The 57,671-nt window shown below is 61.3% G+C and carries 50 protein-coding genes (2 of these 50 only partly in view); 19 read left to right on the top strand and 31 right to left on the bottom strand.

Annotated elements, in window-relative coordinates:
- The 3 genes from BM254_RS04120 to BM254_RS04110 all read left to right on the top strand — a co-directional run.
- On the top strand, window positions 1-1,002 hold the final stretch of the coding sequence (locus BM254_RS04120) for an ATP-dependent helicase (protein ID WP_091999017.1). 1,317 nt of this gene lie to the left of the window's left edge; only the last 1,002 of its 2,319 coding nucleotides appear in the window; the start codon falls outside the window, past its left edge; its stop codon occupies window positions 1,000-1,002.
- A gap of 159 nt (window positions 1,003-1,161) precedes the next feature.
- A complete protein-coding gene (locus tag BM254_RS04115; protein ID WP_091999014.1) occupies window positions 1,162-2,358 on the top strand; it encodes an OmpA family protein in 1,197 nt (398 codons plus the stop codon).
- Window positions 2,359-2,456: 98 nt separating this feature from the next.
- Window positions 2,457-2,918, top strand: a complete 462-nt coding sequence (locus tag BM254_RS04110) for a DUF4124 domain-containing protein (RefSeq protein WP_245777350.1) — start codon at window positions 2,457-2,459, stop codon at window positions 2,916-2,918.
- Here the strand turns inward: BM254_RS04110 and BM254_RS04105 are convergent.
- The gene (locus tag BM254_RS04105) at window positions 2,875-4,149 is read right to left on the bottom strand and encodes a methyltransferase (RefSeq protein WP_091999008.1); all 1,275 of its coding nucleotides are present in this window, start codon (window positions 4,147-4,149) and stop codon (window positions 2,875-2,877) included. The two genes, BM254_RS04110 and BM254_RS04105, sit on opposite strands and share 44 nt — an antisense overlap.
- On the opposite strand from BM254_RS04105, the gene BM254_RS04100 reads away from it, so the two are divergent.
- Complete coding sequence (locus BM254_RS04100) at window positions 4,148-4,843, top strand: tRNA/rRNA methyltransferase (RefSeq protein ID WP_091999005.1); 696 nt, start codon at window positions 4,148-4,150, stop codon at window positions 4,841-4,843. The two genes, BM254_RS04105 and BM254_RS04100, sit on opposite strands and share 2 nt — an antisense overlap.
- A gap of 2 nt (window positions 4,844-4,845) precedes the next feature.
- On the opposite strand, the gene BM254_RS04095 is transcribed toward BM254_RS04100, so the two are convergent.
- Together BM254_RS04095 and BM254_RS04090 are read right to left on the bottom strand one after the other, a co-directional pair.
- Complete coding sequence (locus tag BM254_RS04095; protein WP_091999003.1) at window positions 4,846-6,117, bottom strand: D-amino acid dehydrogenase; 1,272 nt, start codon at window positions 6,115-6,117, stop codon at window positions 4,846-4,848.
- Window positions 6,118-6,140: 23 nt separating this feature from the next.
- Window positions 6,141-6,986 carry a polyphosphate kinase 2 family protein gene (locus tag BM254_RS04090; protein ID WP_245777349.1) on the bottom strand — a complete coding sequence of 282 codons (846 nt, stop codon included), beginning with the start codon at window positions 6,984-6,986 and terminating at the stop codon, window positions 6,141-6,143.
- Window positions 6,987-7,094: 108 nt separating this feature from the next.
- Between BM254_RS04090 and BM254_RS04085 the strand changes: the two genes are divergently transcribed.
- Window positions 7,095-7,904, top strand: a complete 810-nt coding sequence (locus BM254_RS04085; protein WP_091998997.1) for a TatD family hydrolase — start codon at window positions 7,095-7,097, stop codon at window positions 7,902-7,904.
- A complete protein-coding gene (locus BM254_RS04080) occupies window positions 7,901-9,514 on the top strand; it encodes a Na/Pi cotransporter family protein (protein ID WP_091998994.1) in 1,614 nt (537 codons plus the stop codon). The genes BM254_RS04085 and BM254_RS04080 overlap by 4 nt, the downstream gene beginning before the upstream one ends.
- On the opposite strand, the gene BM254_RS04075 is transcribed toward BM254_RS04080, so the two are convergent.
- From BM254_RS04075 to BM254_RS04050, 6 genes are all read right to left on the bottom strand, one after another.
- The gene (locus tag BM254_RS04075) at window positions 9,484-11,763 is read right to left on the bottom strand and encodes a diguanylate cyclase domain-containing protein (protein ID WP_245777348.1); all 2,280 of its coding nucleotides are present in this window, start codon (window positions 11,761-11,763) and stop codon (window positions 9,484-9,486) included. The two genes, BM254_RS04080 and BM254_RS04075, sit on opposite strands and share 31 nt — an antisense overlap.
- Window positions 11,760-12,719 carry an ABC transporter substrate-binding protein gene (locus BM254_RS04070; RefSeq protein ID WP_091998991.1) on the bottom strand — a complete coding sequence of 320 codons (960 nt, stop codon included), beginning with the start codon at window positions 12,717-12,719 and terminating at the stop codon, window positions 11,760-11,762. The genes BM254_RS04075 and BM254_RS04070 overlap by 4 nt, the downstream gene beginning before the upstream one ends.
- Before the next feature lie 108 nt (window positions 12,720-12,827).
- Window positions 12,828-13,736, bottom strand: coding sequence for a LysO family transporter (locus BM254_RS04065; RefSeq protein WP_091998985.1), 909 nt, complete (start codon window positions 13,734-13,736; stop codon window positions 12,828-12,830).
- Between the two features lie 68 nt (window positions 13,737-13,804).
- Entirely contained in the window at window positions 13,805-14,122 is a 318-nt protein-coding gene (locus tag BM254_RS04060; protein WP_091998982.1) for a DUF2288 domain-containing protein, read from the bottom strand.
- Window positions 14,123-14,387: 265 nt separating this feature from the next.
- Window positions 14,388-17,150, bottom strand: coding sequence for an aconitate hydratase AcnA (gene acnA, locus BM254_RS04055; protein WP_091998980.1), 2,763 nt, complete (start codon window positions 17,148-17,150; stop codon window positions 14,388-14,390).
- A gap of 173 nt (window positions 17,151-17,323) precedes the next feature.
- Window positions 17,324-19,144, bottom strand: coding sequence for an ABC transporter ATP-binding protein (locus BM254_RS04050; RefSeq protein ID WP_091998977.1), 1,821 nt, complete (start codon window positions 19,142-19,144; stop codon window positions 17,324-17,326).
- Between the two features lie 143 nt (window positions 19,145-19,287).
- Here BM254_RS04050 and BM254_RS04045 point away from each other — a divergent pair, with 143 nt between their 5' ends.
- Complete coding sequence (locus BM254_RS04045) at window positions 19,288-20,742, top strand: hypothetical protein (RefSeq protein WP_091998975.1); 1,455 nt, start codon at window positions 19,288-19,290, stop codon at window positions 20,740-20,742.
- 203 nt (window positions 20,743-20,945) lie between these two features.
- On the opposite strand, the gene BM254_RS04040 is transcribed toward BM254_RS04045, so the two are convergent.
- Window positions 20,946-22,388 carry a rhomboid family intramembrane serine protease gene (locus BM254_RS04040; RefSeq protein WP_091998972.1) on the bottom strand — a complete coding sequence of 481 codons (1,443 nt, stop codon included), beginning with the start codon at window positions 22,386-22,388 and terminating at the stop codon, window positions 20,946-20,948.
- A 317-nt stretch (window positions 22,389-22,705) separates the two neighbouring features.
- On the opposite strand from BM254_RS04040, the gene BM254_RS04035 reads away from it, so the two are divergent.
- Window positions 22,706-23,146 (top strand): OmpA family protein, encoded by a 441-nt coding sequence (locus BM254_RS04035; protein ID WP_091998969.1) that lies wholly within the window; start codon window positions 22,706-22,708, stop codon window positions 23,144-23,146.
- 62 nt (window positions 23,147-23,208) lie between these two features.
- Here the strand turns inward: BM254_RS04035 and BM254_RS04030 are convergent, their stop codons facing one another.
- The 5 genes from BM254_RS04030 to BM254_RS04010 all read right to left on the bottom strand — a co-directional run bounded on the left by BM254_RS04030 (window position 23,209) and on the right by BM254_RS04010 (window position 27,425).
- Window positions 23,209-23,613, bottom strand: coding sequence for an MAPEG family protein (locus tag BM254_RS04030; RefSeq protein WP_091998967.1), 405 nt, complete (start codon window positions 23,611-23,613; stop codon window positions 23,209-23,211).
- A gap of 2 nt (window positions 23,614-23,615) precedes the next feature.
- Entirely contained in the window at window positions 23,616-23,858 is a 243-nt protein-coding gene (locus tag BM254_RS04025) for a GlsB/YeaQ/YmgE family stress response membrane protein (protein ID WP_091998964.1), read from the bottom strand.
- Between the two features lie 73 nt (window positions 23,859-23,931).
- Entirely contained in the window at window positions 23,932-24,657 is a 726-nt protein-coding gene (locus BM254_RS04020; RefSeq protein WP_091998962.1) for a lysophospholipid acyltransferase family protein, read from the bottom strand.
- A 51-nt stretch (window positions 24,658-24,708) separates the two neighbouring features.
- Window positions 24,709-25,311 (bottom strand): class GN sortase, encoded by a 603-nt coding sequence (locus BM254_RS04015; protein ID WP_091998959.1) that lies wholly within the window; start codon window positions 25,309-25,311, stop codon window positions 24,709-24,711.
- Window positions 25,308-27,425 (bottom strand): marine proteobacterial sortase target protein, encoded by a 2,118-nt coding sequence (locus BM254_RS04010; RefSeq protein ID WP_091998956.1) that lies wholly within the window; start codon window positions 27,423-27,425, stop codon window positions 25,308-25,310. The genes BM254_RS04015 and BM254_RS04010 overlap by 4 nt, the downstream gene beginning before the upstream one ends.
- Before the next feature lie 188 nt (window positions 27,426-27,613).
- Between BM254_RS04010 and pdsR the strand changes: the two genes are divergently transcribed.
- From pdsR to BM254_RS03995, 3 genes are read left to right on the top strand one after another with little or no spacing between them, the layout of a single operon-like run.
- Window positions 27,614-28,315 carry a proteobacterial dedicated sortase system response regulator gene (gene pdsR, locus BM254_RS04005; protein ID WP_091998954.1) on the top strand — a complete coding sequence of 234 codons (702 nt, stop codon included), beginning with the start codon at window positions 27,614-27,616 and terminating at the stop codon, window positions 28,313-28,315.
- Window positions 28,316-28,318: 3 nt separating this feature from the next.
- A complete protein-coding gene (locus tag BM254_RS04000) occupies window positions 28,319-30,340 on the top strand; it encodes an ATP-binding protein (RefSeq protein ID WP_091998951.1) in 2,022 nt (673 codons plus the stop codon).
- 14 nt (window positions 30,341-30,354) lie between these two features.
- Entirely contained in the window at window positions 30,355-31,662 is a 1,308-nt protein-coding gene (locus tag BM254_RS03995) for a DUF3422 family protein (protein WP_091998948.1), read from the top strand.
- 5 nt (window positions 31,663-31,667) lie between these two features.
- On the opposite strand, the gene BM254_RS03990 is transcribed toward BM254_RS03995, so the two are convergent.
- On the bottom strand, window positions 31,668-32,447 hold the full coding sequence (locus BM254_RS03990; protein WP_091998946.1) for an ATP-binding protein: 780 nt from the start codon (window positions 32,445-32,447) through the stop codon (window positions 31,668-31,670).
- 84 nt (window positions 32,448-32,531) lie between these two features.
- Between BM254_RS03990 and BM254_RS03985 the strand changes: the two genes are divergently transcribed.
- From BM254_RS03985 to cysK, 3 genes are all read left to right on the top strand, one after another.
- Window positions 32,532-32,975 (top strand): methylglyoxal synthase, encoded by a 444-nt coding sequence (locus BM254_RS03985; protein ID WP_091998943.1) that lies wholly within the window; start codon window positions 32,532-32,534, stop codon window positions 32,973-32,975.
- A 67-nt stretch (window positions 32,976-33,042) separates the two neighbouring features.
- Window positions 33,043-33,480 (top strand): thioredoxin TrxC, encoded by a 438-nt coding sequence (trxC, locus tag BM254_RS03980; RefSeq protein WP_091998939.1) that lies wholly within the window; start codon window positions 33,043-33,045, stop codon window positions 33,478-33,480.
- Window positions 33,481-33,554: 74 nt separating this feature from the next.
- On the top strand, window positions 33,555-34,526 hold the full coding sequence (gene cysK, locus BM254_RS03975; RefSeq protein WP_091998936.1) for a cysteine synthase A: 972 nt from the start codon (window positions 33,555-33,557) through the stop codon (window positions 34,524-34,526).
- A 223-nt stretch (window positions 34,527-34,749) separates the two neighbouring features.
- Here cysK and BM254_RS03970 read toward each other — a convergent pair whose 3' ends face one another.
- From BM254_RS03970 to BM254_RS03910, 13 genes are all read right to left on the bottom strand, one after another.
- Complete coding sequence (locus tag BM254_RS03970; protein WP_091998933.1) at window positions 34,750-35,007, bottom strand: HP1242/YdcH family protein; 258 nt, start codon at window positions 35,005-35,007, stop codon at window positions 34,750-34,752.
- Window positions 35,008-35,090: 83 nt separating this feature from the next.
- Window positions 35,091-35,945 (bottom strand): DNA ligase, encoded by an 855-nt coding sequence (locus BM254_RS03965; protein ID WP_091998930.1) that lies wholly within the window; start codon window positions 35,943-35,945, stop codon window positions 35,091-35,093.
- Window positions 35,942-36,964, bottom strand: coding sequence for a hypothetical protein (locus BM254_RS03960; protein WP_091998927.1), 1,023 nt, complete (start codon window positions 36,962-36,964; stop codon window positions 35,942-35,944). The genes BM254_RS03965 and BM254_RS03960 overlap by 4 nt, the downstream gene beginning before the upstream one ends.
- Window positions 36,945-40,364, bottom strand: coding sequence for a hypothetical protein (locus BM254_RS03955; protein ID WP_091998924.1), 3,420 nt, complete (start codon window positions 40,362-40,364; stop codon window positions 36,945-36,947). Before BM254_RS03955 ends, BM254_RS03960 begins: the two co-directional genes overlap by 20 nt.
- A gap of 55 nt (window positions 40,365-40,419) precedes the next feature.
- Window positions 40,420-40,986 carry a DUF4123 domain-containing protein gene (locus BM254_RS03950; RefSeq protein WP_175497197.1) on the bottom strand — a complete coding sequence of 189 codons (567 nt, stop codon included), beginning with the start codon at window positions 40,984-40,986 and terminating at the stop codon, window positions 40,420-40,422.
- Window positions 40,987-41,008: 22 nt separating this feature from the next.
- Complete coding sequence (locus BM254_RS03945) at window positions 41,009-43,126, bottom strand: type VI secretion system Vgr family protein (protein ID WP_091998919.1); 2,118 nt, start codon at window positions 43,124-43,126, stop codon at window positions 41,009-41,011.
- Window positions 43,127-43,322: 196 nt separating this feature from the next.
- Window positions 43,323-44,987 carry a long-chain fatty acid--CoA ligase gene (locus tag BM254_RS03940; protein WP_091998917.1) on the bottom strand — a complete coding sequence of 555 codons (1,665 nt, stop codon included), beginning with the start codon at window positions 44,985-44,987 and terminating at the stop codon, window positions 43,323-43,325.
- Between the two features lie 24 nt (window positions 44,988-45,011).
- Window positions 45,012-45,791 carry a 5'/3'-nucleotidase SurE gene (gene surE / locus BM254_RS03935; RefSeq protein WP_091998914.1) on the bottom strand — a complete coding sequence of 260 codons (780 nt, stop codon included), beginning with the start codon at window positions 45,789-45,791 and terminating at the stop codon, window positions 45,012-45,014.
- A gap of 19 nt (window positions 45,792-45,810) precedes the next feature.
- The gene (locus tag BM254_RS03930; RefSeq protein ID WP_091998912.1) at window positions 45,811-46,875 is read right to left on the bottom strand and encodes a phosphotransferase; all 1,065 of its coding nucleotides are present in this window, start codon (window positions 46,873-46,875) and stop codon (window positions 45,811-45,813) included.
- Window positions 46,876-47,005: 130 nt separating this feature from the next.
- The gene (locus tag BM254_RS03925) at window positions 47,006-47,773 is read right to left on the bottom strand and encodes an SDR family NAD(P)-dependent oxidoreductase (protein WP_091998909.1); all 768 of its coding nucleotides are present in this window, start codon (window positions 47,771-47,773) and stop codon (window positions 47,006-47,008) included.
- A gap of 164 nt (window positions 47,774-47,937) precedes the next feature.
- Window positions 47,938-49,140 carry an acyl-CoA dehydrogenase family protein gene (locus BM254_RS03920; protein ID WP_091998906.1) on the bottom strand — a complete coding sequence of 401 codons (1,203 nt, stop codon included), beginning with the start codon at window positions 49,138-49,140 and terminating at the stop codon, window positions 47,938-47,940.
- 75 nt (window positions 49,141-49,215) lie between these two features.
- Window positions 49,216-49,656 (bottom strand): PaaI family thioesterase, encoded by a 441-nt coding sequence (locus BM254_RS03915; RefSeq protein WP_091998903.1) that lies wholly within the window; start codon window positions 49,654-49,656, stop codon window positions 49,216-49,218.
- The gene (locus BM254_RS03910) at window positions 49,656-50,450 is read right to left on the bottom strand and encodes an SDR family NAD(P)-dependent oxidoreductase (RefSeq protein ID WP_091998901.1); all 795 of its coding nucleotides are present in this window, start codon (window positions 50,448-50,450) and stop codon (window positions 49,656-49,658) included. The genes BM254_RS03915 and BM254_RS03910 overlap by 1 nt, the downstream gene beginning before the upstream one ends.
- Window positions 50,451-50,593: 143 nt before the next feature.
- Between BM254_RS03910 and BM254_RS03905 the strand changes: the two genes are divergently transcribed.
- Window positions 50,594-52,177: a class I adenylate-forming enzyme family protein gene (locus tag BM254_RS03905; RefSeq protein ID WP_091998898.1), complete on the top strand. Its 1,584-nt coding sequence runs from the start codon at window positions 50,594-50,596 to the stop codon at window positions 52,175-52,177.
- Here the strand turns inward: BM254_RS03905 and BM254_RS03900 are convergent.
- Window positions 52,174-52,914, bottom strand: coding sequence for an enoyl-CoA hydratase/isomerase family protein (locus tag BM254_RS03900; RefSeq protein WP_091998895.1), 741 nt, complete (start codon window positions 52,912-52,914; stop codon window positions 52,174-52,176). The two genes, BM254_RS03905 and BM254_RS03900, sit on opposite strands and share 4 nt — an antisense overlap.
- 166 nt (window positions 52,915-53,080) lie before the next feature.
- Here BM254_RS03900 and dctP point away from each other — a divergent pair, with 166 nt between their 5' ends.
- The 4 genes from dctP to BM254_RS03880 all read left to right on the top strand — a co-directional run bounded on the left by dctP (window position 53,081) and on the right by BM254_RS03880 (window position 56,753).
- On the top strand, window positions 53,081-54,127 hold the full coding sequence (gene dctP, locus BM254_RS03895; RefSeq protein ID WP_091998892.1) for a TRAP transporter substrate-binding protein DctP: 1,047 nt from the start codon (window positions 53,081-53,083) through the stop codon (window positions 54,125-54,127).
- Window positions 54,128-54,212: 85 nt separating this feature from the next.
- The gene (locus BM254_RS03890) at window positions 54,213-54,761 is read left to right on the top strand and encodes a TRAP transporter small permease subunit (RefSeq protein ID WP_091998890.1); all 549 of its coding nucleotides are present in this window, start codon (window positions 54,213-54,215) and stop codon (window positions 54,759-54,761) included.
- Window positions 54,758-56,068, top strand: coding sequence for a TRAP transporter large permease (locus BM254_RS03885; RefSeq protein WP_091998887.1), 1,311 nt, complete (start codon window positions 54,758-54,760; stop codon window positions 56,066-56,068). Before BM254_RS03890 ends, BM254_RS03885 begins: the two co-directional genes overlap by 4 nt.
- A 103-nt stretch (window positions 56,069-56,171) precedes the next feature.
- A complete protein-coding gene (locus BM254_RS03880; protein WP_245777347.1) occupies window positions 56,172-56,753 on the top strand; it encodes a hypothetical protein in 582 nt (193 codons plus the stop codon).
- Window positions 56,754-56,913: 160 nt separating this feature from the next.
- On the opposite strand, the gene BM254_RS03875 is transcribed toward BM254_RS03880, so the two are convergent.
- Window positions 56,914-57,671 carry the 3' portion of a sodium-dependent transporter gene (locus tag BM254_RS03875; RefSeq protein ID WP_091998884.1) on the bottom strand. 640 nt of this gene lie beyond the right edge of the window, so 758 of the gene's 1,398 nt are visible here — the last part of the coding sequence; its start codon lies beyond the right edge, outside the window — the gene reads right to left on this strand; its stop codon occupies window positions 56,914-56,916.

Here is a 57,671-nt window from a genome sequence, read left to right as displayed (position 1 = left end):
GATCGGCTGGAACTCGCCCGGTTATTGCTGCGGTTTCCCCATGTCGGGCTGAAGGAGCCGGAGCTGGAGAATCTGGCTCAGTTCCTGGCCGGTTTCGGCGAGGCCTGGCATGAGCGGATTCTGGCCATGGATTTCGATGCCCTGGCGCCCATGCCTGCCCGCAAGCTACGTAAGCTGGGCGAGGTGCTGGGCCAGCTGTCCGGGTTCAAGGGGCCGGTGGCGGGGCTGATCAGTGTCTATGCCGAGCACACCGACCTGTACGAGGGCATCCGCAGCCTGGCGCTGACCCATGAGAGTGCCGAGGAGCGGATCGATACCGTGCAGGGGTTCCGGCAATACCTGAAGGGCCTGGATGTGGATGCCGAGGGTGCGTTGACGCATTTGAAAACCCTGAAACAGCAGGCCGGCGAGAACAAGGAAGGAGGCGTGCTGCTGTCGACCATTCACCGAACCAAGGGGCTGGAATGGCCGGTGGTGATCATTCCCGGCCTGCAGGAGAAGTACCTGCCCTATTCCCCCCGGTCCCACGACGATGCCCGGGCGTTTTTGGAGAGTGAGCGCCGGCTGTTGTACGTGGCCATGACCCGGACGCGGGAGACCCTGCACCTGATCAGCCGGCCGGTCAGCAAACGGCCTCACCTGGACGGTGACCAGGGGCCCAGCCGGTTTGTGGAGGAGTGCTGTTTCGAACTCTCGGAGGAGCTGGGACAGCATCTGGATTCTGACGGCCGGACCGCTTCACCCATCAAGTTGGAGGCACCGCTTACCCCGGTCAGCCAGCGCTATGCCCAGCGGGAAGGCGTCTCCCTGGAAGGCACCACCCCGGCCACAGATGATCGGCAGGCGCCGGTCTGGCACAGTCAGCGCGTGAGCCATGCCATTTTCGGAGCCGGTAGCATCGTCGGTGAGGATGAAAGCTCATTCGAAGTGCGTTTCGATAACGGCGACACTCTGAACTTCAGCAAGAAAAGCGCCCACCTGTATTTCACCACATTGGCCTGATCCACCGCCTGGCCCGCGCCGTAAGTCCGTACAATTCCGAACGTAACAAAACATTTCAATTTTTTGTCTTTTTTGGCCTACTGGCCTAGTTTTCAGGTAACACCCTAATTTTCTGCACAAAAGCAGTAGCAAGAACGACAACCGAACAGGAGGTTCAGCATGAACATCATGCGTCCGATAGCTTTAGCCGCCCTGACAGCCTGTCTGGCCACCCCCGCCCTGGCCGAGGAACGCCAGGAAACCATCTATCTCAACCCGTTCGCGGGCTTCCAGTATTTCGATGACAAGCGGGACCTGAGCGAGACCGGCACCTTCGGCCTGGGCGTGGAATATCGCTTTACCCCGCACTGGGCGGTGGAAGCGGTCTATTCCCGCGCCGACGCGGACCGCAAGGATGCTCCCGGATCTTCTGATTTCGACGAACTGCGCCTCGACGGGCTCTACTACTTCGCCGGCCAGGATGAAGCCTGGAACCCGTACCTGGCATTCGGTGCCGGCCATGCCGACTTCGGTGATGGCCCCGCCACTGTTCGGACTGCAGGCACCAATCATGACGAATCCCGAGTGAATGTCGGCGCTGGTGTGCGCTATAACGTCAGTGACAGCATTTCCCTGCGCGGTGACCTGCGCGAGTTCCACGGTATCGACGAGAGCACCTTCGATACCATGGTTTCCCTCGGTATCAGTTTTGCGTTCCACCGCACCGTCGGTGAAGCCGCGCCGGCGGACAGCGACAACGACGGCGTCCCCGATACTCGTGACCAGTGCCCCGGCACCCCGGCAGGTGCAGCAGTGGACAGCACCGGCTGTGAGCCGGATGCCGATATGGATGGTGTTGCCGATGCCCGGGATGCCTGCCCCAACACTCCGGAAGGTGCGGACGTGGACGCCCGCGGCTGTGAGCTGGACAGCGACAACGATGGCGTCGTGAACAGCAAGGACCAGTGCCCGAACACCACTGCTGGCGCGGAGGTGGACGCCACCGGTTGCGAGGGTGTCACCGAGACCATCGAAACCTTCGAGATCGAGGTGAAGTTCCCGACCAACAGCTCTGTTATCGGTGACACCTATGACGATGAAATCCGCCGGGTCGCCGACTTCCTGAACGAGAACCCGGAAACCATCGTCGAGATTGCCGGTCACACCGACAGCATGGGTGAAGCCGACTATAACCAGTTCCTGTCACAGCGTCGTGCCGAAGCCGTTGCCGAGCGCCTGACAGGCCCGCTGGGCGTGGATCCGGAGCGCGTGAACGCGATCGGTTACGGTGAGGAGGCACCCATTGCCTCCAACGATACCGCCGAAGGCCGTGCGGAGAACCGTCGGGTCGAGGCCCGTATCCAGGTTCGCCGCTAACACGGGACCGGAACGAAGGAAAGGCGCCTGCGGGCGCCTTTCTTTTTGGTATCAACAAAATCATCAATGGCGATAACAAGATGAATCGCGGACTGGTAATGACAATCCTGTTGATGGCCTTTTCCGGCAGCGCCCTGGCCGAGGTCTATCGCTGCGAAAGCAACGGCTCGGTGACCTTCTCGGATCAGCCCTGCGGTACTGATGCCCGGGCCATCGAGATCCAGGACAACCGGATTGGCGGCAGTTTCAACCAGAACCTGCCCGAACCGGCCAGCAAGGATTCCGGGCGCGAGGACAGAAAAACCAAAGAGCCGGTAGAGGCCTCCACCTGCCGATTCATCAATTCCACGGATTTACGGCGGTACCTGGTGCGGGAACAGGTAGTCCGGGGCATGACCCGGGAGCACGTCCGGCGGGCTTTTGGCAACCCCCCGGAAGTGCACACCAACCCCCGGGAAGTCTGGATCTACCAGACCCGTTACTACGGCGCGCTTTATGAACTGACCTATGTGTACTTCAGGGATGGCTGCGTGGAGCGGGTGGAGTATCGCAAACCCTGACCGCATCCAGCAGCAGGTTTCGCGGAGTCAGGGCGCGGTCACAGAAGGTTCCCAGGCGCACCCGGTACCCCTGTTCTTCCAGAGCCACTGCATAGTCCAGAACCAGCCAGAGTTCCAGGGGCCGACGGAACAGGTGGCGCATCAGTTCATGGCGGCGAACCTGTCTGAACCGCTGCCGGCCTGCATCCAGCCAATGGTCCCAGTCCACCCGATCCGGCAGTTCCAGCTGCTTTTTCCGTGCCGCCCATCGACAGAAAGCTGCAAACCCCTCATTCACCAACCGGGGCGGATGGGAGGGCACCGGAAGGTATTGGTCTGAGCCGCGCAAATGCCTTTGCAGCGCGTCAAAACCCAGTCGCCACTGGCTGACCAGCGCGGTCTGCGCCCGCACTCTGGCAGGGGCGGTCACGGTCTCCTGGACCGCCAGCCGGAGATCATTCCGGGTCAACCTGAGTACGTGCGGGTGTTGCTTCGCCTGCCCGGAGAGGGGGTTATATTCAGAGTGGGCGGTCAGGTGGTAGCAACAGGGCGAAAAACTCAGGCGCGGTGCACCGGCGACGCTACCCCGGCGGATCAGCTGGCGATGCAGGTCACCACAGGCATGCAGGGCCACGCCGTGACTGCCGGCCGGCCAGCGCACGTCATCCGCCATCACGTCCTGGCAATGCACGGTCACGGCATCGGCAAAGTGGCGGGCCAACCGGTTGCCGTCATCCACCAACGCCGGGTCCCATTCAAATCCCTGCACCGGTTCCGGGCATTGCCGTGCCAGGGTCCGGGACAGGTGGCCCTTGCCGCAGCACCAGTCCAGCACCGGTCGGTTCAACGGGATCACCGAGGCGGCGAAGGCTCCGGCCTGGAGCCGCTTACGACCGGGCATGTCGGTGGCAGCCACCTCCGGCAGGGTTGTCTCCACCGGGGTCGCCGGGGAGGGAGAGAGATCCGGCACCGCTACCCGCTGCTCGTAATCGACCAGGCCGGGAAGCCAGCCACTGATCTGTCCTGCAAACTCGCTCAGATGCTGTTCGTAATAGTCGCAGTCCTCATCAGTGAGGGCTTCAAGCCAGGACGACAGTTCCGGGCACGCCTGCGCCCAGGCCGGAGCCGGCTCCATGAATGGTGCCGGCCGCCAGAATCCTGCGTGGCCGGCGAGCCAGTCATTCAAAGCTTGCCAGCGGCTATAAAAAGATGTGGTCGGCTCGTGTAAACTCGCGGCCGGAGGAAACGTCATGCAACTGGCCTTTGTACTTGTCGAACCCAAGGTTCCTGAAAACGTCGGAGCGGCAGCCCGTGCCCTGTGTACCATGGGGTTCGGCGAACTGTGGCTGGTGAATTCAGACCTGCACACCCGCCCGGAAGCCCACTGGCTGGCCCACGGCAGCGATCATGTTCTCGATAACGCGCGCATTTTCCCTGATCTGGCGGCGGTACGAAACTCCGTAGACCTGCTGATGGGCACCTCAGCCAAGCCCCGCCACAACCGCCAGGACTGGCACACCCCGGACCGATTGCGCACGGTGCTGACTGACAAGGGCGCTTCCGTGGCCACCGCCGCCCTGGTTTTCGGACGCGAGGACCGGGGTTTGGCCAACGAGGAAATGGCCCTGTGCGACCTAGTCACCGGCATTCCGATGAAAGTGGCCTACCCGTCCCTGAACCTGGCCCAGTCGGTGATGCTCTATGCCTGGGAGATGTCGGGGCTGTCCGTTAACAGTGAGGCGGAAGGCGACAAGCTTGCACCGGCTGAGGCCGGCCTGGGGGCCCTGCGGGAACGGCTCGAGCAGCTGTTGCCCGACGTTGACACGCCCCCGGAGGGCAAGCTGTCGCAATGGATGTTCGAACGCCTGCCACTGCTGTCGGAGCGGGACATCGGGTTCGCTCACACCCTGTGCGGCAACATCGAACGAACCCTCAGGAAGAAATAACCCTATTCCTGAAAGCGTCCGGGGCGAAACGCATCCAGGTTTACCGGCGAGGTTTCACCGTCGATGACCCGGGCGATGACATCGGCACTGCCGGCGGACAGGGTCCAGCCGAAGGTACCGTGGCCGGTGTTCAGGTACAGGTTCTCCCTCGGGCCCTGGCCGATGATGGCCGGCCCATCGGGGGTCATGGGCCGGAAACCGGTCCAGGTTTCTGCCGCGTCCAGGTCGGCACAACCGGGATAGCGGGATTCCACCGATTTGCGAATGGTGGCAATACGGGCTTCCGGAATGTCCCGGTTGAAGTCCGCCAGCTCCACAAAACCGGTAGCCCGCAGCCGATCGCCCAGCCGGGTGGAGACCACCTTGTAGTTGTCGTCGTGGATGGTGCTGAAAGGCGCATGTTCTTGATTTTTAAGGGGCACGGTAATGCTGTAGCCCTTGATCGGGTAGATGGGCAGATCCAGCCCGATGGGGCGCACGAGCGTGGGTGACCAGCAACCGGCACTGATCACAAAGGCGTCCGCCTTGAGAATCTCCCGCTCGCCATCGGCGTTGCGCAGAGCCACCGCATCCACCCGGTGTTCACCGGCGATCAGGTTATCCACCTCAACGTTGTAGCGGAATTCCACCCCCTTCTCCTCGCAGGCATTCGCCAGGGCCCGGGAAAACAGGTGGCAGTCGCCGGTGCCGTCGGTATCGTAGCTTAGGGCCCCGTACAGCGGGCCGCCGCCGACCATACCCGGCTCCACTTCCCGTACCTGTTCCGGGCTCAACAGCCTCGAGGGGATACCAAGCTCGGTCAGCAGGTTATGCACGTCGCGATACCCCTCCAACGCCTCCGGTGTGCTGGCCAGATGGAGCAGCCCCTTGTGGTCACCATCGAACTCGAGGTCCAGCTCTTGCTCCAGCTTCAGGAAGCGCTCCCGGCTGTGAATACCCAGACGCAGCATGGCCCGCCGGTTAAGACCGAACAGCCCCGGAGACCAGGCGTACCGGAGGGTGGCAAACATGAACTTCACCGCTTCCACCGATGGCGGCATCCGCAGCTTCAAAGGACCGTCCTGTTTGAACAGCCATGGCAATGCCTTGAACACCATCGAGGGGTCCGCCCACGGGTAAACCACCCCGTAGGAGCGCTGGGCAGCGTTGCCCTTGCTGGTCTCGTTACCGGCAACGTCGTGGCGCTCGATAACCGTTACCTGATGCCCCCGACGGTTCAGTTCCCAGGCTGTGGTCACTCCGACCACACCACCACCGACTACTACAATGTGCATGCACGCCTCCGAGTCCGTTAATTTCAGCTGACCCCGTTCCTGGCCAACAGTTGCCGATATTCCCTGAGTACCGCTTCATCTTCCGCCGGATAGTCCGGGGCCAGTTGCCTGAGCTGTTCTGCCAACATCGCAGCCACAATCGCCCGGGCCTGGGGTTTTCTGTCACCGGGAACGACAAACCAGGGTGCTTCCGGAGTATGGGTTGCCGCCATCGCCTGCTCGGCAAAGGCCTCATACTCCGCCCGTCTGGCCCAGCCATCAATATCGGATTTATCGAATTTCCAACGCTTGCGGGGCTTGTCCAGGCGTTTGAGCAGGCGCCGGCGGTGCTCGTCTTCGGACAGGTTTTGCCAGACTTTCAGGATCGTCGTGCCCTCCTGCACCAGGTGGCGCTCGAAATTACGGATGGACTGGTACCTGTTGTTCCAGTTGTAGCTGTCCGGGGCACGCACCGGCCAGACCCGCTCGGCAATGACCGCTTCGTGATGACTCCGGTTGAAGGCGACCATTTCGCCCAGGCCTGGCAGGTAGGGGGTGACCCGCCAGAGAAAATCATGGCGGACTTCCGCCCCTTGCGGCCGGCTGAACGACCAGGCATGGAATCCGGCCGGGTCGGCGTAGGTGGCCAGGGTACGGATCAGGCTGTCCTTGCCGCTGGTATCGGGGCCGTGAACCACCACCAGCAGTGCGCGCTTGCGATTGGCCCAGAGCCGGCGCTGGTATTCGCCGATCTCCTCCAGACTGGCCTCCAGGGCAGGAACCTCCTCGTCATCGTCCAGCAGCGTCGGGTAGTCCCGGAACCGGGGCCGATCGGGATCAAAACACCAGGAGCTGGCGAACGGCGATACATCCATAAAATCCTTTCCCATAGTCATAGTCCGAAACAGGTTAACAATCGCACAAACTGGTAAACTTGCGGGATCAAGTTCCCAGAATAGCAGCCTGACCAAAGGTTGCGATGGAGTTCAGTCAAAGCAATGAGCAAGAAACGTCGCGAGATTCCGGTTTTCGATCACCCGATCATCGAAACCCACTGTCACCTGGATTACCTCAAGGACCGCCCCCTCGCGGAAACCCTGGAGCAGAGCCAGCGGGTGAACATTGAACGCGTGATCACCATCGCGGTGTCACCGGAGAACCTGGCCAAAGTCCGGGAACTGAGCCAGGTTGCCCCCTGGGTCTACGGCACCCAGGGCATCCACCCCCACGAGGCGGAAACCTACACCGATGAGGTGGAACAAGAGATCCGTGCCCATGCCGGTGACGACAAAATCGTGGCGGTGGGTGAGATCGGCCTGGATTATTTCTACGACAACGCCGACCGCCAGGTACAGCGGGACGTATTTCGCCGCCAGCTGCAGATTGCCTGTGACACCGACCGGCCGGTGGTGATCCACAGTCGTGAAGCGGACGAGGACACCATCACCATCCTCCAGGAGTTCGAGGCCACCCTGAAACGCCGCGGGGTCATTCACAGCTTCACCTCGGGCCCGGGCCTGGCCCGCTATGCCCTGGATCAGGGCTGGTGCCTTGGCTTCAACGGCATCACCACCTTCAACAAGGCGGAGAACGTGCGCGATATCGTACGCATGGCGCCCATCGAACAGATCCTGCTGGAAACCGATGCCCCCTTCCTGACGCCGGTACCCTACCGGGGCCGGGAAAATGCGCCCTTCTATCTGCCCTTCGTGGCCGAGAAGATCGCTGAGGTCAAGGACTTGCCGCTGGATCAGGTGCTGGCGCAGACCTACGCCAACAGCCTCAGGACTTTCTTCCCCGAGCGATGACTGCGACCATCTTCCAGATCCTCGGTGGCCTGGCACTGTTTCTGCTGGCCATGGAGATGATGACCGATGGGTTGAAGAATGCCGCCGGGCGCCATCTCCGCCATTTGCTGGGAAGCTGGACGCGGACGCCCGTCCGCGGCCTGGCGGCGGGTTTTCTGATCACCGGTATCGTGCAGTCCTCCGGCGCGGTCACGGTGGCCACCATCGGCTTCGTGAATGCCGGTCTGCTCGGGCTCTCTCAGTCCCTGGGGGTCATTTTCGGCTCTAATATTGGTACCACCATGACCGCCTGGCTGGTGAGCCTGGTGGGCTTCGGTTTCAATATCGAGGCCTTTGCACTGCCTCTGCTGGCCCTCGGCATGGGGCTCAAGCTGGCCACCAACAACACCCGTAGCGAGGCGCTGGGCCAGGCTCTGGCGGGCTTCGCCCTGTTCTTCCTGGGGCTGTCAATTCTGAAGACATCGTTGGAGTCCCTGACCGCGGGAATCGACAGCCAGACCCTGATCGACACGGGTTACGGATTGCCGATGTTCATCCTGATCGGTTTTCTGGCCACGGTACTGACCCAGTCCTCCAGTGCGGCCCTGGCCATTGTCCTGACTGCGGCCGCCGGTGGACTGATCCCGCTGAACAGCGCCGCTGCCGCGGTGATCGGCGCCAACCTGGGGTCCACTTCCACCGCCGCGCTGTCCGCGCTCAAGGCCACTGCCAATGCCCGGCGCCTGGCCATAGGCCACATCCTGTTCAACGCCGCGACCGGTGTCATTGCCCTGCTCATCCTGCCCGTCATGCTCTGGGTCGTGGCCCTGATGGCGCGATGGCTTGAGCTCGACGCCAACGTCGCGGTGTCCCTGGCCCTGTTCCATACCCTGTTCAATGTCCTCGGGGCACTGCTGATGCTGCCGTTCACGCCCCACTTTGCACGCTTTCTCGGACGGCTGTTCCGGAGCAAGGAAGAGGACAACGCGGAACCGCGGCACCTGGACAACACCCTGGTGGCCACGCCGGAACTGGCAGTCGCCGCGGTGGATGAGGAGATGAAGCGCCTGATCGGGTTGATCCGGGGGCTGCTCAGGGTCTGTCTGGACCGGGAAGACCTGAAGCCGGCGCAGATCCAGCCCAAGGCGGACGCCTGCCGGAGCCTGAACTCGGCTATCGTGGATTATGTCTCGAGAGTCAGGGCGGAAAAGATGCATCCCTCCACCGTGGATGCCCTGACCCTGAGCATCCGCACCTGCCGGTACCTGATGGAGGCTACAGATCTGGCGGAGGAACTGCTCAAACTCAAGGTCGCCAAGGACCAGCCAGGCATGTCCCGACTGTCCGACGCACTGGAGCGGTACATCGACACGCTGAGAACCCTGGTCGCCGCAGACGAGCCCCTGCCAGTCACCGTGGATGAGGCTGAAACGATCTACCATCAGCTCAAATCGGAGCTACTGGCCATGATTGTCCGTCGCGACATCGCCACCACCGATGGCGAACAAATTCTGGATACCCTCAGCTCGGTCCGGCGTCTGATGGACCAGTGGCACAAGGCTCTCGCCTGGCAGCCGGTTTCCAGCTTCCTGAACGGGGATCAGGAAGCGGCGCTGTCAAACCCGCAGTAACGGTTGCGCCCCCGCTTCTTGGCCTGATACATGGCCTGGTCCGCCTGACGCAGTAGCTGGTCGCCATCGAGTTCTTCCGCCTGGGGGTAAAGGGTGAAACCAATGCTTGCCGAGACCTGTACCAGGTGGCCGGCCACCGGCACCGGCTCCGAAATGGCGTGCAGCAGCCGCGCGAGCAGATTCTCCAGCACAGCCGGTTCTGTAACGTTGACGATCAGTGCCGCGAATTCGTCGCCCCCGAGGCGGGCCAGAGTGTCCTCCTCCCTCAACTGTGCCCGCATACGGTTGGCGACCTCCACCAACAGTTCGTCACCCGCCTTGTGGCCATAGGCGTCGTTGACGGGCTTGAACTGGTCCAGATCAATGTAGAGCACCGCCAGCAGATCGTCCTGGCGCCGGGCCTGGGCCATGACCTGCTGCATCCTGTCGGTAAACAGAACCCGGTTCGGCAGATGCGTCAGCGGATCATAATGCGCCAAGGTCCGAAGCTCTTTCTCCTGGGCCTTGAGCCGGGTAATGTCCGAGAAAATGCCCATGAAGTGGCTGATGGCACCCTGCGCATCACGGACCTCACTTACCGTCAACGCCATGTTGAAACGCTCACCGTCCTGGCGTTTGCTGGCAAACTCGCCAGACCAGAAACCGTGGGACCGGGCACTGGCCAATACACCGATGCCCTCTTCCAGAGGCAGGGGTGGCAGCCGACCAATGGCGTTGGCGCGCGCTCGACCGGTAATTGCCACGTAGGCATCGTTGACGTCGATGATGGCGCCATGGAGATCGGTAATGAAAATGGCTTCCCTGGCATGGTCAAACACACTAGCCGCCATGCGTTGGCGTTGCTCCGCCTCTTTTCGGCCGGTGATGTCGTACCAGGAACACAGGACATGGGGGTGCGGCTCTTCTGTGTCATGCACTGGCGCCAGGGTCATGTCGACCCAGACTTCCGAACCGTCAGAACGCCTGAAGACCCACTCGACCTGGACAACCTCACCGCGGTCCACCCGCTGCAACAGTCTTTGGATTTTTTGCCGCGAAACGTCGCCATCAGGCTGGGTTTGGGGCGAGAAAGCGGCGATATCCTTGCCCAGTAATGACCGGGGCATGGCATACCTCAGCAACTCCAGGGCGGCGCGATTGCTATCCACGAACTCACCGCCACGGAGCATCAGCATGGGTTGGGGCCAACTGAGGATCAAACGCCGGAGCCGGAGCTGCTCAGCCGCCAGTTCGCGCTTCTTGCGTCGTAACCACAACATGGAACCGGTCAGTAGCAGAACCAGGATCACGGTAGCAACCAGCCAGCCCCAATACTGCCCCACCAGCTCGCCCCAGGTCAGTTGCGGCAGCTCATCGTAGGGTTCGACACGGAGTTCCCGGGCCAGGTATTCAACAGACTGGTAATCCGCGGGCGGGGCAAAGCCGGCGATACCGGCACTCAGCGCCGCCGGATAGTTCTCCTCGATGGCGAACAGGGCCGACGCCACACGGCGTACGATATCGCTGTCCACATGGGGCAAGGCTGCGACCGGCCATTCGGGGTACAGGCGCGTGGACACGGCGTAAGGGAAGCCCACCAGGTTCTGGCGATTGAGAATCCGGATCCGGTCTGCCAGACGGGGATCATCTGCAATCAGTTCCTCCAGGATACCGGTGCGCACAAATCCCACGTCGGCGTCTCCGGTGAGCACGGACCTGACCACCCGATCATGGCTGCGAACGAGCTTTATCCGGTTATTGTTCAGAACATCGACACCGGCGCCTTTCAGTTCAAGGGCCTGGGTCTGGAAACCACCGAGGAAATGAAGCCCGGGCGAGGCAATGGTCCTGCCTCGCACATCCGAAAGACCATTGATGTCGTTTCGCGTCGCCGCCGTGAAAATCACGCCACCAAGACTGGCTGTGGCTACCCCGTCGTGCTTGCGCACCAGGGTCGCCAACTCCCCGGTAAGGCTGCGCTCACTCCGGATCACCAGGAACTGACTCGGGTTGGTCAGGAAAAAATCAAGCTGGTTGGAGGCCAGCGCCGCGCGCATCTGCTCCTGGTCCAGCACCTGCAGTTTCACTGGGATACCGATCCGGCCTGTCAGATAATCCACCAGGGGCTGGTATCGCTCCTTCATGATGAAATCGGGACGATAGGCATAGATGCCGAAACGCACTTCCTGGAAGCCTTGGGCAAGTGTCGTCCCGGATACGGACAGGATCAGAGCCGCGAACGCCAGGTACCCGAGAATCCACCGCTTCACGAGACGCTCCTGGGCAGGAACTGGCTGTCACTGAAGCGCTCCACCTCCAGTGTTCGCGGAACCAGGCCCTCCCGGGCGAGCATCAGGGAAAGACTGCGGGCAACCTGCTCGACACGACCATCTTTGGCCAGGTACCGCCGGTTCGAGGCCAGATCCGGAAACATGACCGAGGCCAGCGCCAACCTCACGTCCGCCGGGGAGATCCCCTGACGGGTTGCAACCCGATAGACCGAATCATGCTGGTTGCGAACCAGGTGGCGAAGGCCGGAAAAATGCGCCGCCAGCAGCGCTCGAACAGCATCTGGTACCCGGGCTGCGAACTTTCGGGTCACCACCAGCACATCGAAAATGGTTTCAGGCAATTGCCTGCTGTCGAACAGGCGCGCACCACCAAGGCCGAGGAGAATCGAGGCGGTCGGCTCATAGCAGGCAATGGCATCCACTTCTCCCTGTTGCCATAGGCCGACGTGCTGGTCGACTGGCACATTGATGACGGTCACTTCGTCCCGTTCGATGCCGGCCTGGTCCAGGATGTTCAGCAACAGGGTGCCGGATACTCCGGCCAGTTCTACCGCGATCCGTTTTCCCCGCAACTGGTCAAGTTTCCTGATTTCCGGTTTTGCCACCAGTACATCCGCCCCGACGGATACATCGGTTACCCCGACCACCAACAATTGCGGACTTTCAAGATGCACTCGTATGGCCTCATCGAGGGTCAGCGCGGCACCATCGAGCTTCCCTGATTTGAGCAGTTCCATGGACTCCAGGGCCGAGGATCCCTTCACCAGCTCCACCGAAGCCGGTAGCCAGCCGAACTCTTCTGCAAGGTAAAGTGATTCGTAGCCAATCCAGGGATGGATTCCGAACCGGATCGGGCTGGACGCGCCACAACCACGGAGCCCCAGGGCGGCAAGGCCGGCTGCCAGAGAAGCTCCCAGAAAATGGCGGCGGTGCATCAGAAACTCCGGACCAAGGCGTTACGTTTTCTTCATATTCTTGTAGGTTATTATCTTACTGCGTGCCATTACAACGGTAAAACCCCGATTGACCGCCGGTAATAGGCCCTAGCCCAGGGAAAGGAACACCCCCATCAGGACAGGCGAGAGGAACGAGAGCAGGAATCCCGATGCAATGGCCACCGGCACACATGCCAGACCACCGCTACTGCGAATCACCGGGAGGGTAAAATCCATTGCCGTTGCACCGCCATAACCGATCGCCATTGCGGGCCTTGAGGCAATCAACAGGGGGATGATCGCTAAGGCGATGATCTCCCGGAGCACGTCGTTGAGGAAAGCAACCCCACCCCAGGCAGGGCCTAGGGCATCGCCGACGACAATGCCCGACAGGGAATACCAGCCAAACCCCGATGCCAGGGCCAGCACGTCATGCCAGGGCAGCCCGAGGACGGGAATCAGCAACACACCCGCCACCAGCGAGCTGACCATCACCGAAAGGGCCATGCCCAACCCCTGCCGGTTCATCAGCAGCTTGTGCAGGGAAAGCCCGGCGTTGCGCAGTTGCAGACCGATCAGGAACAGCAGGAGCATCAGTGCCCAGGTGGCCACCTGGTCGGTCATGGGCAGGGTCGGCAACAGGAAATAGCCGGCAACCAGCCCGGCGATCACCGCCACCAGAGGTTTCAGCCCGGCCAGGAACAGACGCCGGTAACCGGGCCGCCCGTCACTGTCATCCCGCTCCACTTTCATCGGCTGCCAGCGGTGAAACAGCCACAGGCCGGCCATGTTGGCCAGGAACAATACGGCCACCAGGGCGGTGACCTGTACCGCCATGTTGCCCAACTGGGCCGCCAATCCCTCCATCTGGCCGAGCCCCAGGCCCAGTAACGCCAGGATGAAATACACCAGCGTCTCGACGGTGTAATGGATGACCGTCATCAGCCGGCGATTGGCCAGGGGAATGGCAAAACCGAGAAATAGCGGTGCCAGTATCAGCAGGGCTCCGGTGAGCATGGTGTCCTCAGGCTGGAATAACGGGGAAGCATCCTGAAAAGGACGTCGGAATTTCTGAAAGAGTCAGGTCAGTGCAGTACGTGGCCCGACCGGTCCTGAACCAGTACCCATGGCGCCACGACCACGGCCCAGAGCTCGGCATTGCGATCGTACCAGGTCCGGGCTACGTCAGGGGAGACATCTCCCACCTGGCCTTTCTGCATCCACTGCTCGAACTGCGCCTTGTTGTCGGCGGTGAGCTCGGCGGCAACCTCCAGCAAATCCAGTTCCGGTGCCACGCGCACGACCTGGCCCCGGGCATAGTAAGTCTGGAGCTCGTGCCAGTTGATGCGGGAGGTTTCGAGGTTGAGTTTGGCCTTGATGTCGTCTCGGGAGGATTCAGCCATGGGACCTTGTCTTCGTTCAACGGGTTGCTGGAAAAGGCGCAGCTTACCTGAAATCAGTTCGCAAGACACGGGGGTGAACGAGGGGCTGGAGGTGGCCTTCGTGAAGATGGGGTCAGATCGGCTGATCTGACCCCGGGGGAATTCGCTCGGGCTCAGCGGTTAACCAGGGGTCAGATGAAGGCGTTCATCAGACCCCGACTTGGCTCGACTGCGGAGGTAAACCCGGGGTCAGATGAACGCTTTCATCTGACCCCACTTTCACACCTCAGGCGTTCTTCAGCATCTCCCGCACCACATAGTGCAGGATACCCCCATGCTGGAAGTACACCGCCTCGTTCGCGGTATCAATCCGCGACTTGAGTTCGCAGCTCTCGGTGGAGCCGTCCTTGTACTTCACGGTCATCTTCAGGGTCTGGCCCGGCTTGATGTCGCCGGACAGGCCTTCGATGCTGATGGTTTCTTCACCGGTCAGTTTCAGGCTCTTGCGATCCACGCCCTCCGGGAACTGCAGGGGCATCACGCCCATGCCGATCAGGTTGGAGCGGTGGATCCGCTCGTAGCTTTCCGCCACCACGGCCTTGACGCCAAGCAGGCGGGTACCTTTCGCCGCCCAGTCCCGGCTCGAGCCGGTGCCGTATTCCTTGCCGGCAATGACCACCAGCGGCGTGCCGTTTTCCTGGTACTTCATGGCAGCATCGTAGATGGCCATCTGCTCGCCGGTGGGCACGAACTTGGTGCAGCCGCCTTCCACGCCATCGAGCATTTCGTTCCTGATACGCACGTTGGCGAAGGTGCCGCGCATCATCACCTCATGGTTGCCCCGGCGGGAGCCGTAGGAGTTGAAGTCTTTCGGCTCCACACCATGCTCCTGCAGGTATTTTCCGGCAGGGGTATCGGGCTTGAAGGAACCGGCCGGTGAGATGTGGTCGGTGGTCACCGAATCACTCAGCAGGGCCAGGATATTGGCATCCCTGATGTCGTCGATCGGGTCCGGCTGCTCGCCCATACCCTCGAAGAACGGAGGATGCTGAATATAGGTGGACTTGTCAGACCACTCATAGACCTTGCTCTCGGGTACCTTGATGGACTTCCAGATCTCATCACCCTCGAACACCTCGCCATATTCCTTGCGGAACATGTCGGTCTTCACCTGCTCCACCGCCTCGGCGATTTCCTTCTGGCTCGGCCAGAGGTCTTTCAGGTAGACCGGGTTGCCATCCTTGTCGGCACCCAGCGGATCCCTGGTCAGGTCCACCCGGACGTTACCGGCCAGGGCGTAAGCCACCACCAACGGGGGTGAGGCCAGCCAGTTGGTTTTCACCAGCGGATGCACCCGGCCCTCGAAGTTACGGTTACCGGAGAGTACCGACGCGACCGTCAGGTCACCATCGGTAATGGCCTTTTCCACCGCTTCCGGCAGCGGACCGGAGTTGCCGATACAGGTGGTGCAACCGTAGCCCACCAGGTTGAAGCCCAGCTTGTCCAGATCATCCTGCAGACCGGCCACCGCCAGGTAGTCGGTAACCACCTTGGAACCCGGCGCCAGGGAGGTCTTCACCCAGGGCTTGGTGCTCAGGCCCTTCTCCACGGCCTTTTTCGCGATCAGGCCAGCGGCCATCATCACGCTGGGGTTGGAGGTGTTGGTACAGGAGGTAATCGCGGCAATGACCACCGCACCCGGATCCAGCCGGCACTTCTCGCCGTTCATGTGCAGCGGCTGACTGGCCGGATGCTCGAAGTAGGCATCCTGTGCGCCAACGGCAGTGCCGCCACCCTCGGATTCCAGATTGGCTTTCCGGTTTTCCGCAGGGCCTTCGGCGGTCTCCATCAACAGCTCGAATGAGGCCTTCATATTCTTCAGGGCCACCCGGTCCTGGGGACGCTTGGGGCCCGCCAGGCTAGCCTCGACATCCCCCATGTCCAGCTCGAGGGCATCAGTGTAGACCGGCTCATGGCCCGGCCCCCGCCACAGACCCTGGGCCTTGGCGTAGGCTTCCACCAGCTCCAGCTGGGCCTCATCGCGACCGGTCAGGCGCATATAGGTGAGAGTCTGCTCGTCCACCGGAAAGAAACCACAGGTGGCACCGTACTCCGGAGCCATGTTGGCGATGGTGGCCCGATCCGCAACCGGCATGTCTTTCAGACCGTCGCCGTAGAATTCGACGAACTTGCCCACCACGCCCTTCTTGCGCAGCATTTCAGTGACCGTCAGCACCAGGTCGGTGGCGGTGATACCTTCCCGCAGCTTGCCGGTGATCTTGAAGCCGATCACCTCGGGAATCAGCATGGACACCGGCTGACCAAGCATGGCCGCCTCGGCTTCGATACCGCCAACACCCCAGCCCAGGATACCCAGGCCGTTGATCATGGTGGTGTGGGAATCCGTACCCACGAGGGTGTCCGGATAGGCAATGGTCTTGCCGTCCACATCCTTCTGCCAGACTGTCTTGCCCAGGTACTCCAGGTTGACCTGGTGACAGATCCCGGTGCCCGGCGGCACCACCCGGAAATTGTCGAAGGCCTGCTGGCCCCAGCGCAGGAACTCGTACCGTTCCTTGTTGCGCTCCATCTCGATGGCAACGTTATCCTTGAAGGCAGCGGGGGTGCCATATTCGTCCACCATCACCGAGTGGTCGATCACCAGGTCAACCGGCGACAGGGGATTGATCAATGCCGGATCCTTGCCAGCCTTTTTGACCGCTTCGCGCATGGCCGCCAGATCCACCACACCGGGCACCCCGGTGAAGTCCTGCATCAGGACCCGGGCCGGGCGGTACTGGATCTCGGTGTCGGATGTCCGGGCCTTGAGCCACTGCATCATGGCGTCGATGTGCGACCGGTCGACCGTGAGGCCATCCTCGTTACGCAGCAGGTTCTCCATCAGGACCTTGAGGGAGAACGGCAGGCGGTTGAGATCGCCCAGGGTTTTGGCCGCCTCGGGCAGGCTGTAGTAGTGGAAGGTCTTGCCGCCCGCATCCAGGGCGGAAAGGGTATTCAGGCTGTCTTTTCCAAGACTTTCGTTCGACATGTGGTGCCTCCCTTCAAAAGGTTCAGCGATGTGAAGTTACCTTTAACTATTGCAGCTAATGACAGGACTTCAACCAATGGCCGGTGAATGTTCGGGATCATTTCCGTGAATATCAGACCAAGGTCGACACCGAAAGTTGCAGGCACAGAACCGGCTGACCGGCGGCCCGGATCTCAGGTCTGTCGCTGACCATAGAGCTGGGCGTAGATGCCCTCCCGTGCAATCAGTTCCTCGTGCCGCCCCTCCTCGATGATCCGGCCATCCTCAAACACGCAGGCGCGGTCCGCCTGCTTCACGGCACTGAGCCGGTGCGCGATGATCAGGGTAGTCCGCTGTTTGAGGAAGCCTTCCAGGTCCCGGTGAAGCTGGTACTCGGTCTCGGCATCCAGTGCCGAGGTGGCCTCATCGAGAATCACCAGGGACGGATCCGACAGCACCATACGGGCAATGGCCAGGCGTTGGCGCTGCCCGCCAGACAGTCGAACGCCCTGGCGACCGATCACGGTATCCAACCGGTCGGGCATGGCCGCCACCATGGTATCGAGCTGGGCAATACGCAGTGCCTCCCACAGCTCGGCATCCGGCTTGTCCCGGCCGAGGGTGAGATTCTGCCGGATGGTGTCGTTGAACAGGGCCGGATGCTGTAACACGGTGGCCACGTGTTCCCGCAACCTCGGCAGCCCGATCCGCTGCACCAGTACATCGTTGATCAGCACCTCGCCCTGCTGGGGCGTGTACATGCCCAGGATAATCTGCACCAGGGTGGATTTGCCGCCACCGCTGGCACCGACCACCGCCACTTTCTCACCGGGCTCCAGACGCAGGTTGATGCCCCGCAAAACCTGCTCGTCGCCATAACCGAAATGAATGTCCCGCAGGGTCAGGCTTACCGTGTGGTGACCACGGAACGGGTCTTCCAGCGCCGGATAGCGCGGCTCTTCCTTCAGCTCCAGCAAACGGTTGATGCGCCCCAGGGCAGCGTTGGCGGCGAAGCAGGCGTATTGCATATTCAGCATTTCCTGAACCGGCGTGAGCATGAACCACAGGTAGCCGAAGATGGCGAACATCATGCCGATGCTCAGATCGCTGAACAGAACGGTGACCATGGCGGCAGCCCGGAACACGTCGACACCAAACTGGAACAGAGCAAAACTGGCCCGGGTGGCGGCGTCACTGCGCCACTGGAAGCGGATGGCATGATCCCGGACCACCCGCGCCCGGTCGATCAGCAGTCGCAGGTAGTGTTTCTCCCGGTTCGCTGCACGGAGCTGGTGAATGGCGTCCAGGGTTTCGGTCAGGTCGCCCTGGAATTCCTCGTAGGCGCTGTTCTCCCGACGCTTGAGCTCCTTGACCTGCTTGCCGATCAGGATGGTGGCGAAGATCACCAGCGGATTGAACAGCAGGATCAACAAAGCCAGTTGCCAATGCACCCAAAGTAATACCGCTGCAGTACCGATCACGGTCAGACTGGCCACCAGAAACCGGCTGATGGTGGTCCCCAGGAACTGGTCCATGGTATCCAGGTCGGTGATGAAATGGCTGCTGATGGCCCCGGAACCGCGGGTTTCATACTCCGACATGGCCACGCGCTGGAGCCGGCCCAGCAGGCGGGAGCGCATGCGGAACACCACATCCTTGGAAACCTTGGAAAACTCCCGGGATTGCAGGACATTGAAGAACAGGGCGGCCGACCGGAGCAGCAACGCTGCCAGCACCATCAACCCAATGTAGACCACAGGCTCCTGCCACGCGGCAGGCAGGACGGCATCCATGACCGGAAGTACCGGTCCTGCCTCGTCCAGCAGGACCTCGTCCACCAGTACCGGCAGCAACAGGGGTACCGGCACGGCCATGACCGTTGCCAGGATCGCCAGGAGGTTGGCGCGCACCAGGCGCGGCTTGTGCTTGAGTGCCAGCAGGAAGATATCGCGCCAGCGGTAGGGCTGATGCCCGCCGGCGGGCTCAGCCGACTGTTGCAGGTTATTTTGTTGCAAGAATCCTCCGGACCCCGTAATTCTTCGGTTCAATACGGACGCTATGGGCTGTCAGTCTACCTGTTAACCAGGTAGCTGCGCGGCCCTTTCAGTTCTGTCATCATGACCCGCCTGACTCTGACGGACCAGGAACCCGACCCGCTGTGAAACACGACTGCCACTACCACCCCGGTGAACCCGCCAAATGGCACTGCGGCGAATGCCAGATCCACTACTGCAGCCGCTGCATGCCCGATGCCGATACCCGCCAGCGCAAGGCGCTCTGCCCGCACTGCAGCAAGGCCATGCGCTACCTCGGGGCCGCCACCGAAGCGGTCCCGTTCTGGAACCGGATCGGTGCCTTCTTCCGCTATCCGTTCCACAGCGATCCGCTGATCGTAATTGCCATCTGCACCCTGGTGCCGGTGATCGCTCCGGCGAACCTGATCGGCATCCTGATCTGGATTGTGCTCGCCCTGGCCCTGTTCAAGTATACGTATGCGGTGATCAATCACACCGCCGAAGGTCACCTGAAACCACCGCCTGTGGCTGTCGCCTTCACCGGAAGCGGCTTTGATATCGTGGTTCTGCAACTGCTGGTCTTTGTCGTAATGGGCGGCCTGGTGGGCGCCGCTGCCATGCTGGGTGGTCCGATCCTCGGCATGCTGGCCATCGCCTTCGTGGTGCTGGCCCTGCCCGCCAGCATCATGGTCCTGGCCATGGAACGTTCGGTGGGAGCGGCGGTGAACCCCATGAACCTGGCGTTGCTGATTTCCCGCATCGGGACACCCTATTTTCTACTCTACGGCTATCTGATCCTGCTCACCCTGGCTTCCGGCGCCGCCCAGGATTTCGCCCTGAACCACTTCCCTCTGTGGTTCTCCCAGCCCCTGGCCGGCTTCCTGAACAGTACCTTCACCCTGATCCTGTTCCACATGCTCGGCTACCTGCTGTTCCAGTACCAGGAGGAACTGGGTTTTGCCGCCGACGTCCAGGACGGCGAAACCCTCGCCCAGGCCCAGAGCAGGGACAGGACCGCCCGGTTCGATGCCGATATCGACATGAACCTCAAGGACGGCCATTACGACCGGGTGCAGTCCATGCTGAAAGAAGCTCTGAAACGGGACCCGGACAATGCCCTGAGAGTTGCCCAGCTATACAAGCTGCTGATGGCACGCCGGGATGTCCCGGAGCTGCACCGTTACCATGCCCGAATCCTCAACTGGCTGGCGAACAGCAACGACGGTGAGGGTGTTGCCGGATTCGTCACCCTGCTGCAGGAGGCCGAACCCACCTTCCGACTCGAGGATCCGGAACTGAGTGTGCGCTGCGCCAGCGCCATGTATCACCGGGGCCGGTTCAAACCCGCTCTGAGGCTGCTCCAGGATTTCCACAAACGCTTCCCGGACAGTGACCAGCTGGCCCCGGCGTACCTGCTGGTGGCGCAGATCCTGGCCAATGGGCTCAACCAGTGGGAGAAGGCGACCGCTTTCCTGACGTTTATCCAGAAGAAGTGCCCGAATCATCCGCTGCATGGGCAGATCGGGACGTATCTGGAACAGGCGGAGAAGCGGGAACCGTTGAAGGGGCCGAAGGCGAGCTTTGCTGTTGCGGAGTGAGGCGTGAAGATGAAGTTGGGGTCAGATGAAAGCTTTCATCTGACCCCGGGGTTAGCGAGAAGCTGAGGAGGTTGGGCCCAAGGTGGGGTCAGATGAAGGCTTTCATCTGACCCCGGTTTGGAGGCGAACTGCCGGGGTTGGTCTGAGGTAGGGGTCTGAAGAAAACTTTCTTCTGACCCCATTTTCACCACCGGCCAGCCCGCTCAGGTCAGCAACTGCCGATAATGCCTCGCCTTGGGCTCCATCTGCCGCTTCTCGAACTCACTCACCAGCAGGCGACAGGCCTCTGAGGTCAGCAGTTCATCCCCGGTGGCCCGCAGCCGCTCGAAGGCCTTCTCCGCGGCCTTGAAGTTCTGCTGCTTCAGGCTGGTGAACAACACCCGGTTGTGGTCCTCGGCGGCCAACGGCTGGTGGTGCTCGCCCTTGCCGAGATATTCTTCCCACACTTCAACCATCTGCTCCGGCTGCCGCCGGCTGAGGGCATCTTCCATCAGCTCACGGGTGCGGTCTCGGTACTCGGGCAGGTCCGGCCTCAGCTTGGCCAGCTGGTACAGGTGCTTCAGCAGGATGGGCCGGTCCGGGTAGTGCTGGCGAAGAGCCTCAAACTGCCGGCGGGCCAGGTCGAACTCCATCCGGCCGAGGCTCGCCATGGCCTGGGCATAGCTGGTGGTAAAGCGGGCGTCCTGTTCACTTTCCTCCGGCTCGAAGAACTCCTCACGCACATGCAGCCAGCTGCGGCCAAACAGCCAGACCAGGCCAGCCCCGGCTACCAGACCGCCGGCGTGGGCCATGTAGGCGACACCGGTGGCGCCGGCAAACCAGTAATCGTAGATCTCCTTGCCCAGCCAGACCGGCAACATGGCCAGCGCCGGTGCCCGGAAATAGTTGAAGTACACCCCGAGGAAAAAGAAAAACCGGATCTTCTGCAAACCGTAGATGGCGACGTACATGCCCATCAGCCCCGAAATCGACCCCGAAGCCCCCACCAGCGGAAGCGGGCTGCCTGAGGAAAAGGCCGTGAACACCAGCCCGGAAATGGCACCGCACAGCAGGTAGGCCATCAGGAACCGCCCGGGGCCCAGCGCCTTCTCCACCGTGAAGCCGAGCAGGAACAGGAACAACAGGTTGCCGATGATGTGACCCCATCCACCATGGAGGAACTGGTAGGTAATCAGGGTGTAGGGTTTCAGATCGGCCGGCACCAGGCCCAGCTGCTGGGCACTGAGCTGGCTGATGAATTCCTGTTCAATCGCAGTCCGGTGTTCGAGCCAATATGCCCGCTCCGCCGGTGCCCAGTGGATATCGCGGTTCTCCAGCAGGTAGTGGTAGAACTCGCGGTCCATCATCAGGCTGATGGCAACCCAGAACTCTGCGTTCTCCTCCCGAAGCTGCTGGAACTCCTGCAAGTCGTAGACCCGCTCTTCCTCGCCGCGGAACTGGATCTGCCGTTGCAGATAATCCTCGTAGACGGGCGCTTCCAGTTCCTGGAGGTCCTGGGAGAGATACTGCTCAACCGCCTGCTCGATCTTGCGGCTGTCTCCGCCCTGGTAGAACAGGAAAACCAGCAGGCAGGCTAACATCAGCCCCAGGGTGACCAGGGGCGGGCGTTTCCAGTTAACGGCATTCTCGGCGGGGATAATCAGCATCGGCGGTCACAATTCATCATATTCTGTCCCTGAAAACCTGCTTTTTTACCACAGCCCTGCCCGTATTTCCCGGTGTAATAGGTCCTGAGGCGACGGTTACAGCGGCTTAACCCGAGAAATGTGGACAGCCCCACAGATAGCGGGGCCGGTGCGAGACACTGTCACACCGGAGTCATATAAATGACATTAAATCGGTGGCAGCCTGACGACGCACCCGCGTCCTATCGACCTTTCGCCAATTGCCGTTATTCCTGCCACCACCAATAGTGGACGGGAATAACAAGAAAAACCGGATACTGGAAGCAAGGATACTGCACATGACCGTACTCGTTTTGGACAACCCGGAACTGCTGGCCAAAGCGGCGCTGGCATCAGGTTTTACGGCGGCGATGACCACCCCTGCGGGACAAAGACCTCATCGACTGAAATTTCATTTCGGTTTCAACAAACATGCCCTCGATTGCGATGATCTGATGATCATACGCCAGCACGCTGCCTATCTCCGGCAATATCCGGGGTTGAAAGTGCGGATCCACGGCCATGCCGACAACTTTGGCACCGAGGATTACAACCAATTCCTGTCCCGGTTGCGGGCCAGCACCATCGCCCGAATCCTGATCCGGGAAGGCGTGGGCGAGAACCAGATCCAGCTGGCGCACTGGGGATCAACCCGGCCGCTGGCCACACTTGAGGATCATGCCGCCAACCGGCGGGTGGAACTGGAATACCTGACCCAGGAAATGGCCCAGGCCCTGTAGTTCAGAAAGGCCAGGTCACAACAAAAACGGGGGCCATGGGCCCCCGCTTGTTGTGTGGCGGTTCAACCGCCGTAGACCTGCCAAACATTCCAGAACAACAGCAGTGATGCCACCAGGATCGCCAACCAGGTCAGGAGGATGCCGATCATCCGGGCCGGATGCGGCCCGCCACGACCATTGATCATGCCCCAGGCATGCAGGATACGCCCCACCACCAGGGCCATGCCGGTCCAGTACACGAAACCACTGGGCACACCGTTAAGTTCCGCAAGCCCCAGCATCAGCAACCCCAGGGGCGCATATTCCACCAGGTTGGCATGGGCGCGAACCGCCGCCTCGAAATCCCGGTCATCGGTGACGCCCAGACCCTTGCGGTACTTGAGCCGGAACCTTACCACCTGGGCCGAAAGGACCAGCAGGAGCAAACCGATTACAGCGGCGTAGACACCGGTTACCGGGACAATCATGCTTAACCCTTCTTGATCTTGTTAACGATGGCCAATAGCAGAACAGCCCCGACGGTGGCCGTTACCAGCCGTCCAACCGCGCCCTGGGCTGACAACTGCAAAAGCCCGAACAGAAAACCACCAATGAACGAGCCGACGATACCGATACCAATGTTGGCCAGTACACCAAAGCCGCGCCCCTTCATGATCAGCCCGGCCAGCCAGCCGGCCACACCACCAATAATCAGAAAATAAATCAGGTTCATCTCTCGCCTCTCCCTGAGGATGCTTCAAGAAACGGTCAGTCCACGCAAAGACTGCCCTGTTTCCTGCAGTGCTTCAAGCACTTCCGACACTGGAAGCGGGCGTGATGGAGGCAATGGCCTCGGCCATCCGGGACCGGCAGCGCTCGATCAGCTCGGGCACATCCTCGGGTCTGAGATCAGCGGTTTCGATCGGGGGAAGGATTCGGATAGCCACAGGCTCACGGCGCCCCAGCAGGCGACAGGTTTTGTCGGCGTATTCACTGGCACAGACCATGGTGATCGGGGCGCCGGAAGCAAGAGCGGCATGGAAGGCACCCTTCTTGAAGCTACCCAGCCCCTTGCCATGGCTGCGGGTACCCTCGGGGAACACCCACAGGCTTTTCCGGTCGTGGGCGATGGTTTCGCCGACCAGCTGCATGGCCGCGACGGCTTTCTTTGAGCGGGACCGGTTCAGGATGACGTTGCCCCCCAGCCAGAATACCTGACCGAAAAACGGCAACCAGACCAGGGAGGATTTTCCAACCGTAACCGTCCGTGGAGGCAGCAGATCCCCCATCACAAACAGATCATCGTTATGCTGGTGATTGGCGATCACCACGGTGGGCCGGTCCTGCGGCATGTTCTCCCGGCCTTCGACAGGACGCTCCATACCCAGGATCCAGCGTCCGAAACGGGCAACTACCCATCCCAGCATACGGTTGTTATCCGGATTGAACGGGCGGGCAAGGTACAGAACCAGTGCCAACAGGCTGATTACCGGCACGCTCAGCCACGCCAACAGCTTTCTCAAAACACCCATCAGGTACAGCTACTCTGTTGCATAAAACTGGCGCACAAGTGTACGCCAAGGTCATAGCCCGGCAACAGTATCAATTTGTTCCAGCCGGTTACCCGGTGCCGGATTCTGGCGCCGTGCCGTCACCACGTAACGCAGCGGCCCGCCGGCATCCAGGCTCTCGAACGGGTAGCAGGTCACCAGCAACAGTGTGTTCGCGGACAGGCGCTGGGTGTCAATCTGCTCCCGACGACTGTCCACCACCCGGGATGCCTCGACCTGGTAGTCCTGCCACTGGCCATCACGGCCCTGCAGACGAATCCCGCTTCCGGGCGCCAGTTCGTTGAGCTGGCGGAAGTGGGTATCCCGGTGACCCGCAATGATGACCGGGCCCTCGCCGGGTAAGCCGCCAAGCACGCGGCCCGGACCAAAGGCCAGACTCTCACCGTGGGTACCCTCCAGCACAATCATGGACCGGTCCAGTTCCGGCAGTGCCATCCTGGCCACCGGCCAGGTGTCCGCCCAGGGCCAGGGCCGGGTTTCGGTCTGCCGGGCCTGGCTCTCTGCCCACGCCAGCGCCAGCAGCTCCTGGGCGACCACCGCCTTGATGGGTATCCAAAGCCCGAACACCAGTAAAGTGGCGGAAGAACTGAGCAGCAGCAAAAGGATCCGGTTCACAGCGCTACCCTCCCGCGCAGGAGCACGATCGCTGCGCTGAACATCGTGCCCACAAGCCCCAGGGCAATGAGTAGCGGTGAAATGGTGGCGGTCTGGGGATATCGCAGCATTCCGGATGAGGTTCCGGCCGGCAACAGGGTAGGCACGCTCTCAGCGAGCAACGGATCATTACCAGAGCGCACCGGTGTGCTGTCCACCGCCACGAAACTGGTAAACGGTGACATCAGGCTGTGCGCCATCGCCAGCCGGACAATCCGCTCCTCATCCGGCTGCTCGCCCTGAATCCTGGCCCGGTCCAGTAAGCTGTCAATCTTCGCACGGGCCCAGCGCCGGTGCAGCCCGGTACCCTCTGCAGACTGCCGGAGGTCCAATGTCCGCTCCCAGCGCTTGCCATCCGGTGCCAGGCCGGTAACCGACAGCTGCCCTACCGGAGGCACACCGCGAACGACCTGGATCAGCGGTTCACCCCGGAACAGGTCGCCCGGGCGTTCCGGGAAGGCTTCGGCATCGATCACGGGCCATTGTGCCCGGAGCCCCGTCAGCACCGGTGCCTCCATGGCCGAAAACAGGGTCTCCAGCGGGCCACCGAGATCCGCCGGATTGCTGACGGCGGTATAGGTACCCCGCCCCCAACGGGCGGCCTCCCGCATGAAGTGCATATTGGGGGCCGAACCGATGCCGACGGTGAACAGACGCTGGTTACCCAACTGCTCGCGAATCTGCCCGAATAGCCCCGCCTCGTTGCCCACAGCGCCATCGGTAATGAAGACCACCTGCCGGACCCGTGCGGCATCATCTGTGTCATCATGTCCGGCCCCGCCGAGTGCCAGCGACAGGGCAGACGCCATTTCCGTGCCACCCTCGGCCTGTAACCGGCTGACATAACGACGGGCGCGGGCCAGGTTGTTGCCATCGGCCGGCACCGGCGCCATGAACAGGGCGTGGGGTTGTGAATTGAACTGGATGACATTGAACCGGTCGGCGGCGGAGAGAGTGTCCAGGCCCCGCCCGAGCGCCTGCCTGGCCTGGCGGATGGATTCGCCGGCCATGGAACCGGAGGTATCGATCACGAACACGAGGTCCCGGGGCAGGACCCTATCCTGCGTGACGCCCGGTACCACCATGGTCATCAGGTAATCCTCACCACCGAATTGCTCATGGAAAACCGCGGCCACCGGTTCCCTGCCACGAACCGGACGCCAGCGGAGCACGAAGTCCCGATTCATAAGCACTGTTCCTTCCGAAGGCGAAGCATGGACCTCCTGCCCATCGGTCCGGGTTTCCAGTTCGTGGCCGGGGCTGGTGACGTCTGCCAGTTCCAGTCCCGCATTGAGAGACACGCTGATGCTGGCGCGGTGGCTGTCGGCGGCAACGTCCTCCGGCCGCACCGTGAACGGACTGATGGCATCGGCATCCGGCACTTCCCGGGTGGCAATGGCCCAGCCATCACTCCAGCCAGAGGCTTCGCCCGTCGGCAGCATCGGCCCGGGCATGTATCGGGGTGTCAGGGTGGTGGGCAGTCGCAACGAGAACTGACCGTCCCGGTAATTCACCGGCTGCTGATAGCGCAGCTCGATGCTTATATCTTCTCCGGGCGGTATATTGGCCACCCGGGACGTGAACAGGTTCGGGCGTTGCTGCTCCACTGTCGCGGCCTGCCGGCCACTGTCCCGGGCCTCGGCATACTCCTGGCGGGCCTGCGCTTTCGGGCGCACTTCACCGGTGATCGTGCGCTCTCCCACCGTCATGGTCAGGGCATAGACGCTGGCCTTCTCCGGCAGCGGGAACACAAAGACACCTTCGCGCCAGTGGTCACTGGTGTTGCGGAAATGCCGGGTGAGACGGGTTTCGGCAATCAGTCCGCTGACCGTCACATCAAAGTCACTGTCAAGCACCAGCGCGGGTTCCTGCCAGTCACCCCGGTTGTCGGTGAAGTGCAGCAGTCCGGGCTGGAGTTCATCGGCCACATTCGCCTCGGCGTAAAGGGGCTGAACGAACAGGAGCAACAGGAATGCCAGCCAGAGGGTGATGCCCTCCATGAACCGGCGCAGCCGGGCCCGGTGTGCGGGTTTTGCCGGCACTGAAAGTCTCAGCAGGGTCGTCGATAGCATCATCACAAGGTCCTTTCCCGATCAATTCCGTGGATGACCGCTATTTCACCAACCCGAAAGGTGCAGGCCGTGGCAGAGTGCGACAATACGGCGACGAATAATGATCAATTATGGCAACAGGCCCCTGGACCTTGTCCTGACCGGTTGCCATGGTTAAATAGGGACTCCATGCAGACAACCGGTCGACGACCATGAAGAAACACCTTGTGCTGATCGAAGACGAACCCGCGATCCGGGACAATTACCGGGCCGCCTTCGAGCGCCGTGGCTACCGGGTCTCGGCCTACGGGGACCGGGCTTCGGCCTACCAGGCGCTGCAGCAGGAGCTGCCGGACCTTGCCATCATCGATGTCGGGCTCGGTGATGAGCCGGAAGGGGGATTCCTGCTGTGCCAGGATCTCAGGCAGCTGTCGATGACCCTGCCGATCATCTTCCTGACCGCCCGGGACAGCGACATCGACACGGTTCACGGCCTGCGGCTGGGCGCCGATGACTATGTCACCAAGGACATGAGCATCGATCATCTGCTGGCCCGGATCACCGCGTTGCTGCGCCGGGCCGATGCCTGGGCCGAGGCGCTGCAGAAACCGGACGAACTGCTCCGGCGGGGCCGGCTCACCCTGAACGTGGACCGCATGACCGTGGCCTGGAACGACCAGCCCATTGACCTGACCGTCACCGAATTCTGGATGTTGCACTCGCTGGTCCGCCACCCCGGCCACGTGCGCAGCCGGGATCAGCTGATGGAAGCCGCCAGCACCGTGCTCGACGACAACACCGTGACTTCTCACATCAAGCGCATCCGCCGTAAATTCCAGCAGGTGGACGACCGGTTCGATGGCATCCAGACCGCCTACGGCATGGGTTACCGCTGGAACGCCCATGAGGTCTGACCCTTGAGCCTCAAGCGCCAGCTCCTTGTTGCCAGTCTGCTGATGCTGCTTATTCCCTGGGCGGGCCTGAAATTCGTGCTCGAACTGGATACAGCACTGCGGGACCAGGCGATCCGACAACTGGACTCCCGCGCCGAACAATTGGCCGAGCTGGCCGGAGACCGGCTGCTGGGCGAGCCGGCAATCCCCGCCGAAACTCCGGTCATCTATGTTCCGCCCCTGAGCCAGCCTTTCACCCCGGACGGGTATGGTTCCGAATGGCCCGGCTACGATGACACCGCGGCTTCCCAGCCCTGGCAAGGCACCGGGACCGACGACGGCCTGCAACTCCAATGGCAGGCGACCAGCAATGGCCAATACCTGTATCTGCTGATCCGGCTGAGCGGGCGCCAGTCCCGATTCTTCAGCCCCGCGGCCCCAGAGCAGCCCCACGATTACCTGAAAATCTGGCTGCAGGCGCCGGCCACGGCGGTGGACCAGTCACCGGCGCGCCAGGCCTGGCTGATTCGCCCGTCGGCTCCGGGTGAGCTCTACGGCCAGACCGACACCAAAGAACCCCGCCCGGACTACCGTGTGAAAGGTGCCTGGCAGGAGCATGGCGAGGGCTGGCAGTTGGAGCTCCAGTTACCACAACCACCGGGCAACAGCCGGCTGGGTTTTTCCGCGCACCGGGACGGAGACACCCAATTGGCGACCTCGCTCGAGCCATTACCGGTACTGGTCGGGCCGCGACCTGAATTGGAACGCCGACTGGAACAACAGCTCGACCCGGGCCAGCAGGTCCGGATTGTCGAGCCGGCTGACTGGGTGATTGCCGAAGCCCGCAATCCGGGCACTGATACATCTCCGGAATTTGACAGCCTCAGTCCAGTTCAGGTGCTGGAGCAGATCAGTCTTAACGTCCTGCGTTACCTGATCCAGCTCTACCAGCCCGAGCCCGGGCTTCTGCCTGACCAGGCGCGACAACTGGATGCCAGCTCCCTGCCGGAACAGGGGTTGTTCCGGCACCCGGATGACAGCCGATGGCTGTTGGTGACCAAACCGGTTTTCGGCGACCGGAGCCTCCTCCTGGAACAATCCCTGGACCAACTGCTGACCCTGTCCGGTTCCACCCTGGGCTCGGTGATTGCCCGCAGCACCCTGATCATCGTTGCCCTGACCCTGGTTCTGCTCGGCTATGCCAGCTGGCTGTCCTGGCGCATTGCCCGGCTGCAGCGGCTGGTGAGCGCCACCGTCGACGAAGACGGCCGGATCACCGGCACTCTGCCCGCTGCCGCCAGCCGGGATGAGCTGGGCCAGCTGCAGGCACATTTTGCCCAGATGGTGGAACGGCTGCATGGCTATAACCGCTATCTCGAGAGTTTTTCCCGCCGGTTGTCCCACGAGCTGAAGACCCCTGTCGCAATCGTTCGCTCCTCCCTGGAAAACCTCGCCCATGCCCAGTCCGAGGCGGAACGCCAGCAGTACCTGGAACGTGCCTCAACCGCCACGGAACGTCTGCGCCAGATCCTCCACGGCATGAGCGAGGCGGCGCGACTGGAACAGAGCTTCGATCAGGCCGACAGGGAACCCTTTGACCTCGCCGAAGTGGCCGCCGGGGCCACGGCCGCTTACCAGAGCCTCGACAGCACCCACGAGATCCGGTACCTGGGCCCGGAACAGGGCTGTAACCTGACCGGCTCGCCGGAACACATGGTGCAATTGCTGGATAAGCTGGTGGACAACGCCCGGGACTTCACCCCCGAGCATGGGCTGATCGAGGTTGCCCTGGCACAGCATCCGGAGTATCTGGAACTGTCCGTGTTCAACGAGGGCTCGGCCTTGCCCGAGGATGGCTCCGCCGACATCTTCGGCGCCTTCGTGTCCCACCGGGAAGGCAGTGGCGAGGGCCACCTGGGCCAGGGTCTGCTGATTGTTCGACTGATCGCCGAGTACCATGGTGGCCGGGTCGAAGCTGCCAATGAGACCCATGGTCGCATTGACGGGGTGCGTTTCCGGGTTATCATCCCGGTCAAGCCCAGATAAGCCCGGATTCTGCTGTGAGCACACGACTGGAACATCTCGACATCCATCCCCTACGGGATGAGCTATACAACGAACTCCACTCCCGACCCTTCCAGGTGCTGCCCACCCCGGCGCGGGTGACCCAGATGGCGATCCTGACCACGCCGGACCAGCGCCGGGAGCAGTTCCGGCACCTGCAGGAGCTCCACCGCCTGCTGGGCTACCCGGTTCCCGAGGAGGAAGTCGGCTGTTTCGAGCAAACCTTCGGTACCCTGAAGGTGCGCCGGGAAATGCACATGGAGTTTGCCTCCTATACCTTTACCAGTCTCGCCGAAAGCAGTGCCGATCCTTTCACCGAAACCGGGATTACACCCTTGCCGGAGGGCTGGCTGGAGCAAATGGCGGGTACGGTGATTGCCGCCTTCCACGTGGACATCCGCCCGTCATCCCACGATGCCGCCAGCGACCTGGCCTTCGTGCGCCAGCATTTCGAGGGCCTGCGCCTGGTGGGTAGCAGCCCCCAGGAAGGGGCGGCCAGGATCTGGGGCACGTTCAAGCTGCATAGCGATGGTTTTGGCCGGTTCATGGTCCAGAACCATCATATGTCCAACAGCCAGCTGGGCCGACTCACCCAGCGCTTGATGGAAATCGAGACCTACCGGCTGATGTCGTTGCTGGCCCTGCCCGTGGCCCGTGACATCACGCCGTCACTGAATGATATGGACCAGAAACTGGCCATCATCACCCAGGCCCTGGCCGACAATCAGGATGTGGACGAGCAGAGGTTGTTGGGGGAACTCAGCAACATCGCTGCCCGGATCGAGGCCTTCCGAGCCCACTCCACCTTCCGGTTCTCCGCCACCCGGGCCTACCACCGCCTGGTGCTGACCCGGCTGGAGGAACTGCGGGAAGACGAGCTTTCTGGCCACCTGACCATGACCGAGTTCATGACCCGGCGGCTGACGCCGGCGGTTAAAACCTGCGAAGCGGTGAGCGAGCGGGTTGAAGACCTGAGCCGGCGCGTGGACCGGGCCTCGGACATGATGCGCACCCGGGTGGAGCTGGCGATCCAGAGCCAGAACCAGCAATTGCTCAGTTCCATGGACCGCCGGTCACGCATCCAGCTGATGATGCAGCACACGGTGGAAGGCTTCTCCGTGGTGGCCATCTCCTATTACCTGATCGGCCTGCTGAAACTGGGGCTGGACGCGCTCTACGACAGTGGCGTGGTGTTCAACAAGACCCTGGTTCTGGGCATTGCCATCCCGGTAGTCATGGCCCTGGTGTTCCTGGGCATCCGTATCGTCCATCACCACTTCATCAAGATGGCCAGGCGGCAGTAGCCAGCTCAACGGAACCGGCTGTCTCCGGCCACCTGCCGGAAAAACTGCTGGGCGGTACGCCCGTTGCGCACGCCTTTGCCGGTGGCAAAGCGGATGGCTTCCAGATGCAGGGCTTCCCGGTCCTGAACTTCGGGGAACAGGGCATCAATGGCCTCCAGATAGACATCCTTCGCGAACGGATAGAACGACAGCTGCAGGCCGAACCGGTCCGCCAGGGACACCTGTTCCTCGATGGCCTCCGCCGGATGCAGCTCGCCGTCCCGCACCTCGCTCTTGAGGTTGTCGCTCATGAACTCGGGCATCAGGTGGCGGCGGTTGGAGGTGGCGTACACCCGGACGTTTTCCGGCGGTAGCTCCAGGGAGCCTTCCAGCACACTCTTCAGCGCCTTGTAACCGGATTCGCCGACATCGAAGGACAGGTCGTCACAGAAGATGGCGAACCGGAACGGTAGATCACAGATGTCATCCACGATCTCCGGCAGGTTCACCAGATCGTCCTTGTCCACCTCGATCATGCGCAGCCCCTGGTCCCGATAGCGGTTCAACAGGGCCTTGATCAGAGACGACTTGCCGGTGCCCCGGGAGCCCCAGAGCAGGGCATTATTGGAGGGCTCACCGGCCAGGAAGCGTTCGGTATTGCGGGCCAGTGCCTGCTTCTGCCGGTCGATACCCTTGAGATCGTTCCAGCTGATCGGGTCCAGCCGCCGGATCGCCCGCAAGCCCGAGCGGTGGCGGCGCCAGACCGCCGCCGGTGTGTGTTGCCAGTCAAACTGCGTGGTGCTCATAAACCTTCTTTCCTATTTCGTCTGGCGTCAGGCTGTGGAACACTGACAACCAATCTTGATCCATAACTGGAGACTTTACCGCAAATGGCCGTAAAATCCGTCGCCCTGGTGGCGCACGACAACAAGAAGAAGGAACTGGTGGAGTGGGCAAATGAGAACCGGACCCGGCTCGCACCCCTGCGCCTCTATGCCACCGGCACCACCGGCCGGCTGTTGCGGGAAAGCCTCGGGCGGGAGGATCTCAACTGCCTGCTGAGCGGTCCGCTGGGCGGTGACCAGCAAATCGGCGCCAAGATCGCCGAGGGCGAGATCGACCTGCTGGTGTTTTTCTGGGACCCGCTGGAACCCCAGCCCCACGACCCGGACATCAAGGCGCTGCTGCGCATAGCCGCCCTGTGGAACATTCCCGTGGCCTGTAACCGCGCCACCGCCGAGTTTGTGCTCACTTCCGCCTACATGACCGACGACCAGCACCATCCGCAAAAGCCGGACTTCTCCGACTACACCGGGCGCGAAGTCAATCAATGAGCGAGGCTTGAATTCAGGCACCGTGGCTACTATCTGGTAAACAGACCCATTCTCCGAGGAGTTCCCGATGTCTGATCCACTTCAGATCAAGTGTCCCCATTGCCTGAGGACCAACCGCGTACCGGCCGACCGCATGGGTGACAAGCCCAACTGCGGCGCCTGCAAGCAACCATTGCTGAATGGCGATGTGGCCAACCTGGACGATGCCTCCATGGCCAGCTTTACCGGCCAGTCCGACCTGCCCGTGCTCGTCGACTTCTGGGCCAGCTGGTGCGGCCCGTGCAAGGCCATGGCACCGGAGTTTGAACAGGCCGCCCGCAACTGGGCCGGTAAAGTCGTCTTTGCCAAGCTCAACACCGAGCAGGCACCGCAGGCCTCCAGCCAGTATGGCATCCGCAGCATTCCCACCCTGATCCTGTTCAGGGGCGGCCGCGAGATTGCCCGCAAGAGCGGCGCCATGCCCGCGGCCCAGCTCTCGGCCTGGCTCAACAGCGAACTGGGCTGAACAAAGGACGGGCGGCACCGGCCCCACGGCCGGCTGACCGGTGCTATGATGACCTCAAAAAGGAGGATAACGCCATGGCACGCATCTATCAGGACAACTCCCTGTCCATCGGCAATACGCCGCTCGTCAAACTCAACCGCGTCAACGACGGGGCCACCATCTGGGCCAAGATCGAAGGCCGTAACCCGGCCTACTCGGTGAAGTGCCGGATCGGCGCGGCCATGATCTGGGACGCCGAGAAGCGCGGCACCCTCAAACCCGGCATGACCATCGTCGAACCCACCAGCGGCAACACCGGCATCGCCCTTGCGTTCGTGGCCGCCGCCCGTGGCTACAAGCTGATCCTGACCATGCCCGCGTCCATGAGCCTGGAACGGCGCAAGGTACTCAAGGCCCTGGGCGCCGAACTGGTGCTCACCGAGCCCGCCAAGGGTATGCCCGGCGCCATCGCCAAGGCCGAGGAAATCTTCTCCTCGGACCCGGACAACCACTTCCTGCCCCAGCAGTTCCAGAACCCGGCAAATCCCCGCATCCACGAGGACACCACCGGCCCGGAAATCTGGAACGACACCGACGGCGAAGTGGACATCTTCGTATCCGGCGTGGGCACCGGCGGTACCCTCACCGGCGTGGCCCGCTACATCAAGGGCACCCGGGGCAAGGACATCACCGTGGTCGCTGTGGAACCTACGGATTCACCGATCATCACCCAGACCCTGAACGGCGAAGAACCCAAGCCCGCTCCCCACAAGATCCAGGGCATCGGCGCCGGCTTCGTGCCCAAGAACCTGGATCTGGACCTGGTGGACCAGGTGGAAGCCATAACCAATGAAGAGGCCATGGACATGGCTCACAGGCTGATGCAGGAGGAAGGCATCCTGTGCGGGATTTCCTGTGGCGCCGCCGTGGCCGCCGCGATTCGCGTCAGCAAGCAGCCGGAGCACCGGGGCAAGAACATTGTGGTGGTGCTGCCGGATTCGGCGGAGCGGTATTTGTCATCCGCGCTGTTTGCCGACCGGTTTGGTGAGCTGGAGAACGTGCAGTAAAGAAAAAGGCAGGGCTCGCCTCCCTTTGAGGTTGGTTTCCTTTCGCCTTGACGGGCAATCGCGCCTCGGTTATTGCGCGATTGCCTGGAACCACCGTATCGGGATTTGACGCTGCTGGGGGTTAAAACCGGACTAAGATTTATTCACATCTGGTTCACTCGGTGGGCAGTCGTGCCGCCCACCGGGCAATTTGGATAACGCTGACGAGTGTCAAAAGGCCGGGTCAGCTGGCCAATGACGCCTCATACTCGCGAATCATTGAGTAAAGCTGATCCTTCAGATGCAAACGCTGTTTCTTCTGGTCTTCAAGGTATTCATCCGAAGTGTTCTCCGCTCCACTCTCAATGCGATGAATTTCATGGTCCAGTTCGTGGTACTCGTCGAACAGTTTCGCGAAATGTGTGCTGCCGGTTTTCAGCGTGTGAATCGCTTCGCGGGATTCGGGCAACTCGTGGATCAGATCGTGCTTTTCGAGGGTCATGGTTGGCTCCTGCCAGGGTGAAACAAAGTTGTTATGCTCAGTCTAGGAAATCATTGCCATTGCCATCTTGACGCCGGTCAACATCACTGTGTGGAGGCAGCTTCGGGCTCGTCCTGACGGACCCTGAGAAAGCTGGCAAAGCGGGGAAGCCCGGTCGCAGTGTAGCCGTGGTGCTTGAAGGTGATCTGTTGCCCCGGTTGCGGTGGGTTGGTCCGTTCTTCGTCCGAGAACCCGGAACCGATACGAAACCGGCGACCATCCGGTAACTCTACCAGCAATGAGCCCAGCAGCCCTTGGTACTTACCTTGCCCCTCGATGGGCGCCACAACCACTGCCTCCGCATCCTGGAAAGTTTTCACTTTCAGCAGATCGTCTGAACGACCTGCCAGATAGAGGCTGCCCTTGCGTTTGAGCATCAACCCTTCGCCGCCGGCCGCCACGATTCTGTTCAATTCCGCGATCAGGGCCTCGTGGTCGGATACCGGGCGTTGTTCCACCAACTTCAGATGGTTTGACTCCGAGGCCCGGACCAGTTGCTTCAGCTTTTCGTAGCGTTTGGAGAACGGAGTATCCGGGAGCGGAAGATCGAAAACGTGGAAGGCAACCTGTCGCCAGCTCGCCTCATCCGGCCTGGCGGTTCGAACAATGCCTGAGAGTTCGGCAAACCGTCCCCGCCCCATCCACAGCTCACCATCGAGCGAATGCGTCGGGAAATCCTCGGTGAACCACTGCGGGGCTTGATACACATGCCCGCCCCGTGACCAAAGCTTTTCGCCATCCCAGTAGGCCCGAACCCCATCAAGCTTTTCACTGACCCAGTAGTCGGCGAGATTGACGCCCTTCTGGTAGACATTCGCCAGTGGCAGGGGACGAGATTCCGGATAGGCGGGACCGGCTACAAACACCAGAAGCAGCAACAGGGCCGCGATGCACCTCACACCATGGCTCCGGCATTCAGGTTCGGGACACTGTCCTGCATTCGATCCCTCAGCTGGTGCCACGGGAACTCCCGGATGGCATTGAGATGGGCGGGGTAGCCTTCCCTCTCCCACCACTCAAGGTCCAGCGTGGCCCAGTAGTCTGCCGGGCGGCCACGATTACCGGCGGCGTCGTACTTGGCGGTGGTGGGATCCAGGTGCCGATAGGGTTCCAGAGCCGGAATATCAGGCAGCGGCTGGCTCACATCCATATAACGTTGCAATTCGTCCCAGTGGGCATAGAGTTCATGCTTGAGGGTGGAGTGCACAGACGCCACTGCGGTCTGCCACCCGCTATACCGGTGACGCAGCTGGAGCTTGCAACTGGTGGGGCCTTTGGGGTTCACATGAAAGGAAATGTAGGGATCAAACTCGATAAACGGCGCCTCGAAGGTTTCCTCGCGCCAGGTACGGAATTTCACCATCCCGGTCGGGCGAAAGAAGCCGCAGCCCAGGTCCTTGACGATGAAGTCGGGGTGGCGTTCGAGGAACCAGGTGAAGGGGTAACGGAAGAAGAGGTGTAAGCACACAATGACTATTATTGGAAACGTGGCGTGGATGAGCGCAGCCACAATTCCCGCCTGAATCGCCGCAGCTAAAAAAGTGACAATGGCGCAGAACATCCAGAAACGAAACATGAAATGGTCCGCAAAAGCGCCTGCGAACATCAACAAGAGCTGCCAGCGTATTTTGATCAGGTCCTTGGGCTTTTGCAAGTGTGTCCAAGCCCGCCCTTTTTGGAACTGCGTTCCCTTGGAAAGGCGCTCTTGATAGGAACGCACATATTGAGGGCGAACATGGATATCCAGTTCCGCATAGTGACCCCATGGGAGGCGCTCGATGAAGTCTCCACCTTCCAAAGCTTTTGCAAAATTGCCGGGGTTTTCCAGTGGCTTCTGCAGAGGAATCGCATCGGACCGGAAGGCCATGTCACTAAACTCACTGACTTGCTGCACCGGGTTATTCTCGCCACTCGACATCCAGATCCTCCATCGTATGGGTCACTCTCCGGGTTGTGTATTTCTGTTTTTCTCGATGCCAGACATCCACGGTAAAGGTAAGCGACAAGCGCTTGACGCTGTAGCGGGTCTTTACTCGTTCGTATCTTCCCACGGGTATCAGATCCGACAACTGGGTTTTAGCGATCAGAAAGTCGATCGACTGACGATCAGGGTCGTAACGCTCCTCAATGCCCCTAGCAATTCGTCCGGAACGAGTGGCCAGTGTTTCAGTCTGCCAGCCACCGGCCGGATTCGGCCCGAGGATTCGAAAAAGTTCTTGCTTATAGGCGATTTCCAGCTCAACAGCGGCGGGTTCACCTGTTATCGCCAGGGCGGGGCTGGCAAATACCAGAACACTCTGCGCATGCTCTTCCCATGCATTTAATCTTTGGGCCTTCAGCCAGCCCGACAGTCGTTCGTTCTCAATCCGTCGAAGCGCAACGGGAGTCATGGCCTTGACTAGCTCGATGTAAGCAAGACCCTCATCCTGGAGCGTATCATTCAGCGCTTCACGATCGTCGGAAAAGGGACCTGTTCTCAGCCATTGGCTAACCGCGTCATCCTTAACACGGTAATACAGAGCTTCACCCAAGACGTAGATCGCAAAACCCAATGCGGTGACATAACCGGATGCGACGGTGCCACCCCACCTCGCGGTGGCCGGTATCAGCCGCCCCAATACGGTTTGAACCGCCTGAACCGACGACCGTTCAACCGCACGACGACCGGCGGGGGTTAGTATCCGAGCCGCAATGATATCGGAACTGGCTAGAGTAGCCGTACCACCAGCCTGGATTAAATGGGTGGTACCGACTCTCCATCGCCGATTGACGAAAGAGGCCACAGCATCACCGGTCATCAGCGCTGCGGAAAACATACCGGCAACCCAGCCGAAAGCCTCAACTTTATTCCTTACCACCTCTTCTGCGAGTTCATCGGCTACATTTACCTTATTAGTAAGGGCCGTAAACCAACGAGCGTCGTCTTTCCATTTTGAGACTTCGAGTGCAAGTCTTTTGGATTGATTTGGCAACAAAGCAATAAGTTGTGCAGCACTCACCCCCAGATCAGAAGCGGCACTGAGAAAGCCCATCACATTCCGGGAATTCGGCGCGTCCAGTGCTTCAAACGCCACCCCAAAATTCCACAAATCAAACACCACCAAAATCCCCGGCAACCCCATCGGGCTGGTAGTACTCTGATGCAGCCAGTGCCGTACTCTCTGGTCCTTGACCGTACCATCAAAAACGTCAGCCTCCGCCAGCCTGAGAGAGGCACCCACGGCTGCGCCAGAGGTCAAGGTCTGACCGCTTTCATCCACAACTTCGAGCACCACAAACGCCCGGCCTTCCTCAGAGCCTTCCAACTGGACCCGGGTCCGGCCTGGAATCGCCGCCTGGGCAAAACCCTCAAAAGCCCCCTGGATCCGGCTGACCTCCGCAGTGAATGTGGCGCCTTTCTGCTGGAGTTCTTTCTGGATCGTACTCAACCACCATTGGGCTACGCCGCCAGCTATGCCTGAAAAAGCACTGCTCGCAGATCTTGTCGCAGCGAGGACTGCGGCGGTATCAGACGCTCGGGTCTCTGATTGGTGATCAGCCAGTTCCCGGACAACGTTGCCCTCCATTACCCGCAGGCTCTGGCTTCGGTCTTCCAGGGCAGCAACCATGGCCCGGAGGGTTTCAGCGGTGGCATCGCCAATCTGGCAATCCTGCCGATTGTTATCAAATGGCAGCAACATTGCCCCCACCGGGTGCTCACCCCGGGCGATGCGGAGCGCCAGCATTTCAGCACTCTGCCCCGCCTCCTCGTCAACTTCCTGGGGCAACAGCAGGGGATCAATGCGACCCGCGGGCAACGACAGCACCTGAAGGATGGGCACCGTCTGGTAGAAACCGGCGACAGCATTGCCAGACTCGAGGGCAAACAGGTCACGGAGAACCGCGGTCAGGCTCTCTGGTTGTGTATTCTCCAGCATGCGGACAATCGCCGCCTGTGCCCCTTTCACAAACTCGCGGATTGCCCTGCGTTCAACGTCATACATGGTTCGACAGAGACGGCCCTCCTCGCTGTCATCCAGCCGGTTGTCGAACCAGCCACCGTCGATGTACAGCGGATTGTCTCTGCCGTCGGGAAGCACACTGCGCCGGAAGTTGTTGTGGAACAGCTCCGCCGTGACGCCGAAGGGCCGTTTCTTGACGTTATCCACCAGGGCCAGCAACAACGCGAGGGAGGCATTGACCTGCCCCACCAGATGCCGGGCAGCCTGAAGGGGATCCCTCAGGTGAAGGGTGAGCAGATGACGATCCCGGAGTGATTCGAACGCATCGGTACCTTCGGGAATGTCCGGAAGCCTTGCGCCCCGGAGATGGGCGTGACGCCAACTCGGAAACAGGGAAGGCGTCTCAATGAAATAGTCGGCGTCGACGCTCGCGCCGTCTGACTCAATGGCCTCACGTTGTGCCACCAGTGCCTGCTGGGCCGAGCCCGTTTCCTGGCCGTTTACATCACGCAGCCAGTGTCCGGGGCAGGTGTGCTCGCGCTCGATTGTATGCTCTCTTGAGCGCATCGGAGGCATGGCATCCAACCGGCACCAATCCGTTCCGGGATGTCCCGAATGACGTCCCAGGAATGCCCGAACCGCCCGGGCGTCACGGCATCGCTGATTACGAAGTGACTGATCCTCCTCCATGGCCCGGACATAATGCCAGGCCCACTGGGTCTCGCTGAACGCCAGCTGCACCTCATCCCAGACATCAACCCCGAGCAGTCGAGCCGGCACATGGATCACGTCGATTTCCGGTCCTACCGGCACACGGTCGTTCGCTCGGTCCGAATCACTCTCGCGGACTGAAGCGAGATCGGTGTCACGCATGACCGGCGCTCCATCCTCTAGGGTCAAGACGGACACTTCACGCCACAGCCGGCCACGGAAAAAGACATAGATCCAGCCGGTGCGCATGGGCGCCGGGATCACCTCATCAAAGCCGCTAACCGGACGATTACGGGTCAGCTCACCGGCATCACAAAATAATGTCGGATGAACGGAAACCATCAGGTTGTCCTGGTATTCCCGTTGAGACGGTTTCAGAGCCTGCGGGCCGATTTCCTCACTCTCGATTACCGGAATCACGACCCTTTTGCTTTCACCCTGGAGTTCCAGCACAAGTGAACGCTTTCCGGATGCTTCCAGATGGCCAGCCAGGATGGGGCCCATTCGGCCGCGCCGGTCCGCACACGGTTCCATGGGAATCACTTCCACCTGATCGCCGTTCCGCTCATGGAGGCAGTAGTGATGGCCCGCGAGAGACTGCTCTCCGGTCAGTTCCAGCCAGAACGTACTGGACGGTGTACAGGGTGGTGCCTTGATGGCTGACATTGTTGAAGTTCCTTTTCTTCAGGCCCGCACATCCTGCGCAGGCCGATCCTTACAATTAGCGGGAAAACCCGTGCACCGACGTCAAGAACCGTTCAAAGGCGGCATCCTGCTCATGGTTCAGGCCACGGAAGTCTTCCTTGATACCGACCGTACTCGACCAATCAACCTCGCCTCCGCGATCAATACTCCACATCAGCAGATCTCCTTTTCCAATCAGGCTGCCGAGCGCTTCAGGCCGGCACGCGGCCATCATCTCAAGAAAACGGCTGTCGTAGGGTCGCAGGAAGCACGGCCCGTAATGCTCCAGCTGAACCATCAGGCTTTGTCGGAAACCGGTCAGTGCCTCATCCGGTTCCCGGCCGGACACGAGCACCAGCACTGCTTCATCCGCCGCCCATCCGTTGACGGCGTACTGACAGAGCAAGCTGTCGGAAGTGGTCGCCACCACAATGGGACCGGCGTCTCTGTCCTGCTCAAATGGCGTTTGATCAAACAGCCAGCACCAATCCGGATCATCGTCCAGGGTATAAATCTGTCGGAGCACCTCCCCCTCTTCATACCTCGCAGCATCAATGATCAGCAGGCAACCGTGGTCCCGGGCAATCCGATGACGATCAAGCATTTGCCGGAAGCCCGACGGCCTTTTACACATGGCTGGTACAGGGGCAGTTGCGGACATCGCAGGTTCCGTCGAGTTTTTTCTGGCAAAGTTGCTGTGCTGGCGCTCTTTCCGAAGCTGCCGTGAACAGAGCGGTCCTGAAGCCGGGGGAGGCAGCCGCATCCGATCGCTGGCCAGCATCGGCAAGGTGAGCGGGTGCCACGAAGATCCCTTGTTCCCTGACCACTTCCGGCATCTCCGCCATCCGGACCATTTGCCCGCTACCTTTACCTGGCGAGCCACCGGCATTCATCCTGATAGCCGCGCCCCCCATGGCAACGCCACCGGGGTCGATCTTCACAAAACTGCCCCCGGCCTTGAGCGTGATCTCGGCACCGGCCTCGATCACCACCTTCTGACCGGCCCTGATATGCAGTTCGGTGCCGGACTCACTGAGCCAGGCGGTACCGGCTTTCAGGTGGAGGGTGCCTGTTACGCTGAGGCTGTGATCTTTACCGGTCTGTTCGCGTTTTTCGCCGTCCACGGTACGGTGAGTGGAGCCTTTGGTGTGACTGTGAAAGTTGTTTTCCACAGTCAGGTGACTGTCGTTTTTGATGACCTCGGTGCGGTTGTGCTCGGTGAGCAGGTCCAGGTCTTTCTGGGCGTGGAGGTAGATCTGCTCTTCCCCAGCCTCGTCTTCGAAGCGCAGCTCGTTGCTGCCCTCGCCCTTGTGGGTCTTGGTTTTCAGGGTGGTGCGGGTTTTGTGTGCCGGTAGTTCATACGGTGGCACATTGGTGGCGTGGTGGGTGCGGCCGGTGATGATGGGTTGATCCGGATCGCCGTCCAGGAAACTGACGATCACCTCGTGGCCTATTCTCGGCAGGGCCATGAAGCCGTATTGGCCGCCCGCCCAGCCCTGGCTGACGCGGAGCCAGGCACTGCTGTGCTGATTATTTTGTGCGTAGCGATCCCACGGGAAACGGACCTTCACCCGGCCGTGTTCGTCGCAGTGGATTTCCTCACCCTCCGGACCGGTGACGATGGCGATCTGGGGGCCGTCCATCATTGGCTTGTGGTCGGTTCTCGGTCGCCAGGTTCTGTCCGCGGGAACCGCGTTGAAGAAGTTGTGGTAGGTAGTGGGCTCCTGACCGCTCTCCTCTTCCAGGGCCTGGGGCTGTTTGCCGGTGTGGGTGACGGCAGTGAGTAACCACTCCCGGTTCACGGCCTCGTTGTCGTGATCGGTGAGCGCGACTCTGGCGCCAGGAGTGAAATCCGGCCGGTTGCTTTCGCCGTGGCCGGTGGAAGCATCGTTTCTCAGGGCGTCCAGGCGGGCCCGGGTGTAGGGCTGGCCGCTGGCATCAGCCTTGTAGCGGCCGGGATAATCGTAGTGCTGGTAGTCTTCGCGCTGGTTCAGGTCGGCCGCGCCCTGCTCGTGCATCAGGGCGTAGGCGGGATTTTTGAAGGTGTAGTCCTTGAGGGCCACGGACGCGGCCCGGACCCGTTCCTGGTATTTGAAGCGGAAAATACAGGGCTGGCGGGTACTGCCCCCGGCCCGGCCGTTGTAGGGTGCCGGCTCCAGCTTCTGAGCATCGCCGTGGTGATCGGAAAAGACCAGGGCCGGTTGCTCTTCTCCGTCGACGCTTCCTTGCTGGTAGCGGTAATGCCAGCCTTCCTCCGCCGCCAGTCTCTCGATAAAGGCCAGGTCGCTTTCCCGGTGCTGGACGCAGTATTCCCGCTCTTCCGGAGAGCGTTTCAGATCGAAGATCGTATCCACGATACCCCGCTCTTCCAGCAGCGTGCGGATAATGGCCTCCGGGCTCTGCCCCTGGAAGATGCGGCTGTTGTGCATCAGGCCCAGCCGCCAAAGGGGTGGCTGGAATAGCACCTCATAGCGGGTGCGGCGATGGCCGGTGTCGCCCCGGGCGAATTCGTTGACCACGCCGGTGAATTGGCGCAGGGGTTGGCCGTCCTGCCAGACCACCAGGTCGACGGGTTGTTCCAGCATAGCTTCGGCAGGAACGTCGGGATCGGTGCTCGCCAGCTCGAGGCGGCCCTGGAACAGCTCGGAAAGGCTCTCGGTCAGCGCGAAGGCGACCACGACGAAATGATCAGAGGGGAAGTCACCGACACGGGCGGTGCACTGCAATCCGCTTGCCTGGGGCATGTCTTCAGTCCTTGAAGGGTTGATTCGGTCCGTTGAATCGGTGCGGGTAACGTGCCATCGGATCCTTGATGGGGCTCCCGCGAAGTTGGGAAAGGTACCAGCGTGTTTGGAGAAAATCCAGAGTTGGGGGGTGGACTTGAGGATGGGGTCAGATGAACAAGTTCATCTGACCCCTGAGTATGTGACCCCAACGTTATCAAGTCTCCTTACCCCACTCCTGCTCCTGCAGCGCCCGCCACATCAGCTTGCCAGTGGGTGACTTTGGCAACTCATCGACGAACTCCACGATGGTCGGCACCTTGTAGGCCGCCATCTGCTCCTTGCACCAGGCGGTGATGTCTTCGGCGCTGGTCTTGCCCTCGGCTTCCGGTGTCAGCACGATGCAGGCCTTGACGGTCTCGCCGCGCTTGGGGTCAGGAGCTGAGATGATGCACACCTCATGGATCGCCGGGTGACGGTACATCAAGCCTTCGACCTCAGAGGGCCAGACCTTGAAGCCGGAGGCGTTGATCATGCGTTTGACCCGGTCGACCATGAAGAAATAGCCGTCGTCGTCGTAGTAGCCCAGATCACCGGTGCGGAAGAAACGCTTGCCATCGATCTCGACAAAGGCGGCCTCGGTCTCCGCCGGCCGGTTCCAGTACCCGATGGTGACCTGTGGGCCACTGGAGACAATTTCGCCGGTCTCACCCGGGCCTTTCTCCTGCAGGGTGTCGACATCGATGATGCGGCTGTCCACGTCAAATACCGGGATGCCCAGGCACTGGGGCTTGGGATGGGCGGTGGGATTGATGTGAGTGGCAGCCATGGTCTCCGACAGACCATAGCCCTCGATGTAGTCCAGGCCGGTCATCCGCTTGAGCTTTTCGGCCACGGCAACGGGCATGGCGGCGCCACCACCCCCGATCATGTTGAGGCTGCTGAGGTCGTACTTGCCGATATCCGGGTTGGACAGGAAATCCACCGCCATGGTGACGATGTTGGTCCACCCGGTTACCTTGTAGCGCTCGATCAGCCGTGCCGCCGTGGTGCGTTCCCAGCGGGTCATGATCACCGAGGTCGAACCGGTGAAAATCGGGCCGTTCATCGACCCGGTCATACCGGTAACATGGAAAAACGGCAGGGTCGCCAGCTGAACACTGTCCGGCGTGGTCAGGTTCCAGAACACCCGGTGGACCGCCGTTGCCATCACCGAGCGATGGGTGTGCATGCAGCCCTTGGGCGCACCGGTGGTACCGGAGCTGTAGGGAATCACGGCCAGGTCCTCGGGCATTGCGGTGTGGGGGCCCGGGGTATGACCCGCTGCCATCGCCGCCTCCCAGGTGACCACCCCCGGGACATCTTTGGACCAGGCCGGGGCCGACACCTCGGCGGGCAAGTCCAGGTCGGTCTCCGTATCGATGTAAGTGTTATAGGAAGCAACCACTACTTGTTCGAGGTTAGTTTCACCGATCATGGGCACGATGAAACCTGCCAGCTCCTGCCCGGCCAGGCACACCGTGGCACTGGTATCGGCAATAAAGTGCTCCAGCTCCGCCGCCCGGTTCATGGGGTTCACCGGAATCACCACGGCATCGGCGCGCAGGATGGCATAGTAGGAAATCACGTACTGAGGGGAGTTCTGCATGTACAGCAGCACCCGGTCACCCTTGCTGACGCCCTGGGCCTGCAGGTAGCCGGCCATGGTTTCCACTTCCTCGTTGAGGCGCCGGTAGTTGATGGGCGCATCGTAGAAAATGATGGCCGTGTGGTCGGGATAGCGTCGTGCCGAAATCTCCAGGTTGGTATACACGCTGGTCTTCGGCAGGGTCATGGTTTTGGGCAGTTCCTTGGGCCAGACCTTGTAATGACGTTCAAACATGGTTGTTATTCTCCCCAGGGTGAATCAGTCAGCCGCTTCGGCGGACAAATCAAAGGTGTCGGTGCCCCCTGGCAGGGGGTCTTCGTGTCGTAAGGGTGTGATGGCCACGGCTTTGTCCCGGAGCACGGTGACATCGGCATCCGGGGCCACAATGTGGCGGGAACTGCGCTCAAAGCCGAGCCACCAGTACGGCAGGCTGCGGGCGTCACGCCCCGCCAGCAGCTTCGGGCGCTGGATGGAGCCGGTGGACTGCCGGCACCAGCGCGCCGTAGTGATCTCGCCGGCATCGCAGGCCGGGAAATTGACGTTCCAGGCCCGGGCCTCGCCGGGCTGGTAAAGCTTTCGGATCAGGGCTTCGCCGTGGGTTTCCACCGGCGACCAGCGGATGCCGTCCCGCGTCAGGAATGCCTGGCTCAGCGCGATGGCCGGAATATTCATGTGCAAGGCGCTAAGCACCGCCCCCACGGTGCCGGAGTACTGCACCGAATCGCTGATATTGGCCCCGCAATTGACTCCGGACAGCACCAGATCCGGCGGTGTTTCCCCGAACCACTCGGCCAGGGAATAGAGCACACAATCCGCCGGCGTACCGGAGACGGCATACCGCTTCGCCCCGGTTTCATAGACCCGCAGCGGGCTGTGAATGGAAATGCTCTGGCCGGCGCCACTGCGGTCATGCTCCGGCGCGACCACCCAGACCTCTTCCGCCAGTTGTCGGGCGAGGTTCTCCAGGATCGCCAGTCCCGGCGCGTTGATGCCGTCGTCGTTGGTGATCAGGATGCGTTCGCAAATCGGACCGTTCATAGGGATTCTCCCAGCTCCGTCAATTCCGTGGGCCGTCACTGGCAATTTTCCAGCCGATGTCCGCCAGCAGGCTCGCGCGCTTGCCGACCTGAAGGGCATTTGCATTGGCGGCATTGCCATCCAGGGCCCGCTTGTAGACCCCCTGCAGGATGGCGGCGAGCCGGAACAGGGAAAACGCCAGAAACACGTGCCAGTCGTCGATGCCATCGCGACCGGTCTTGGCGCAGTAGCGGGCAATGGTTTCCTGCTCATCGGGCACACCCAGGGCTTCCAGATCCTCGCCCTGCAGCCCGCGCATGCCTTCCATGTCCGAAGGCAAGTAATAAGGAAGGCAGTAATAGGCCAGATCCGCCAGCGGATGGCCCAGGGTGGAAAGTTCCCAGTCGAGGATGGCGATCACTTCCGGCTTGTCCGGTGCCAGCATCAGGTTGCCGAAGCGGTAGTCACCGTGGGCAATGGCGGTCTCGTCTGTCGCTGGCAGGTTCTCCGGCAGCCAAGCCATGAGTTTGTCCATGGCGGGCAGATCGTCGGTTTTAGACGCCAGGTACTGCTTGCTCCAACGGGATACCTGCCGGGCCACGTAGCCCTCGGGCCGGCCGTAATCGCCCAGGCCCACGGCGTTCACATTCACCGCATGCAGAGCCGCCAGGGTGTCGATGGCGGAGTGGTGGGCCGGCAAGCGATCCTGGCGATCCAGCGCGCGGAGCGCGGAGTGACTGATGATCCGGCCCTCCAGGAAATCCATGACATAAAAAGGCGTGCCAATGACGTCGCTGTCCTCGCACAACACCCGAACGTTCGGAACCGGCACATCGGTGTTCTCGGATAACGCCCGCATGACCCGGTACTCGCGCTCGACCATGTGCGCGGACGGCAGGGTCTTTCCGGGCGGCTTCTTGCGCAGGACGTAGCGGCCGCTGTCGGTGTCGAGCAGGAACGTGGGGTTGGACTGGCCGCCCTGGAACTGTTTTACCTCCAGGCGGCTGCCGAAATCCGGCAGCTCCTTCTGTAGCCAACCAAGAAGCCTTTTCTCATCAAACTTGTGCGCTGGCAGAACCTCTACCAACTCTGGCGTCATACTCATTATTCTATTCAGCCTTACTTAATCGTTACGCGTCGCCCACAAAGTTCAGCGGCCGGCGGGTGGGGAGCCTTTCTGTAGGGAACAAAGGCTCCCCACCCGCTGGCCACCCACCAATCAATGGAGGCATGTCTCAACAAACTGTTTCGCCGCCGTCCGCTACGATGACCTGACCGGTGATGTAGGCGCTGGCCTTCGTGGACAGGAATACAGCCAGACCGGCGATATCAACCGGGTCACCGATGCGACGGAGCGGGGTTTTGTCCTCGGCGCGTTTAACACGGACGGGGTCTTCCCAGAGGGCTTTGGCAAAGTCGGTCTTGATCAACCCCGGGGCGATGGCATTGACACGGATGCCCTTGGGGCCCCACTCCACGGCGAGGTTGCGGGCCAGCGCGGCTTCGGCCGCCTTGGAAACGCCGTAGGTGCCGATCACGGTATTACCACGGAGGCCGGCGATGCTGGAAAGCAGCACTACCGCACCCTCTCCTTTTTCCGCCATCTGCGGCAGCACCATGTTAGTGAGCCAGAAAGTGCCTTTGACGTTGGTGTCCATGATCTTGTCCCAGGCGTCATCGTTCATTTCAGACGTGGGACCATAGACCGGGTTGGTGGCGGCGTTGCACACCAGCACATCGATGCTGCCCCAGGCTTCGTTGGTCTTGTCCACCAGGTTCTGCAAATCTTCTTTCTTGCCGACATGGCAGGGAATGGCCATGGCCTCGAAGCCCTGTTCCCTCAGTTCACTGGCCACCTGCTCACAGGCATCGGCCTTGCGGCTGGAGATGACGACTTTGGCCCCACATCTGGCCATTTCCTCGGCGATGGAGCGGCCGATGCCCTTGGTGGAGCCGGTGATGACAGCAACCTTGCCGGTCATATCAAAAAGCGGGTTAGTCATAACTTGATCCTCATGCGCTGAAGCTTGGGAGCAGCCGGGGCGGGGTCCTTCCGGGACTGTGCAAAACAAGGATGTTTTGCTCAAGCCTACATGGACGTATTCACGGCGTGTCCCGGAAGGACCCCGCCCCGGCTGCTCTTCCCCCTGATTCAGCGGTTCCGGTTTTAGCGGTATTGACGGAGTTCCATCTTGGCAACGGAATCGAGGTGCACCTCATCCGGTCCGTCAGCCAGACGCAGGGTGCGGACCTTGGCCCAGGCGGAGGCCAGGAAGGTATCCTGACTGACGCCGGCACCGCCATGGACCTGGATGGCCCGGTCGATAACTTTCAACGCCATGCTCGGCGCCACCACCTTGATCATGGCGATCTCCTGGCGGGCCACCTTGTTACCGACGGTGTCCATCATGTGGGCTGCCTTCAGGGTCAACAGGCGCGCCTGCTCGATTTCCATCCGGCTGCGGGCAATGTCCTTGCGAATGGAGTCAAAGTCGGTCAGCTTCCGGCCAAACGCCTCGCGGGCATTGGCGCGCTTGCACATGGCTTCCAGCGCCCGCTCGGCCACACCGATGGTGCGCATGCAGTGGTGAATCCGGCCCGGCCCCAAACGGCCCTGGGCAATCTCGAAACCACGGCCTTCACCCAGCAGCATGTTGCTGGCCGGTACCCGCACGTTGTCATACTGGATCTCGGCATGGCCGTGGGGCGCATGGTCGTAGCCGAACACCTGCAGCGGGCGGATCATCTTCACGCCGGGGGCATCCAGCGGCACCAGGATCATGGACTGCTGCTTGTGCTTTTCCGCGTTCGGGTCAGTCTTGCCCATGACAATGGCAATCTTCGACGTGGTGGTCATGGCACCGGAGGACCACCACTTGCGGCCGTTGATCACATACTCGTCACCCTCGCGGCGAATCTCGCAGGCGATGTTGGTGGCATCGGAGGAGGCCACGTCCGGCTCGGTCATGGAAAAGCAGGAGCGGATCTCGCCGGCCAGCAGAGGTTTCAACCACTGGTCCTGCTGCTCTTTGTTGCCGTAACGGGCAATGGTTTCCATGTTGCCGGTGTCCGGCGCGGAGCAGTTGAACACCTCGGGGGCCATCTCGGAGCGGCCCATGATCTCGCACAGGTGGGCGTATTCGAAGTTGGACAGGCCGGCACCGAACTCGCTGTCCGGGAGGAACAGGTTCCACAGACCGGCGGCTTTCGCCTTCTGCTTCAGCTCTTCAATGATGGGAACCGGTGCCCAGCGATCCTCGGCTTCTTCCACCTGATGGTGATGCTTTTCTTCGTTCGGATAGATGTAGGCATCCATGAACTCGGTTAACTCGGCCTGCAGCTTTTTAGCCTTGTCAGAAAGCTCGAACATGTCCGTTTCCTCTCGTTGATTGTGTCCTGACTGCCCCCTCTTGCACGGCAATCGTGGTGGTTTGAATCCGGCCAATCAGATTGGCACGCCCTCGGGTTTATCGCTCCCGGAGCGGATCCGGAACGTGCCTTCACCGATGGCAAGGAGGTTGCCCTGATCGTCATGGACCTCACCGGTGCTGTTGAAAATACGGGTGCCGCCGGCGCGCTTGCGCCCTGTAACCCGGATCACGCCGCCCGAGCACTGGCCAGTGAAGGTGGTGGTCAGGGACAAGGTGATCGCCTTGCGCATACGCCCCGGGTAAGGGCAGTAAGTACCGGCCTGGGCCAGGACGATATCCAGCAGGGAGGTCAGTACACCTCCGTGGATCACGCCCCCCAGGTTCAGGTGCCGAGGTTCCAGCGCCAGCTCGATCACCGCTTCGTTCTCTTCCCAGGACACCTGGCGGTAGCCCAGCAGGCTGTGGAAACCGGGCAGGTCCTGGCCTCCGGTAATGTGCAGCTTTTCCTCACTCATCAGACTTTCATTCCTGGCAGGTTAAGGGAGGCGGTATTGCCGCCATCTACCGCCAGGGCCTGGCCGGTGATGTAACTGGCGTCGTCGCTGGCAAGGAACAGGATGGCAGCGGCAATCTCCTCGGGATTGCCGTAACGGCGCAGCTCGCACCGGGAGCCCAGTTTGTGGGCCTTCTCGTGAGCGCGGGCGTAATCGAAGACGGCGCGGGTCATGCCGGTTTCCACCAGGCCGGGACAGACGGCGTTGACCCGGACATTGTCCCCGCCCAGGTCACAGGCGGCGGTCATGGTCAGGTTGATCACCCCGGCCTTGGAGGCACTGTAGGCATTGCCCCCGGCACCGGAGCGGATGCCGGCCACCGAGGCGGTGTTGACGATGGCACCGAGCTTGCGGGCCTGCATGTGCGGCGCCACGTGCTTGATGAACAGCATGGTGCCGATGAGGTTGACCGCCAGCACCTTGTCCCACTCCTCACGCTCGTTGCCGGTCACCGGAGGGTGACCACCGGAGGTGCTGGCAATACCGGCAATATTACAGAGCACATCGATCCGGCCAAAGGTATCCATGGTTTCGGCCACCAGGTCCTTGACCTGGCTTTCGTCGGCTACGTCCACCAGATGGCGCTGATAACGGGCGTCCTCGGGCATGGCGCTCTCGGTCTCAAGCAATCCGGCCTCGGACACATCGACCATCACCACCGAGGCGCCCTCCCGGGCCAGACGGACGGCGGTGGCACGGCCAATACCGCTACCGGCACCGGTGACGACGGCTATGCGCTGGTCAAATCGCGCCATGGAATCGCTCCTCGTTTTCCGCATTTGTTGTTGTGATCGCGTTCTTATAGTTTCGATAATTTGTCACGCCTTCCGGTTTTGAGTCAATATATTCGAAAGGAAATTTCATCTAGTAAAACACGACAACGCCGGAAGACAGGAAAATGAAAAATACAACTAACGACATGCCGGTCTACGCCCCGGTCACCGCCGGTGAAACCATGGAAGCCATCGGTCACAGGATTCAGGACTATCGGGAGAGCCAGGGGGACAAGACCGCCCTGATCGATGAACGGGGAGAGGTGACCTGGGCGGACCTGATCAGCCAGGTAAACCGGATTGCCAACCGCCTTCGGCAGGCCGGTCTCGCGCCGGGCGACTGCGTGGCGGGTCTGTCGGAAAACACCCGGGAATACGTCGCCCTGTATCTCGGCACCCTGGTGGCGGGCGGCTGCATGGTACCGCTCTCGGGCATGGCCAGCGGCGAGGCCCTGACCCTGATGATCCGGGATTGCGGCGCCCGGCTCCTGTTTGTGTCCGGTAAGAACCGGGAGCTCTGGTCCAGCATCCGCGAGTCCGTGGACCTGCCGGCAGAGAATGTGGTCGGCCTGGATACCGGGGAGGTTGGTCAGACACTGGCGCAATGGCTGGGCGATGTGTCCGATCAGGCCACTCCGGCACCGGTCACCCTGGACGACCCTTTCAACATCATCTACAGCTCGGGCACCACCGGCACGCCCAAGGGCATCCTGCACGACTACCGGTTCCGCCAGCGCCAGATGGTCCGGATGAGCCGGTTCGGCCTGGATGGCGACGCCATCAATCTCGTTTCCACGCCCCTGTATTCCAACACCACCCTGGTCTCGGTCTTACCGACCCTGTTCCACGGCGGCACCCTGGTACTGATGGCGAAATTCGATGCCCACCGGTTCCTCGAGCTGGCAGAACAATATCGGGTGACCCACGCCATGCTGGTGCCCGTGCAGTACCAGCGCATCCTGGCGGTACCGGATTTCGACCGCTTCGACCTGTCCAGCTTCAAGCTCAAGCTGTGTACCAGCGCGCCGCTTCGGGCGGATGTCATTGCCGAAGCCATGCGGCGCTGGCCGGGCAATATCCGGGAGGTCTACGGCCTGACGGAGGGTGGCATCTCCACCAGCCTGGATTGCGCTGCCCATCCCGACAAATGGGATTCCGTGGGCCTGCCCACCGAGGGTGCCGAAGTCCGGGTGATCGATGACGAGGGCCGGGAGCTGCCCCGGGGCGAAACCGGGGAAATCGTCGGCCGGGCCATTTCCATGATGCGCGGTTACGTCAACCGCCCCGAACAGACCCGGGAGATGCTCTGGACCAACCCGGAAGGCCTGGCGTTCTATCGCAGCGGGGATATGGGCAGGATTGATGAAGACGGATTTATCCACATCCTCGACCGTCGCAAGGACATGATCATCTCCGGCGGCTTCAACATCTATGCGGTGGATCTGGAAAAGACCTTGCTCGGCCACCCCGCCGTCGCCGATGTCGCGGTGATCGGCATACCCAGCGAGCAATGGGGCGAAACGCCCCTGGCCCTGGTGGTCAAGGCTCCGGGTCACCCGGAGACCGAGACGGAGCTACTGGACTGGGCCAACCATCGGCTGGGCAAGACCCAGCGGCTGGCGGCAATCGAGTTCCGGGAGGAACTGCCCCGCTCCACCATCGGTAAAGTGCTGAAACGGGAACTCCGGGAGCCTTACTGGAACCGCTAACGGCGTTCCATCCTGGTCAGGGCCTGCCGGCAATCGTCGGAGCGCAGGCGCTCGGAGAACACCGCGCGCTCGCGCTCCAGCGCTTCCCTGACCTGATCCCGCCACGGGGCCCGGATCAACCGCTTGCTCGCCCTGAGCGCCTCCCGGGGTTTACCGGCCAATCGCTGCGCCAGTTCCAGCGCGGTGGTCACGGCGGCACCGTCATCCACCACCTTGCTGACCAGGCCGCAGTCCCGGGCCTCGACACCGTCCATGACCTCCCCGAATAACAACAGCTCTGCCGCCCGGCGGGCACCGAGGTGCAGGGGCATGGTGACCGTGGAGGCCGCCTCGGGCACCAGACCAAGATCGACAAAAGCGGTCTTGAAGGTCGCGGATCTACCGGCAATTACCGAGTCGCAGTGCAGAAGCAGAGTAGTGCCGATGCCGATGGCAATCCCTTCCACGGCGGCAATGACCGGCGTGTCGCAGTCCATCAGGGTTTCGATAAAGCCCAGCCCGGCAGAGGGCTGTGGATTCGGATCGGTTGCCCGGGCGCGGAAATCGTCCAGGTCATTGCCGGCGGTGAACACATCGCCATGCCCGGAGATGACAATAGCGTTAACGGACTCATCATCAGCGGCTTGCCGAATACGCTGGCTCAGCAGGTCGTACATCTCCCGGGTCAGCGCGTTCTTCTTCGCCGGGCGGTTGATGGTGAGATGAACTACGGCCTCCGCCTGATGCATGTCGATCATTGAGCTATCCTTCCAGAAGATTACGTTGTTGTTTGAGGTAAAAACATCCTATTGCAAAAGCCCGATGTTGTGATAGATTCAGAGAACATAAATTCACCCTGCAGTTAATAGTTCTGCAGAGTGAAATAGCAAGCAAGGCCAATACAACAACGAAAGAGGCACAGCCATGAACCTCATAATGCAAGCACGCAAGAAGCTGACCGTTTACGCGTCCGCCCTTACCCTTGGTGTTTCTGCCGCCCTAGCTGCCGCCCCGGCAGCGGCCCAGGACACCGTCACCTGGAAAGTACAGTCCCACTGGCCCGGTTCCAGCAGCTCCTATACCGACAGTCTCGGCCGCATCAAGCGGGTTCTGGAAGAGCGCACCGATGGTCGCCTGAAGCTCCAGCTGTACGAAGCCGGCGCGCTGTTCAAGGCCAAGGAAACCTTCAACGCGGTCAGCCGCGGCATCCTGGAAATGGGCACCATCTCGCCCTCCTACGCCCAGGACAAGGTCTCCCTGGCGGGTATCGCCTCCGGCCTGCCCTTCGCTTTCCGCAACGTCTGGGAAGCGGCCTACTTCCACCAGAACATGGGCTTCGAGCAGATGCTGCGTGATGAAGCCGCCGAGCATGGTGTCTACTGGGCCACCGACAAGGTCTACCCGACCGAAATGGTGGTCAAGAACCCGATTGAAAGCTGGGAAGACTTCACCAGCCTGAAGATCCGCTCCTCCGGCGCCCTGCAGAATTTCCTGACCGAAGCCGGTGCCGCTGCCTCCTATATTCCCGGCGGTGAGCTCTACACCGCACTGGATTCCGGCATCGTCGACGGCGCCCACTGGGGTGCTTCCCAGGGTGCCTACAGCATGGGTCTGTACGAGGTCGCCAAGTACCACGTGCAGCCGGCCCTGAACATCGCCGGTACCGATGTGATCATTGTCAGCCAGAAGGCACTGGACAAGCTGCCGGAAGACATGCAGAAGATCGTCAAGGACGCCCTGAACGAGCAGTTCTGGGTCCGCACCAACGAGTACCAGTACAAGGAACGCATCACTCTGGCCAAGGCCATTGCCGAGCAGGAAGTACAGGTCAACGTGCTGCCGGATGAAGTTCAGGACAAGCTGGTAGCCACCGCCCAGAAGATGTGGGACGAGGAAGGCAAGCGCAGCGAGAATGCCCAGAAAGCACTGGATATGCTCAAGAGCTACCTGAGCGACCTCGGCTACCTCTGATCAGCCATCGGAATAACCCGGGCCGGAGTCCAGCACTCCGGCCTTTTTGTCCCTGACTACAACCAACGTCCTCCTGGAGAGAACCATGGGTGTGATGATTGCCGCATTCATGAGAGGGGTTACCCGTCTCAATGATGTCGTCGGGCGCTGGATAGCCCTGCTCGTGTTCGCGATGTTTGCGTTCCTGCTGCTTGAGGTGGGCTTCCGCTACCTGTTCAACTCGCCAACAGTCTGGACCAATGAACTAACCCAGATGCTGTTCGGTATCTATGCGGTGATGTCGGGTGGCTACATCATGGCCCACCGGGGTCATGTCAACGTCGACCTGCTGCATTCGCACCTGGCTCCACGCAAACGGGCCGTGCTGGACATCGTCACCTCCGCGGTATTTTTCATCTTCACCCTCGCCCTGCTCTGGTTCGGTATCGACATGGCCCGGGAGTCCATGTCCAGCTGGGAGACCTCCTATTCCGCCTGGAACCCGCCCATCTGGCCGGTCAAGCTCGCGATTCCGGTCGGTACGGCACTGCTGGTCCTGCAAGGCCTCGTGAAGCTGCTTGAGGACATCGCCGTGGCCTTCAACCTGGATTACTACACCCCCGAAGAGTCTGATTCCGAAGGAGAGCAGTTGTGAGTATTGAAGTCCTGACCCTGCTGTTCTTCGGCGCACTGCTGTTTTTCCTGCTGCTGGGCCTGCCGTTGGCGTTTGTGCTGGGCGGCGTGTCCGTGGTGTTCCTCTATTTCACCTGGGGTTTTGATTCCTTCTATATGGTGGCGTCCCAGATCTGGGGCACCATGGAAAGCTTCACCCTGGTCGCTATTCCGCTGTTTGTGTTCATGGCCATGATCCTGGAACGCACCGGCGTGGCCAGAGATCTGTACCGGATGATGCACCTCTGGTGCGGCGGCCTCAGAGGCGGACTGGCCCTGGGCACCCTGGGTATCTGCGCCGTGTTTGCGGCCATGGTAGGCATCAGCGGTGCGGCCGTGGTCGCCATGGGCACCATTGCCCTGCCATCCATGCTTGAGCGCGGCTACGACAAGAGCATGGCCCTTGGTGTCATCAATACCGGTGGTGGCTGGGGGATTCTGATCCCCCCCAGCATCCTGATGATCCTCTATGCCCTGATCACCGGCGTCTCAGTCGGCCAGATGTTCGCCGCCGGCATCATGCCGGGCATTCTGCTGATGGTGCTGACTGCCATCTACATCATCGTGCGCTGCCACCTGCAGCCGGAACTGGCGCCCGCCCTGCCGAAAGAGGAACGGGGTACCTGGCCGGAGAAACTCCGGGCCCTGCGGGCGGTGCTACTGCCCATCGGTGTGGTGGTCATGGTGCTGGGCTCCATCATCGGCGGCATTACCACCCCGACCGAAGCCGCCGCCATGGGCGTACTGGGCGCACTGATCTCGGCCGCCGTCTACAAGCAGTTCAAGTGGAGCATCCTGCAGGAAGCGGCGATCCGCACCTTCAAGCTCACCGGCATGATCATGTGGATCCTGTTTGCCGCCCACGCGTTCAGCGCCGCCTACCAGAGCATGGGCGCTCAGGAGCTGATCGAGGGTCTGATGAACATGGTTCCCGGCGGCCCCTGGGGCATCATCATCGCCATGATGGTGATCGTGTTCCTGCTGGCCATGGTGCTCGACCCGGTGGGCATCATGCTGATCACCCTGCCGGTGTTCATGCCGATCGTGGAATCCCTGGGCTTCGATCCGATCTGGTTCGGCATCCTGTTCGTGATCAACATGGAAATCGGCTACATGACGCCGCCCTTCGGTTTCAACCTGTTCTATCTTAAGGGCATTGTGCCGCCGTCAATCACCATGAAGGACATCTACAAGTCGATCATCCCCTTCGTCATTGTGGAGATTATCGGCATCATCCTGATCATGATTTTCCCGGAGATTGCCACCTGGCTGCCGGATCTGTTCTTCTGAAACTGACCTAAACCGGAAGGTTGCCAGCCAACCGGTGTAAGCGCTAATCTCGAGGGGCCTCCGGAAAAGGGAGCCGGAGGCCCTCACTCAAGGAGAGATGCTTATGCCTGACCAATCACCGGTTTTTCTTCGTATTGCCCTGATCACAACAGTTATGGCCCTGTTCGGACTGTTCTCCGCGGGAAGCCACGCTGAAAGCCTGTCTGATCAGAAGATTTCATCATTTATCGAAAGCCTGAAAGCCGCACAGAAACTGGAACCGGAGTTCGAGGAACTCGATGATCAGATGGATGCGGAAGATGACGGCGCCATGCCCGATTTCTCCCGCCTCTTTTCCGATTCGCTGGACGAACTCAAAGGCCACGAGGCCTATAACCGCCTGGACGAACTGGCTCGAAACCATGGCTTCGACAACATCGAGCAATGGGCTGCCACCGGCGACCGAGTCTATCAGGCCTGGATGGCCATCGAGATGGAGCAACAGAGTCCCGGCGCCCGGCAGGAAATGAACGCGGCCCTGGCGGAGATTGAGAACAACCCGCAGATGACAGCGGAGCAGAAAGCCCAGATGCGGGCAATGATGGAGAGCGCCATGGGCGCCATGGAAAGTGCCAGCAATGCACCTGCAGGCGATGTCGAGGCCGTCCGTCCCCACCTTGATGCCCTCAGGGCAATAAGCGAGTAAGAGTCCCTCGACGACAACACAAAAAAAGCCCGGTGGTTATTCTCCACCGGGCTTTTTTCTGTTTCGCGCCCGGCCCGAAGACAACAATCGGGGCGGGAGTTAAAGCGGGGTCAGATGAAAGCCTTCATCTGACCCCTGGTTTGGCGGCAAATGGGGGGGATCAGGCCATCAGGTTGTAGATGAACACGATCACCACGGCAATCGGGGTCACGAACCGGATCAGGTTGTACCACAGGCCGAAAGCACCACCGGTCAGGGCCAGGTCGGACTTGAGCGACTCCCGGGCCACGAACCAGCCCACGAACAGGGCGGTCAGCAGGCCGGACAGCGGCAGCATGATGTTGGCGGTGACGTAGTCCAGCAGATCAAAGATGGTCTTGCCCTCGAACCGGTCAAACATGCCCAGCGGCGTGATATCGGACCAGACGTTCAGGGACAGGATCGAAGCGATGCCCAATGCCCAGCACAGCACGCCCACCAGAATGGCACTGCCGGTACGGGCAAGGCTGGTCTTCTCCTCGACCCACTCGACCACCGGCTCCAGCAGGGAAATACCGGAAGTCCAGGCTGCGAACAGCAGCAGCACGAAGAACAGGGCACCGAACAGGCTGCCAAAGGGCATGTTACCGAACGCCAGCGGCAGGGTCTGGAAGATCAGGCCGGGGCCGGCGCCGGCTTCCAGACCATTGGCAAACACCACCGGGAAGATGGCCAGGCCTGCCAGCAGGGCAACGCCGGTATCCATGATCGCAACGCTGATGGCGGTACGACCGATGGAGACGTCCCGGCTCAGGTAGGAACCGTAGGCCATCATGATCGCCATACCCAGACTCAGGGTAAAGAAGGCGTGGCCGAGGGCAACCAGCACACCGCTGACGGTGAGGGCACCAAAGTTCGGACTGAACAGGAAGCTGACCG

The sequence above is a fragment of the Marinobacter pelagius genome (assembly GCF_900114925.1).
Lineage (GTDB): Bacteria > Pseudomonadota > Gammaproteobacteria > Pseudomonadales > Oleiphilaceae > Marinobacter > Marinobacter pelagius.
This window is presented reverse-complemented; position numbering and strand designations above follow the sequence as displayed.

Bases quoted from the DNA above. Each gene is read 5' to 3' on its own strand.
- BM254_RS03905 (WP_091998898.1), top strand. From the start codon at position 50,594: ATGAAAAATACAACTAACGACATGCCGGTCTACGCCCCGGTCACCGCC.
- BM254_RS03945 (WP_091998919.1), bottom strand. From the start codon at position 43,126: ATGCCCCAGGCAAGCGGATTGCAGTGCACCGCCCGTGTCGGTGACTTC.
- BM254_RS03880 (WP_245777347.1), top strand. From the start codon at position 56,172: ATGCCTGACCAATCACCGGTTTTTCTTCGTATTGCCCTGATCACAACA.
- BM254_RS03930 (WP_091998912.1), bottom strand. From the start codon at position 46,875: ATGAGTATGACGCCAGAGTTGGTAGAGGTTCTGCCAGCGCACAAGTTT.
- BM254_RS03990 (WP_091998946.1), bottom strand. From the start codon at position 32,447: ATGAGCACCACGCAGTTTGACTGGCAACACACACCGGCGGCGGTCTGG.
- BM254_RS04115 (WP_091999014.1), top strand. From the start codon at position 1,162: ATGAACATCATGCGTCCGATAGCTTTAGCCGCCCTGACAGCCTGTCTG.
- cysK (WP_091998936.1), top strand. From the start codon at position 33,555: ATGGCACGCATCTATCAGGACAACTCCCTGTCCATCGGCAATACGCCG.
- pdsR (WP_091998954.1), top strand. From the start codon at position 27,614: ATGAAGAAACACCTTGTGCTGATCGAAGACGAACCCGCGATCCGGGAC.
- BM254_RS04105 (WP_091999008.1), bottom strand. From the start codon at position 4,149: ATGACGTTTCCTCCGGCCGCGAGTTTACACGAGCCGACCACATCTTTT.
- BM254_RS03925 (WP_091998909.1), bottom strand. From the start codon at position 47,773: ATGACTAACCCGCTTTTTGATATGACCGGCAAGGTTGCTGTCATCACC.
- BM254_RS04025 (WP_091998964.1), bottom strand. From the start codon at position 23,858: ATGAACCTGATTTATTTTCTGATTATTGGTGGTGTGGCCGGCTGGCTG.
- BM254_RS03960 (WP_091998927.1), bottom strand. From the start codon at position 36,964: ATGTCGAGTGGCGAGAATAACCCGGTGCAGCAAGTCAGTGAGTTTAGT.
- dctP (WP_091998892.1), top strand. From the start codon at position 53,081: ATGAACCTCATAATGCAAGCACGCAAGAAGCTGACCGTTTACGCGTCC.
- BM254_RS04030 (WP_091998967.1), bottom strand. From the start codon at position 23,613: ATGATTGTCCCGGTAACCGGTGTCTACGCCGCTGTAATCGGTTTGCTC.
- BM254_RS04085 (WP_091998997.1), top strand. From the start codon at position 7,095: ATGAGCAAGAAACGTCGCGAGATTCCGGTTTTCGATCACCCGATCATC.
- acnA (WP_091998980.1), bottom strand. From the start codon at position 17,150: ATGTCGAACGAAAGTCTTGGAAAAGACAGCCTGAATACCCTTTCCGCC.
- BM254_RS03915 (WP_091998903.1), bottom strand. From the start codon at position 49,656: ATGAGTGAGGAAAAGCTGCACATTACCGGAGGCCAGGACCTGCCCGGT.
- surE (WP_091998914.1), bottom strand. From the start codon at position 45,791: ATGAACGGTCCGATTTGCGAACGCATCCTGATCACCAACGACGACGGC.
- BM254_RS03900 (WP_091998895.1), bottom strand. From the start codon at position 52,914: ATGATCGACATGCATCAGGCGGAGGCCGTAGTTCATCTCACCATCAAC.
- BM254_RS04070 (WP_091998991.1), bottom strand. From the start codon at position 12,719: ATGCACCGCCGCCATTTTCTGGGAGCTTCTCTGGCAGCCGGCCTTGCC.
- BM254_RS04035 (WP_091998969.1), top strand. From the start codon at position 22,706: ATGACCGTACTCGTTTTGGACAACCCGGAACTGCTGGCCAAAGCGGCG.
- BM254_RS04065 (WP_091998985.1), bottom strand. From the start codon at position 13,736: ATGCTCACCGGAGCCCTGCTGATACTGGCACCGCTATTTCTCGGTTTT.
- BM254_RS03950 (WP_175497197.1), bottom strand. From the start codon at position 40,986: ATGCTTGATCGTCATCGGATTGCCCGGGACCACGGTTGCCTGCTGATC.
- BM254_RS04080 (WP_091998994.1), top strand. From the start codon at position 7,901: ATGACTGCGACCATCTTCCAGATCCTCGGTGGCCTGGCACTGTTTCTG.
- BM254_RS04040 (WP_091998972.1), bottom strand. From the start codon at position 22,388: ATGCTGATTATCCCCGCCGAGAATGCCGTTAACTGGAAACGCCCGCCC.
- BM254_RS03970 (WP_091998933.1), bottom strand. From the start codon at position 35,007: ATGACCCTCGAAAAGCACGATCTGATCCACGAGTTGCCCGAATCCCGC.
- BM254_RS04060 (WP_091998982.1), bottom strand. From the start codon at position 14,122: ATGGCTGAATCCTCCCGAGACGACATCAAGGCCAAACTCAACCTCGAA.
- trxC (WP_091998939.1), top strand. From the start codon at position 33,043: ATGTCTGATCCACTTCAGATCAAGTGTCCCCATTGCCTGAGGACCAAC.
- BM254_RS04110 (WP_245777350.1), top strand. From the start codon at position 2,457: ATGACAATCCTGTTGATGGCCTTTTCCGGCAGCGCCCTGGCCGAGGTC.
- BM254_RS04090 (WP_245777349.1), bottom strand. From the start codon at position 6,986: ATGGGAAAGGATTTTATGGATGTATCGCCGTTCGCCAGCTCCTGGTGT.
- BM254_RS04100 (WP_091999005.1), top strand. From the start codon at position 4,148: ATGCAACTGGCCTTTGTACTTGTCGAACCCAAGGTTCCTGAAAACGTC.
- BM254_RS03890 (WP_091998890.1), top strand. From the start codon at position 54,213: ATGGGTGTGATGATTGCCGCATTCATGAGAGGGGTTACCCGTCTCAAT.
- BM254_RS03985 (WP_091998943.1), top strand. From the start codon at position 32,532: ATGGCCGTAAAATCCGTCGCCCTGGTGGCGCACGACAACAAGAAGAAG.
- BM254_RS03940 (WP_091998917.1), bottom strand. From the start codon at position 44,987: ATGTTTGAACGTCATTACAAGGTCTGGCCCAAGGAACTGCCCAAAACC.
- BM254_RS04020 (WP_091998962.1), bottom strand. From the start codon at position 24,657: ATGGGTGTTTTGAGAAAGCTGTTGGCGTGGCTGAGCGTGCCGGTAATC.
- BM254_RS03955 (WP_091998924.1), bottom strand. From the start codon at position 40,364: ATGTCAGCCATCAAGGCACCACCCTGTACACCGTCCAGTACGTTCTGG.
- BM254_RS04095 (WP_091999003.1), bottom strand. From the start codon at position 6,117: ATGCACATTGTAGTAGTCGGTGGTGGTGTGGTCGGAGTGACCACAGCC.
- BM254_RS03910 (WP_091998901.1), bottom strand. From the start codon at position 50,450: ATGGCGCGATTTGACCAGCGCATAGCCGTCGTCACCGGTGCCGGTAGC.
- BM254_RS03920 (WP_091998906.1), bottom strand. From the start codon at position 49,140: ATGTTCGAGCTTTCTGACAAGGCTAAAAAGCTGCAGGCCGAGTTAACC.
- BM254_RS04010 (WP_091998956.1), bottom strand. From the start codon at position 27,425: ATGATGCTATCGACGACCCTGCTGAGACTTTCAGTGCCGGCAAAACCC.